Consider the following 40,861-nt stretch of genomic DNA (forward strand, 5'->3'; position numbering starts at 1 on the left):
TATCTTCGCCTTCATCGAAGGCTTCTACAACCGAACAAGGCTCCATTCCGCCGTGGGATATATCGCCCCGATCGAAATGGAGCTAAAAGCCGCCTAAACCAGTCCACTTTCTCGGGGGAAGATCACTTGCGATCCTAGATATAAACCTTGCCGGCAGATCAAGTTTACCGGTGGCCGAGGTCATCAAGGCACGCAAGCTCCCCTTCATCTTGTCAACCGGTTACGGCGCGAACGGCATTCCGCCCGACTTTGCCTATGTTCCTGCTATCCAGAAACCTTTCACCATTGAAGCGCTGGGCCGAACGATCAACGAAATTATGAAGGGAACGTTGTTCTAGCCGATGCCCATTAGGCGGCGCGTCTGCCGATCGAATGATTGAGCCTCGCTTGTCAGAAGAGTAGCAGGTGAATTGCTATCGAGTAGACGCACCTCGACCATCTCGCGTCCATCGAGTAACCCCCGGGCGGCCTAGCACCAGGCTACTGAGGGAGCATTGCATCCTTGCAGCTAATTTTAGCTTCCGCAGACTACCCCTTGCTCGCGTGGCGGGGGCGTGCATGTAGCACCGATGGGGCCGCAGGCGCGCAGAGGCGACCTCCCGCCTTTCGGGCGACCGGATTCAGAAAACATAGTTGCTCTCAGAGGAACGATAGCGCAGTGCCAGGTTTTCCCGATGCCCAAACCCGAACTGGCCCCAGCTCAAAGCCCCCAAGCCCCCCGAGCTGCGGTCTTCGTCCGCCGGGCGTACTTCTGTGAAGCTCCCGCGGCTCATCCTTTGGCCCCGAATGAGTCATTCTTCCTTCGCTGCAGCGGCTGAGGCGTCAAGCAGCTTCAGCGCAGTCTCGATCTCGGCCAGGAGCGCCTGGATTTCAGCACTCTCGCCGCGTGCGGATTCGAGCCGCGCCACGTTCCTCTGAGCGAGGAGCCTCACAACAGCAGACATCTCATCACCGTGCAAACGAAACGATATCGAAAGGGCCGCTCGGAGAGCGGCCCTTTCCTTGCTACCAGCTCCGGGTGCCGAAGCTGAAGCCGATGCTCGGACCACCGCCGTAGTAACCGCGATCGGAGTAGTCGGGCCCGCCATAATAGCCGTAGCTGCGGCGGACCACATAGCCGTCGTCATCGCCGTAATAGCGCTGAGTGTAGCGGGGACCGCGAGTGCGGTAGCAACGTCCGTATTCGTTGCAGACCAGGCGGACCTGATCGATGCCGGAGACCCCCGCGGAGCCAACGGCGGTCGGATTGAGCGGTGCGGCGACCGCTGCCGATCCCAGCAGCGCCGCTGCAATGGCGCCAAATGCGATTGTCTTCATGGGTGTTTCTCCTTAATGCGAGATCAGTCGATCTCTTCGATAATGCGACGATCACCGGGTTCGACGATGTAGGTGCGGCTGTCGCGGTTGATGTACCGATATTCTCGGAGCGTCGGAGCTTCGCGATAAACCTCCTCGGGGAAGGCCTCAATCTCCACGCCCTCCGGCACTCGCTCGCCGGTGCGGATTTCGGTCCGGACCGAGCTGCCGGTGGTCACGCGCTTCTCCCGCTCGACAGGATGCGCCTTGGCGTGCTTGCGAATGACTTCACGATCGCGATCGCTGAACGTCGCGTTACGCTGCTCGGTGCGCGCCGGCGCGGCGGCCGTGGAGCGGCCGGTGTACGGCAGGGTCGCGACGATCTTGTAGCTCGACGGCTCCACGATGACGATCTCGTCCTTCACCAGAACGAAGTTATAGCCGCGATATTGCGGCACGAGCTCCACCACGTCGGCCGGCAGCGGCTGCAGGCGGACGTCGCGTGGCACGAGCGTGCCCACAGAAAGCGAGAAGTTCACGTTGTTCAGCGGCTGCAGGTTCAGGTGCGAAATGGACGTGCTGATGCGAGTCCGCTGCTGGTCATTGATGTTCACCGACGCGTTCGCGTTGGTGTTCGACGAACGGTCGGCCGTGTTCTGCTGATTGTTCGGCTGCTGGGCCGTGTTGGTCGAACCGCTGCCCGTCGGCGACTGCGCCTGGTTGGTACCCGAGGCGGGCGGATCGGCGCTCTGCGTCTGGGTGTTCGTGTTCGAGGGAGAATTGGTCTGCGCTTGGTTCGAAGGCGCGGCGCTCTGGTTCGAGGGCGGATTGGTCTGCGCCTGATTAGTCGAAGTGCCCGAAGTCGGCGCCTGCGTCGTGTTGGTGCTGGAATTGGTCGATTGGCCTGCGGCGGCCTGGCCGGCCGAAGACGGAGACTGCGTCTGTGCCGAATTCGTCGGAGGATTGGTCTGCGCGGATCCCGAGGAAGAGTTGGATGAGGGTGCCGACGTCGAAGCGGACGGCGTCGACGTGGAGTCCTGCTGACGTTGCGTCGTAGACGGGTTCGAACTGGACGTGCTGGGAGAAGACTGCGCGAAAGCGGAAGTAGCGATCGCGACTGCGGCGGTCGTGGCCAAGAATAAACGCTTGTTCATCTGAAACCTCCTGGATGTGGACGCCGATCAACCTCTGATGTGTTGCGAGGTTCCTTTCCGGGACATTTCGGCAACGCGGAGGCCCTTGCTTCAGACCGGCGACGGATGTGGGTAAGCGAAATTGGACGCATCGGCCGTGTCGGGAACAACCGGAACTTCGGTCAAGCCTCCTCGTTGGCAATAACCACTTACGAAAATCCTATGAGGAGGACATCATGAAGAAGTTGATCGTGTGCGGCGCCCTTGCCGCTTTCGCCCTCGGCACCCAGGCTGCGAGTGCCGCCGAGTTCTACATCGTTCGCGACGCGACCACAAAGAAGTGCACCATCGTCGACAGCAAGCCGACGACGACCACCACGACGGTCGTTGGCGACGGCGTCTACAAGACCAAGACGGAAGCCGAATCTGCCGTGAAGACCACGAAGGTCTGCACCGAGCAGTAACCGCGTCGCGGCTTTGTTCAGACAGCATTGGAGGAGAAAATGCCCGTACTGATTTTATGGGCCGTTCCTGCCGTCCTCGTCGTTGGCGGCGTCGGCTATTATCTGGTTCACATGCACTAGTGGTTAGACACTCGCACAAAGGGCCCGTCCGGCATTGCGGGCGGGCCCTTTTGTCTCCGTGTCGGCGATACCCCAAAAGTTCGCCGCCGTCGCGGCCGGGATCACGGCGGTCGCGAATTCTTTACGGAATTAGCTTCACGCGTGGGGCGATCAGCTTACGACGCCATCCGGCTCGCGGCGAAACACACCTCGAACCGAGCGCGAATTCTTCTTCGGTCCAGCCGGCCGAGACCGAATGAAGGTTGGGCACAGGGAGTTTCCCCTCGTGAACTCATCTCGCGCGACGGAACATTCGGCTCAGCCACCAGTTCGCCCAAGTTCGCCGCGGCGCACTTGTACCTCCTAAGCAAGCGTTTGTTCCTGTAGGTTCTGCTGATGTCACCGTCCGATCCAGTCAGAAGTGTTCACGATCGACGCCAACGAAGGCTATTGATCGTGCTGGCTTTCGGATTTGTTGTTTTTGGCGCCGCTGCGGCCGCCCTTTTCTACGTCTTACAGCCCGAAACCCTCCGGATCGCTGTCGGACCCGCAGGCAGCGACGACCATCAGGTGGTCCAAACGATGGCCGAGGCTTTCGAGGAGGAAAGCAGGACGGTGAAACTCTCCCCGATCACGACCGAAGGAGCTGCCGAATCCCTGGTCCTGCTGGGCGCCGGCAAAACCGACCTGGCAATTGGTCGCGGCGATCTTGGCATGCCGGCCGACGTGCAGACACTGGCCGTCCTTCGCAAGAACTACGTCATCCTGTGGTCACCCTCCGGGCGACCGGGCAAGGACTCCAACAAAAAGTCCACTGGCAAGATCGGAGAGATCGCCGATCTGGCAGGTCATAAGGTCGGCATCATCGGAAGGTCCGGAGCCAACGTCGCACTCTTGCGGACCATTCTGGAGGGCTCCGGCCTGCAGCCCGAGAAGGTTGCCACGGCTCAATTCGGGACCGAAGAGATCCAAAAACTTGCTCAAGACGTCACCATCGATGCGTATCTCGCCGTCGGTCCGCTCGACAGCAAGATCACAGCGGACGCGATCGCGGCGACTTCCCGATCCCGCGGAGCTCCGAAGTTTCTTCCGTTGGAAACATCCGAGGCCATCGCATTGAAGCACCCCCGCTACGAAGCCGAGGAAATTCCAGCTAGCATCTTCAGCGCGAGACCGGCCTGGCCTGAGGACAAGGTCGATACCATCAGCGTCAACCATCTCATCCTGGCCAGAAAAGAACTATCGGAAGCCAAAGCGGCGGCCTTCTATCGGCAGCTTTTCGCTGTGCGCGACACGATCGCGCAACGTGTCGCCGGCGCCGCGCACATCACGAAGCCCGAGACGGAGAAGGAGGCGGAGCCCTCCGTGCACAGGGGGGCCGCGGCGGTCATCAACGGGACAGAGCGGACCTTTCTGGACAAGTACAGCGACTACTTCTGGTTCGCCTTGCTGCTTCTTTCCGGCATCGGTTCGGCCGCCGCCTGGCTGCGTCGCTATCTGAACCGGGACGAACGGAACGACGACACGAGCCACCGCAACCGCATTCTCGCGGTGGTCTCGGAGGTTCGCAATGCCCGGTCCGAACAGGACTTATTGACATCGCAGCGGGAAGTCGACGCGATCATCGCCGAAATCCTGAAGAGCTACGATGATGGAGCGATCGAACAAGAGGATCTGGCCGCGTTCGATCTGGTCCTTGAACTGTTCAATCATGCTGTCGCCGAAAGGCGAGCGACGTTGCAGAGCGATCCCACCGATCAAGCAAAGTCTCCGGGTCCAAGCCTTGCGACTCGCCGGTAGGGCATGCGGCCCATGAGAGTGTATTTAGCTGGCCGGGGCCGCGCAAAGGTTCGCGCGGAGCCGCTTGATGAAGGGATGGCGCACCTTCCCCTCGGCCGACGGGGTACTCGATCTCGGCCAACAGCTTCGGCTCTACCCAGATGCCTTTGTGGCGATCCGTATCATAAAAAGGGCCCGGCATCGCGGGGCCTTTGTCTTGTCGAGGCGGAAGAGCCCTATCGCCGGGCGCCCGCGCCGTAAAGCTCACGCTCGCGGCCGATGTCCTCCGGCGACAACGGCGGGCTTGCGGCATCGAAGTCGGTCCAGCCGGACTTCTGCCAGGCCGCGCTACGCTCCTGCAGGTTCACCGCTTTCTCGTTGAGCAGCGCATCGAGGCGCGCGGTCCTGGTCGGGCACCTTTGCAGTCACCAGCGTGCCGCCGCGGCGGACGCCCTCGGCATAGCGCGAGGCGTCTTCGCGGGAGACGCCGGCTTCCGTCAGGGCACCGACGATCCCGCCCGCGGCCGCGCCGGCCACCGCGCCAACGGCCATCGAGGCGAACCAACCCGCCGCCACGACCGGCCCGAGGCCGGGGATCGCGAGCAGGCCGAGGCCGGCCAAGAGGCCTGCCGCGCCGCCGAGGCCGGCGCCGATGCCGGCACCGGTGCCGGCGCCTTCGGCGCGATCATCGACGCCGTCGCGGTCACGATCGACCTTGCCGGACCGCGCCCCGTACCAATTGTCCGAATTGTTGGCGACGATGCTGATGTCGGAGTGCGGCACGCCGGCTCCTTCGAGACGGGTCACAGCGCGCTCGGCATCGGCATAGGTGTCGTAAAGGCGCGAGATGGTGGTTGTCATTGCATGATTCCTTACTTGGCGGGGTTCACGTTGCCCTGGGAGTCCAGGCTGACGCCGGTCTTGGTGCCGGCCTTGTCGGCCTTGCCGCGCCAGACGCCCTGATCGTCCTTGTGCAGTTCGGAGACGTTGGAATTATCCGGCGCCTTCGATCCGCGATTTCGCCTGCCCCTCGGTGAAGCTGTTGCGGCCCTCGACCGGCTTGTTCGAGTTGTTCTGGTCCGAGCTGTTGATGGCATTGTTGCCCGGCACGCTTTGCGCGGGCTGCGACTGCGCGCCTGCGGGCACGGCTCCGAGCATCAGCAAGGTTGCGGCTAATACGGTAAGACGTCTCATTTGTTGTTCTCCGGCGGTGAATGTGCCGGCGGCAACCTGTAAGATTCGAATTGGTTGCTAGGGCGCGAAAGCCTGAGCAAATGAAGCAGTGAGGAACGATTGCCGCGATGTCCCGTTCAGCCTTCTTGCTCACCTCCGAGGCAGGCCGGCGTCCTTACGAGATTGTCCCGACTCAAATCGAAGATTGCGAGAGACAATCGTGATCGAATTGGTTCGAAGGGAGTAATCGCGCCGCTTTGCACATCATTGAGGTACGGGCGACGAAGATAATCGTGGACAGTCTCGTTTCAGGCGTATTTTCTGCGGGCCTGAGGAGCGCTTTGATCCGCTTCCGCGAGTATCCGAAATTGAAAGAGGACAACATTCTTCTGCCGTTTGCTGATCTTCCCAAACTGAGGCGGCCAGAATGAAAGAGCCCGCCAACTGAGGCGGCCTTACTTCATGCGCTCAAAAGGCGGGTTGCCGTAACCGGAATTACGAAGCCGGCCCCGGTGACGGCAACGAAGGCGAGGAAATACCAGATGCGATACATGCCGGTTAACCCGCACGCGTCCGGATGGTTCTGTAAGCGGACAAGCTTCCCGCTGGTTTGGAGCGCCTTACTCGTCGTTTTCGGTCCATGTCTGTTCGCCGCACTGGCACCTGAACATGCGAACCGTCTTGCCGTTTTTTACATTCAGCGTCTTCAGCTCAAGCCTAGGGGTTCGCCCACATTGATTACACGGCTTGGTTGGATTGGGTTGAAAGCTGGAAAAAACTTCGTTCTTAAAATCGTGATGCACGGCAGTGTCCTCTCCGTATGCAAAGTCACTAAGTGCAAAAGTGAACATTTGTTCCAGCGGAGAATCGGCCGGCACCTTGAAATGAACGAGGCCGACAAATGTCGGCCTTACGTTCTAAGTCGGAGCTTGTAGACCGGGCGAAGCAAGCCATTCGCTCATGTGCGCGCCTGTCTCAGCCTGCCGTGCTTTCTTTAGAAGGCTTCCTTTTCCGCACCTGGAGGAAGCGACTTGGCCTTTTCGCGGAGGGCTTTTGCTTCATCGCCAAGCCGTTCTTCAAGTGAGCCCGGGAACGGGGAATCTAAATGTCAGGTTGGCGTAAGGTTCCTATTTCGAGTCATTCATTACTCGCTCGACCTCATCAGCAAGCGCACGGTGATGCGCAGCCAATTTGGCGAACAGCTGCTTTTTGGTCGCGTCGGTCGCGAGCTTACTGATCAGTTCGCATTCCTCCGCCTCGACACGAAGCTTTTCCAAATGCGCTCGCATGTCCTTCATGGACAGTCTCCCCGCCCGAATTAAGAGGGATTATCCCACATGGAACTCGGCGGGCAAATGACATGGAGGCCTCCGTTCACGCACGGAGAAACCCCCGGTACCCTCTCTGTTCTGTGGATTAGGAACAGATAGCGTCCTATGGAAATTTATAAGCTCAGAACCTTGAATATGGGCCTCTCGGTAGTCCTACTGAGAACACGAGCAAGCCTTGGTTTCTGTTTGCTTAAACCAAATTAGGCCACTCCAAAATCCAAACTAGGCCATTAGGGTTAAAACAGGCCGGCCCCCGAGCCCGACTACAAATGCAGCGTTTGCGGCAACGCCAACGCGGGCATCAGATCAAAACTTCGATACCGTCGTTCGCCTAGCCCCCAGGTGAGCGCGAACCGGACTGCCGCACAGGCGGGTTGTATCGATCCAGGATTACGGTCTTTGGCGAACTCTGCGTCGGTCGCGAGAAGGCATCATCGAACTGGTGATAGCCGTCAAACCGCTCCTCATCGCGCGCACGAGGCCAGTCACCGAACGGTTTCGCCGCTCCATTCCCCAGATCGGATCCCGACATGATGCGCTCCAGCCGTAGCTTATGGACCGAGCTGGGTTAATCATGATGAGAAGGTCCTTATTTCATGTGAGCGGCGCCTCACCGAACTCCCGGCGGGGCGCTGCGGCCGTCGTTTTTTGCGCGTTAGCAATCCTGACATTCAAGAAAATAGAAACTCCGGCATAGGCACTGACGTTTGCTCGCGCTTGGGAATTTTCAGGGCCCAGGTTTTGGAATGAACGCCGCCGGGCACGTATTTCTGAGACCGGCGGCGTCTTTTCTTTGGGAGCCTCCAATCAAAGCGATCACTGAAGCCGATTTCATCTCCGGCTCGTCGACGGTCAGGAAGTCCGCCACAAGCTCAGTTGCCAAGCGCAATACGAGCAACGCGTCCTCGGTTTTTTCCGGAAGTTGGCTTGCCAGCATCACGGCTTCACGGCAATGCCACTCCTCGATCTTCACGCCGCCCCCGCGTTAGTTTCAATCTGGTGCACGTCCGAGAGGGACAGCGGCCTGCGCCGGGGTTGGACGCCTCTCGATCTGATCCCTGATCGATCGGTCGATCTCGCGTGTTCGCCGATACCAAAACGTATCGGCGGGGAAAGACCCGGCGCAGGTCGTCCTGCAACCGGCCGAGATCCCGCGCACGTTCCAACCTTCTGATGAATTCATCGAAGCGGTCGACGCATGGGCCGCTGTACAGCCTGACAAGCCCACCCGCTCAGAAGCCATCCGCCGGCTGGCCGAGATCGGGTTGACCGTACCGACCGAGCCCCTCTGGTTGGAACGGTCAGAGGCACCAAGCTCTGGGCGGGTGACTGCGTTGGTGCGGCGCCTGCTGCAGCCTAAACTCCGTCGCCGCCATCCCCCGCTGCCCCCCAAGCGACTTCGGCGCCCCTGCAGAAAAGCGGTAAATTTCCGCGTCGCTTCGCGCGACAAGTCTCAGATCATGGCGCCGTACCAAATCACGAGCGCGAAGATCACCAGCAAGACGATGGTGATGATTTGTTCACCGATGGGTATCGGTCGTTTGTCCATGATGGCCCGGGCGCTCCGTGCGCGCGGGGAGCGGGATGCTGCAACGGGCCGTTCCGTTCATCAGCACAGCGGCTCCCGCTTAAACTGAGCGGGGCGGGCCATTGGCTCTGGAGCCAGGAAGGTGATGCAAAATCCTGACGGCTCAAAGTCTGCACACCTTCCGTGGCCGAAGGGCTATGGCGCAAACGGACTATGCGCCGGGCGAAAGGGAGTTCCGGTCCCGACAACAAAAACAGTTCTGCTTGATAACGATGTTCATCGAGAACTAATCCAAAGGTGTAGCGTGGTTGGTCCCTCAGTAAGCGTTCAGGGGGCCACTATGACTGCTCTGCTTGCCAAGCTGGAACGATTTGAGAGTCTGGCCGCGGAATGCGATTTGATCGCTGGCCGGGAGGCGGATGGAAGCAGGCGAGAACTCTACTTGCGCTTGGGGGCGCACTACCGCCAACTAGCCTGCGACATGCGCAGTGTCATTGCGAGCGTCGACGCCGCCGCATGATGGCGTTTAATTCCACGCCTTGACCCGATCTCTTGCTGAGCACGCCGCCACCACCGCGATCGCTAGCGGCTTCCCTCCGCGCGATCGGCGCGATCATTGCCGCATGCGCTGGCGCGGCAAGCCCGCTCAGTTCCTCAGATACTGGACAGGCCCCGTCGATTGCAACGCCGGCTTCAAGACGGTGCTTGTGTTCTGTGTCGGCGCCAATCCACATTTGGGGCCATTGCAGGAACTGAGGTGCATATCCGATTGTTTGCTTTGGTACGAAAACACTGGAGGTTTCAGTGCGGGACCGATTAGCATTGATTTTCCTTATGCTGTCCTGCGCATTAGCCACGGCGCAGCCTGCGACAAAAGGGGATGTCAATGCGCCAACTGGTCGTTCGGCTCCCGAAAACAAAGGTCAATTGCAACCCCAAGGCTGGACTGGCCCAATCAACACTGGCTCAGGCGGAGCGCCACCAGAAAGCCCCCAGGGGCAAAGCCCGCCAGGGATGCAGCCGGCGCCGGACGGATCGACAAAAACGACGGTCGCGCCTCCTAAATGACTGGGGCGGCCAAACATCCCCGCCGGTGCACTTGGTGCTGCACCGGCGGGGAAAGCAGTAATCGACCTCTGGCCAGAGTGGCGGAGAGCCTGGGCGACGAGGTTGCCGGACGCCGCGGATAGACAATTGACCAACCAATAGCGCAACGGGCGGTTGGACCGACAAATCTTGGCGGGCCTCACTCCGTACGTGATCGGCGCGATCCTTGGCGCATGCCCTGGCGCAGGAAGCCCGCTTGTTTCCTCAGATATTGGTTCGCCCCCGTCGACCGAAACGCCGGCTTCAAGACCGGCGCCGGTCTTCTGTGTCGGGTGCCAGCACCACAGCGGACGGCCGAAGCTCGAGGATCTTCCAGACTGGGACTGGGCGGACATCTCCGCGCACACCGCATGCGGAAAGGTCGGCTATTTCGACCCCCGGCGCGACTGGAGCGAAGTGATCGACTTTAACTAGGTCATTTCCGGTCGATTCAGCGCCCCGTAAAAGCCCGGCCTTGCCCTCCATCGGCGGTTGCGGAAGGCTGCCTCTCCTGAGAGCCCGAAGCGGCCAACCAGATTTGCTCTGGCACCACCACACCCCGGACGAGGCCAGCAGGCGCTTCGGAAGGAACAAAGGCTGATGGCTGACGTCGAAGTCTACACCGCCCGCTATGAACGCGAACATGGGTACCCGCCGGCCGGGCGCCGGTTCTGGCTCTTCACGCTGGTGTCGGAGACCGGCGCGATCCTCTATGAGGTCAAACTCAACGAGCAGCTGATCTACCCAATGGCTCTGGATCGTGCCCGAGCGACGGCCGAACAGAGGAAGGCCTTCCGGATTATCGTCGAGCCTTAGGCTCGATAAAAATGGCCCCAGCGCGGGCGAGTGTACACTGAGGCCAAAGGTGCAGTCGTCGAGGCTCCCATTCTGCACGCGGCTTCGCTCCACCGCATTAGCCTGTGCAAAGAAGGGTCGGCGCCCTCGCTCTAAATCAACAAGCAGCCCAACTGGAGGAACCGCGCGCTCGAATGAGCGCGCCCCCACCGCGCACCATATTCGGCGCGGCAATTTCACCCCAGTTCAGCGACCAGCTCATGTTTCGGGCGCGGCTCTCTGCAGATGCGCTCGAGCCGAGAATGTAGCTCATAGAGATCCTCCTGCGCCGCCACCATGGTTGTGGTCGTGTCCCCGGAGGTGGTTAGCTCGGTAGAGCAAAGCAGCGGCCCGGACGCCCGCCTCCAATAGCGCCGTAGCGGGCGGGCGGCTTTGCGGTGGTCACCGGCAGTTCTCCGGTAGGATCGGGTTGCGACACGCCAACGCAACCGAGGAACCACCGATGACCGACGACATGATGAACCTTCTACAATGCGCCTGCTCGCCATCTGAGCTATGCGCGCGTGGTGCCGGCGGACAGGTTTGAACTGCCGACCTTCGCTTTACGAAAGCGCTGCGCCATGCCGGCACAAGCCCAGCATATAGAAAGAAACATCGCTGCCTGAAACCACCGTTTGCTGCTCCACTGAAGGAGACCGGTACCGGTCAGCGAGATCGCCTTATGTCCTTGGGGCGACCATCCCGTATTCGAAATTCACGTCATGCAGCCGTGCGCGCGCCGCGGCGATGCGGCTGCGCTCGGTTGCGGTAGTCGAGATATATCCTGCGAGCCTGGGCCTCGGTCACGCCGCGGCGAACCACGACGGTCGCTGCTGCTTTGGCGTCATTTAGGAACACAGACTCTAAGTCAGAGTTATCCGCGTTATTGTAAGGAGTTCTGCGGTGGTCACCACGATGATCTCTGCAAAGGATCTGGAGCTGATTGCCCTTCGAGAGCTTCGAAGCGTTTCCGGGGGCGAATACATCGCCCATGTGGAAGTTGATCCCATAAGCGACGAGTGGCGTCTCAACGTGACCGCGCGGGACGGCGCCGATCTCGACCGCATCGAGGACGCAATCAAAACAACGACGAACAGGCTCAAGCAACGATACGTCCTGCGGACTGATTGGTGAGGCGCCGGTCGTCATGGGCCGACATCCTCCCCGTGGATGACACCGGTTAGCCCCTCGTCCCGCTGACCATCCGCTGACCAGAGGGGGTCCGCACGAAGGCGAGCGCTACCGGCGGGGAGAAAATCCTCTGCTCGGCGCGGTTCTCCCGCCATAGCCGGCGCCCCATTGACCAAGTCGTTGTAGGCGGGTGCGGGCTGCCCGATAGCTCTAGCGGCTTCCTACCCCCGCAGATTGGCGCGATCATGGGGATGGGATCCAAGTCTCGCGAGTACAGGTTCGGGTCGACGGTCAGGCATCTGGCCGAGCGTGCTGCCGATGCTCGACGGGATGCCGACATACTAGCCTGCCAGGCGTGTAAGGCCCATATGCTCGCCTTCCAGGGGCCGGCCCAGCCGTCCCCGGCGCTCGGCGACGCGCTCAACGCCACTTACCGATACCTCGAGGTGAAGTGCCTCGGCTGCGAGACCCACCAGACTGTCGCGCTGGATATCGTCCGGCGGCCGAAGTGAACGCCGATCCACGAACTCGAGCGCTAGATGCGGTGCAAGGGCTACCCCCGCCAGCAGGGCCACCCGTATAAGCACAGTCATCTCGTGGCACTCCGGACCACAAAGATCTCCGTCATGAACCCGCCGTCGACCTGGTGGCCTGGGGGAGCGGTAGAGCCGATGAAGAACTGACCTAGTCGCCCAACCGAACAAACCCGCCGAAGTCCGGCAGGTTTGAATGCGACTGCGCATCATTCTCGATCCTATCTGGCCGATGGCACGAACCGTGCACGAGACTTGCTGCCGGGAATTTCAGTGTCCCGGTTCAGGAATAAACTGTCGCCTGGTGTGTGATTCTGAGACCAGCGGCCCGACCGATTGGGGAGGCATCATTGAACAACACCCCACCTCTACACGCCAGATTCATTGTTCGAAGAGGAAGCACCGACTGGATGGTTTACGATCGAGAACTCAAGGGACCGGCGCAGTTGGAAAAAGGCGGCCGTTTCGCCGAGAAACTAACGATGGAACAGGCCGAACACATCAAGCAGGCGCTCACGGATTCCCTCACTATGCAGGCGGGAACGCGTTCGGTCTCTCAGTCACCGACGGGTAAGCCTCGGCCGTGAAAGCGCTAATCGACCGTCACATCGGTGCTCGCAAGCCGCGAGATGAAAGCCACTCGGTCATCTGAGAGGCGTTGTCCGCCTGCCGCGCCTTGCGTAGGAGTCGTTCGCGCTCGATGCCCGGTGGAGTTCCTCTTACCCCTTTTGCGCCGGCGCTGCGCTTCTTCGTTCAAGTGTTGACAAAGCGACGTGGAATGTTTGACAGGATGCCGTCGCTGCATGACGCACTTCCTTGCTTCGTGGAAGGCGGGAGCATGATACTCTCAGTCACCGGTCAATTGCCAAGCGGCCGAGCGGTGATATTCAGTGTGTAGCTACTCAACCTCTATCAAAACAGGCCACCGCGCCGAATATTCGCGGCGGTGTCGGTTTGCGGACCGGGGCCAAAAAGCAGAGTGTGGCAGGATCACTGGCTTGTAGCTGGCCACCGTTGGCACATAATCCCCTGATGACCGAGCAGCTACCAGCTTTCATGGCTTGCAAAAATCCCGGCACCGGCTGGAGGATCGACATTCTATGGCCCGATGGCGAAACGGAAGTTATCAAGGGCTTTGTTACGGAGCACGACGCGGCCAAGTGGATTTCTGAGCACTCGACGACGTGGCAAGAAAATGCGGACCAACCGCGCTAGACAATTGACCCACCATTGGTGATCGCCACCCAGAGGCGACCGATTCCTAGCGGCCTCTCTCCGCATGCGATCGGCGCCATCATCCGGTCATGCACCAGCGTCGATCCACGAATGGTCCGGCTGCTACCCGCCGGGAAGTCCGGCTGATTGGCTCGCGGACGGCCACGTTATCTGCAATATCCAGTGCCACGGCGGTTGCGATCGGTTGGTCGATTTCAGGCTGGACGCCCTACCCCAAGATCAGTCATGGTCGCGCGTTGGCTGGCGACGGGTGTGTACCGTCTGCGTCGCCGTTGGCGCTGTGAAACATCGTTCCGAATTGGCATGACAGGGTCGGTCACGCCATGCCGTTCAGTGTGGGATGGAAGTCGTGATTCCCCATCGATGAAACTCACCGCAGATCGTCCTTACGCCAATCCCGAGAAAGCCGCCCGCAGGATCATGGAGCACGCGCGGGCATTCGAGCCCATCCAGGATGGCCGGATCTACATCGAGAAGATCAACCGTCCGATGATCGACCAGAACGAGACGACGCCGGCCGAATATTGGGCGGGACTACAGCACGCGATCGGCCAAGGCTGGCTCGAGTACCACGAGAGCGGGACGTTCGTGCGGATGAAGCGGGCCGGGAAAGACCTGTTTACCTGAAATGAAAAGGGGAGGGTCCACGCGGGCGCCCAAAAGAAAAGGCCCCAGCACCTGGGGCCTTGGGGGCCGGTGCTGAGGCCAGTTATTCCTATACTGTCGGGGCGTGACCCGATGTTCCAAGACTGCACGCTCGGTTCCCTAGGGTCAAAGGAATTGCGCTTCTTCCCGATGCTCGTCTGTCCGGCGAGTTGACGCCCCGTAATCCTACGGGTGACGATTGGCACAAGCTGCACTGGAATTGCCGAGTTTTCCCGGCGTAGGCTGCTCGTCTACGTTCAGTGGTTGGAAAAGCATACTCCAAATTTGACGGTCGCGGCGAAGCGACCGTCATCGTGACGTAGATTCTTGCATGTAATCGGTTACGGCACCGACGCGAAAGCACCTCCGAAAGCGTAGGGGGCGTACATGGAAGAGCGAAAGATTGCGATGCTGCGCATGCACGAGCAAAACATCGAGCGCTACCAAGGGTTGCTGCGCACCAAACTTAGCGATATCGAAACCCACTTCATCGAACGGCGCCTCTCCGAAGAGCGTTTCGCGATCGAGATGCTGAAATTTATGAGTCGCGGGGAAACGCCCCGACAAATCATCTGTTCGTATAAAGACGTTCAGGCATACCCCAGAGGTAGTAGTCCGTTCGAGACATGAACCAGGGCAGGCTTCGTGCTGACCATGATTGTCGGGATTGTGCACATCCTTCCCGGGGCTAGACAAACGCCGCCAGCGAGTACTTTAAGCTTGGCGGCGTTGTTATGCGATGGCTTAGACCATGCCCATCACCCGAAGGCCGCTCGGATTGTAAATCACAAGTCCTCCCATTACCTGGCCAGCTTCTGCGCCCCCAACGCAAGTAGCGAATGGAAAGATAAACAAAAACAACGGAGGTCGTTGGGGCCTGCCCCGTCGCGTCAGTTCGAAGGTGCCCAATCTCAAGGACATCTCGCCGCTCACCCGGGTGCTCGACCGCTGCCGATAAGTCGCCACCGGACCACGCTGGCATCCCGCTCCACGGCCTTCCCTCACGGTTTTTGAGGCTGTGCTGGATGCCCAGCGCGGATAAGGTTCCGACAGCATGCTCGCTTTTCAAGGCCCGGTACAACCAATTGCTGGCGCTTAGCGACGCGTCAGGACGCGGCCCGCGAAACCGTTTTCACCAGCTGGCGAAACCGGCCGGAAACACTCGGCTGATACCACTTCCCTCAAAATGATAAGGGAAAGTGTCATGATGGAAATCGCGATCATCGGTCTGCTGTTTGTAAGCACCGTCATCTTTGGCGCTCACGCTTACGACGCGATCCACACCCATTGAAGAGCCGTGACAGCCTCGGCGACGCCGTTGCCGGAGGACATCACCAAGGCTTACCATCACGCGGATTAGATGGCTCGCTCAGCATGCGGGCGGTTTCGGCCAAACTTAGTCGTCTTTATCCATAGCCACGATGCGCAGTAGGGCCGCCCTGTTCCCCACTTCAACCGATTGACAATTTGCTGTGCCGTTAGAGCCCTGCCTTCTGATCGCAAGGGCTCGAAATCTCGGGAGTACATGAAGCGCCATCGTCGCCTTTCCCTGATTACTCTGCGCCCGTTGTTCGCAATGCCGGTGACGAGTGGAGGATCGAGTGCGTCCGACTTAGATCAATCGTGTCAGCGCGGCAACTCGTGAACTCGTGGCGCACCCTTGAGATGTTACCTATGGCCGTTCTGATCGGAGCACTTTTGGAGGCGTCGTCGACGCAGGTTCGAACAGCGTACCTACAACGCTACTCTGCTGGCGCAGGCCTATGACTGGCTTCGATTGGCGGCCGGTCGCCGGGCTTTAGCGCGGCTGACAACGTCGTGAATGATCTCAAGACTGCTTTTCAAATCGCGATCAAGCGAGGATTCGCAATCGCATCACGCGATTGAGCATCCGTCGCTTCACGACGCGGTCCGTCGATTTGATCGGCCCTTGCCGCGGCGGCGCCGCGTTTGTTGACGACGTTTTCGAGGAGGATCAGGCAATCTCGTCGCATCTGTCGCCCCCGGCGCAGCGGGTTCAGTGGTTGGCGGATCGTCCACTGATCGAAGCGGCGATCTTCGAACAGCGACCGCAGTTTCTAACGCGGCCAGGAATAGCCGCCCCTCTGCCGTGATTTCCCAGCCCGCGTCATCGCGAAGCACGAACTTCGCGGAGAAGATATTCAGGTCCGGCGCATGCTCGGCCAACCGCTTCATGCGCTCGGTCCAGTCTCTACCGCTGTTCATCAAGATTGCAACGGCGTGCCGTAAGTCGGCAACGGAGGCCCGCCCGGCGGACTGGCCGGCCAGCACTTTCAAGACGGTCAGTTGGAAGGACACTTCCACGTCTCCGGTCTGGCTGGGTGCAAAGTCTCGGCGAGATTGGTTAACCGCCCGTCAAAAATCGGACTGATGCGCCGGCTTATCCCCTCGCCAACTTCGAATTCTCCTGATCGATAACCGATCGTTCACCAAAATCACCCTACTTGAGCGCGTGACCTGAAGGTCCTCAGACGGTGCCGTCGTGCGCGTTGAGTTGGTGACGGCGACCCCTTCCATGAGCGAGAAATCAGCCAAGAGGCGAAACACCGTTCAGCGTGACGCTCCGATCGCGCGAGGCGCGAGCATGGCGCAGGCAGCTCTGATCTGGACGAGTGCTCGCCATAGCTTCTTCAACGGCTTGGTGATTGCAGTTATCACGGGCGCTGTGCTCAGCTTTTTGTTGATAGCCAAGCATTACTCGTGGTCTCTGGGCGGTGGAGGAATTTGCGATCGTGGCGAGCGGCCGCTGATTGGCGCTTCAGATTGCACAAAGCGCCGTTCGTAGTGCGCCGCTAGCTGCAGAAGGCGCAGCTTGATAAGCGGATCAGCCTCTTCAGCCAGCGCGCGAACGGTCCGTGCCCTCTCCTTGCAGAACTCGTGGTCCATGGTGTCCTCGCTGAAATCTATAGCGGGGATAGTCTCGGTTAAGCGGCTGGGCCCCGGTGTGACGTAGGTTACATTGCCAAGGGGTTTTCCCCGCAATTCGTCGGATACGTAGAAAGTCAAGGCGACGCCGGGCGCGCCATCGTGACCCCAGCTTCCGGACGTCCACCTTCGTGGGGTCCTTGCCGGCCTTCGACCGTCCTACCAAGCCCGGGGTTACGGGCTTCGGCGTCGCGGACTTGGTGTCTTCGTGCATTTCCTGCCGGGCAATGCCAGCGTCCTTTTGCGTGACAATGTCGGCGCGTGCGACATTGTCACGGTAGTGACCGCCTTTCCCGGCGGCTTCGCCCCGCGCCTGCGCCGCGTCGTATTCGTCGGCAAGCCGCCGCTTCGCCTGCGCCTCGATATCCAGCGCTGCCTGCGCGCGGTCGGCAGCGGCGATCAACGTTACCCGTTAACCTCAAACAGCAAGGTTAAGAACTGAATTTCTTTGCTGCCCTTCCGTCAGCGTCCAATCATCGTGCACCCGTGCGGATTGGCTTTGGTCATGCGTACCGCGCGGTCAGGGGCCGCCGTTCTCCGGGAGAGACAGTGGCCCCGCCCAATCTGGCGGCCGATGACAGACACCAACTGCAAGAAAGCGAAGATGCCCGGCGCAGAACAGACCGTCGTTGTCATATTCGTTTGTGGAGACTGCAAGGCCGTCTACGAAGCCAGCCAAATATCGCGGCCTGCGACTAACTACTTCAGATGCGAGCTATGCAATGGCATCGTTCATCGGTGGTCCGGTAGCTACGATTACGTGCAGTGGAAGTCCTTTCCGAGAAGCTGGGGCGGACGTTGACCTCTCGGGGCGCCTGCGTAGGCCGTGCAGACCGACGGCCCAGAAAGGCAGCGCTGGATCCAAATCGAGGCCTGACTCGAGCTCGCCCGCTGGCGTCAGGCGCCGGACTGCAGAAAACGGACCATTTGAGCCCGTCGGATTTTAGACTGGGAGCGCCCCCGCGCTTGCACCCCGGATTGCGGGGCAACTTCCCGCACCGTAGGATCGCCCGGTCGTCCCCATCCTTTTTTTGCGTAGCCACACCTGAAGCTCAGGAGGACTTGGCAATGCAGGATCATTGGCAACTCGTCGGCACCGCGCCGGAGCTGTACGAACGATATCTTGTGCCGGCGATTACCTCCAAATGGGCGGAAGACCTCGTGGACCGGGCAAAGCCTCGGACCGGAGAAAGGGTTCTCGACATCGCCTGCGGCACCGGGATCGTTGCGCGCACTGCGAGCCGCCGCATGGGGCGGGGGCGGGTGACGGGCTTGGATCTGAACCAAGGAATGCTCGCCGTCGCACGTACGATTTCGTTGGAGGGCGCCCCCATCGAGTGGATCGAGGGGAGTGCTCTGGATCTGCCTTTCGAGGACGCGAGCTTCGATGTGGTGCTGTGCCAGCTGGGCGTGCAGTTCTTTCCGGATCAGGGGCGGGCTGTGCGCGAGATACGCCGCGTGCTGTCGCCGGCAGGTCGGGCGGCGCTCAGCGTGTATGGTCCGATCGAGCGGACGCCGGGGGCGCACGCATTCGTGCTGGCCCTCGATCGCGTCCTCGGACCGGAGGCATCGCGCATCAAGCGAGGCGAGCATTCGTTCAATGTACCGGAGGAACTCGGCACTCTGCTGAGCCGCGCAGGGTTTGCGCACGTCGAGGTTTCCGGCGTGGTTCAGCAGATCGCCTTCCCATCGGTTTTGGATTACGTCAGTTTCCAGCTTCTCGCGACGCCGATGGCTGAGCGATCGTGACCAGGCCGGCCGCGAGCAGGCGATCGAGGCCGTCGCGGCCGAGACCGCTGCGCTTGCGCATCCTGCGATGATCGAGGGAGGACGCTTCTCGTTTCCGCAGGAGGCCTACGTAGCTGTCGGTGTGAGGTGAAATCGCCGCTGCGGCCGGCCTTTCGGCCCTGCCCTGCGCCATCGCTGCCTAGGAGAAAGCGATGGCTTAGTCGGCGATGCACCGACCGAATTCAGGACCTCGCTGACTTCTGCGACGATGTCATCCGGAGAAACGCCCGCCGGCGGATCCTGCCTGGCGACATCCAAGGCGTGCTCGCGGGCATGCGGGTAGGGTCGGTCCTTCGCCCACCCGTGCTCCTCGCATTCGTGGATGGCGCCGGCCTCCTGCAACACGTTGATCGCCGAACCGCGCAGCGTCCGGATCGCCGGTCGCCTCTCCTTCGTCATCAGCATCGAGACGCTCCTGCCGGGACCAATCCTTCCGCCCCCTGCTCGTTCCGGGCGGTTAGCACGGTCAGGGATTCGGAATCGGCAGGGCTCGGGCTTGTCCACCTGTTCCGTCCTGTTGCCCGCTGCCTCGGCCTGGCGGGAGTCTGCCGTCCAGGGCTCGTAGGTCTGTTGTTCGCGCAAGTTATCCTGGTCATTATCGAAGCCAGATTCATAGGAGGACAGCATGGCGCGTCTTGTTGTCTTATTGGTTGCTCTCTATTGCTATTTTTCCGTCTGGACCTGTGTTTGCGGACGACGCATCGAAGCAGCTGGTCGGGAGTTGGAAATTGACCTCATGGACCATTCAAATTGTCGGCGGCGACGCCACCGAACCATTTGGTCCCAACCCGAACGGTAGAGCACTTTTCACGCCGGACGGATACGCGGCCTTCATCATTGTGGGGGCAAATCGCAAGCCTGCAACAAACAACGACGAGACGGCGGCGCTCCTCAAGTCGTTGAATGTCTACACCGGAAAATTCACCATCGACGGAGACAAGTTCACGACCAAAGTCGACATTTCGGGCAACGAACTCCTCACCGGGCACGATCAGGTGAGATTTTTCAAGCTGGAGGGTGACCGGCTGAGCATCCGAACCGCTGAACAAGTCAGCTCAGTAGGCATCTATCAGGGGAAGAAAGTCGTCGGCACTCTCGCTTGGGAACGCGAACGTTGAGGGCGCCTGTGCATTTCGCGGCTACTCCCATTCGAAAACCACCGGCGCTGAATGTCTGCCCCAAAGGTGCACTCGGGGTGAGCGAGCCATTGAATCGCGGGGCGTCCCGCACCAGTCCGTTCCGTCGGCGCAAGCAGACCGAAGATCGTCAAAAAGTGTTGGCCGAGAAGGGAAACATTAGAGTCGGACCACTAGTTGGAAGACGGTGCGAGCGCTTCGGCGTGGCCGTCCAGGATCGGGCCGAACAACTCCCACCGCTCGCCGGTGAAACGCATCATCTGCACCTGTTCGATGGGATAGAAATCCGTCTGGGTGGTCTTCACCCGTATGCCCGGAATCAAGCCGTCGAGCTCGAAATCCAGATTGGCGACCACCTTCATGATGTTATCGCGAGTGAGATCATCGCCGCAGCGCTTGAGCACCTCGACAAGCGCGTTCGACGCGTTGAAAGCAACCATTGGACCACCCTCTGAACGATCTGCTTCAGGATAGTATCTTGCCATGAAGGCGCGGAAGCGCTGCATGCCTGGGCGACCATCCCACATCGGATCCGTGACGTCCATCTGAAAGCCCGCGCTGAGAATGCCCTTGGCGTTCTCGAGCCCAGCGGGTTTCAGCACGGCCCCGACTGAAACCGATATATTCGCCACGATATGGACGGGGTGCCAGTTGAGTTCGGCGATCTTCTTGATCGCCTGCGCTGCAAATTTCGACGTCGCGATATTGAGGAAGATATCGGGATTGGCAGTCTTGATCGCAACCACCTGCGAGTCAATTGTTGGCGTAGTGGTTTCATACGGCGGACTGGCAATGACCATCCTGTCGTACTTGTCCCGCAGCACATCCTTAAAACCCAGTATGTAATCCCTTCCGAAATCATCGTTCTGATAGAGGATGCCGATTCTGGCGCTGGGATATTGCTGCAGAATATACGCTGCGTAGACACGCGCTTCTGCGCGGTAGTTGGGCTGCAAACCAATCGTCCATGGAAAATGTTCGGGATCACCCCAGCGCGAAGCGCCGCTCAAGACGAAGAGTTGCGGCACGCGTATTCATGTACTTCTGAATGGCGGCATTGGACGCAGTGCCAAGCGGCGCAAAGATCAGAAACACTTCATCGCTCTCGACCAACCTTCGTGCCTGCTCCACGGTCTTTGGCGGACTGTAAGCGTCATCGTAAGAAATGAAGTTGATCTTGCGACCGTTGATGCCGCCATGATCGTTGATCATGCGAAAGTAGGCGCTCATGGTCTTGCCGATGATGCCATAGGCCGACGCCGGCCCACTATAGGGCATGATGTTGCCAATCTTGATCTCGGTGTCGCTCACGCCGGGACTGTATTGCTTCTGAGCGGATGCGCTGCCGGCGAACATGACGAGCAAGGCGGAAAGCATCACGAATTTTCCGACGAGGCTACACATTGGATTTTCTCCAGGGATCAAGCGGAGGCAGCCATCAGCGCTGTGACCCGACCGACGATCCGGGGATCGCGCAAAGCGCTGGGCGGCTTCACGAGGTGTACCACCTCGCTCATGATCCGATGCACTGCGGCATCCTGGCTCGCCAGGCGCTGCAGGGCCGCATTGAAATTCATGCGCTCGCTGAGATCATGCGGACGCTCCCCGCGTGTCTTCTCATAGATGAAGTCGCTCTCAACGCGCCGCGCGGATTGACGGCCGCGGCTTGGGCGAATTCAGCCATCGGCAAGTCGACGATAGTCGCGCCGGCGGCCGACAAGCGGCCGAGCGCCGCCGTGAAGGCGTCGGCGATCGCCGGCGAAAGGTCGTTTTGGAACACCGTCTTGGGCAACCGCTGAATCGAGCGTGAAAGACAGCGGCAGCACGCCGTCGAGCGGCACGCGCCGGGCGGTGGGCTTGAAGCCGACCATGGCCGTTCAGCGGCCGACCGCGCGAAAACCGTTGCCGACTCGCATTGCTCGATCAGGTACTGTCAGCTGAAGTCAACGGCGTTCCGGCGCCTACCCAGCTGCGCGGCCTGCGTTTCGCGGTAAGAGATGACCTACAGTAATACGACCGCGACTGGCGCAAAGCGGACATCGACGAATTCAGGACGCCTGAACAACCCGTTGAGCAAAGGCGCACTCACATCACGTCGACAACGATTTTGCTACAGCTCTCGCATGTTCAATGAACAATTTTGCTAACGGGCCCGGAGTGCGATTCTTCACAGTGAGAATGGCGATTGCATAATGAGTGGTCGGAATTTTTGCGGCCAGGATCTTCAATCCCACGCGTCGGGAACTGAACCGGGCAACGGAGTTCGGCAGAATGCCAACGAACTTGCCGGTAGCGATCAGTGCAGTGGTCAATTGAATCGACAGGGTGGCAATCCCCGGCCGCGGCGATTTTAATCCGCTGGCGGCGAAGATTTCCGAAATGATTCCGCCGGGCGCACTGTCATGCGGCGGAAGCACCCAGGATTCCTCTATCAAATCGGCAAGTTCGATGCGGCGCCGGCGTGCCCATTGGCTGTTCACGCCGGCGACCGCGACAAACGGCTCCTGCAGCAGGGGCTCGACCACCAGGTCATCCTCGACAAACGGATCCGGGAGCCGCCCGACCAGGAGTTCGACCTTGCGCTCACGTAGCGGATTGAACTGCAACAGCGCGACATCGGCGTGGATCACTCGCAACTGCACACCTGGATGCTTCTGCAGAAGACGCTCCGAGATCGCCGGCATGATGCCCGCATTCATAATTTCAGGACAACCAACGGCCAGTTCGCCCGACGTCGGATTGGTGAGGAATTCGATCTGCTTCAATCCCTGCCGCATCTCGTCGAAGACGTTGACGCCGCATTTGAGCAGGGCCGCCCCATAGCTGGTCACCTCCACCCCCTGCGAGGTGCGATCGAACAGCTTCACTCCGAGCGTTTGCTCAAGATCGGAAATAGTCTTGGACACCACGGGATGGGAGATGGCGAGTTTCTGCGATGCCTTTGCCATGCTGCCCGATTCCGCCACGGCAAGCACCACGTGAAGGTCGCGCAGCTTGATACGACGGCCAATCCGGTCCGACCAATCCATTTCTACCCCCCTTAGTCTGACGGCTACAGGGATGTCTCAAAATCGGACTTTCATACTACAGCGCGGAAAGCCAATATCTCAACCGCAGTCGGCGATCATGCATCCCGACCGGGAGGCGCGCCGCCTGATGCAGGAGGCCAGCAATGCCAAAGAACTACGTTCTTTCGGCTGCCGTACTCGCAGCCTCGATCGCCGCGGCCGGAAGCGCCGGCGCGCAAACGACCGTCAAGATCGGGATGGTCATGCCGATGACCGGCCCGCTGGCGGCGGCAGGGCAACAGGTGCTCGCGGGCGCGCGCCTTTACATCAAGCAGCACGGCGAGATCGTCGCCGGCAAGCGGATCGAGCTGATTGTCCGGGACGACGCTTCGTCCGGTGAAACTGGCAAGCGTTTGATTCAGGAACTCGTTGTCAACGACAAGGTCGACGTGATCGGGGGAGGCCAGACGGCCGACCTTCTGCCCAGCGCCCCCCTTCTCACCGAAGCGCAGAAGCCGACAGTGATCATGATTTCGAGCACGACGGCGGTGGTCCAGAAGTCCCCGTTCTTCGTACGCACGAGCTGCACGCTGGCGCAATCCTCGGCCATTCTTGCGAACTGGGCCGTGAAGAAAGGGTTCGGCAAGGCGGCGACGCTGGTCACCGAATTCGCGCCAGGGCTCGAGGCAGAAGAAACCTTTACCAACAACTACAAGGCGGCCGGCGGTCAGATCGCTGAGGCGATCCGCGTGCCGCTGCGCAGCCCCGACTTCGCGCCGTTCCTGCAGCGGGTCAAGGAGGCCGCGCCGCAGGCCTTGTTCGTGTTCGTGCCGTCCACGCAGGCCGCGGTGTTCGCTAGGCAGTTCGTCGAACGCGGCCTCGACAAGACCGGCATCGCGCTGATCGGGCCGGGCGATCTCACCGACGACGAAGCCCTGCCGAACATGGGCGACGTCATGCTTGGAGCAGTGACCGCGCATTTCTACTCGGCCGCGCACGCGTCCCCTCTGAACAAGGCGTTTACCGAGGCCTATCAGAAAGAGACCAAGGCGCGCGCGAATTTCATGGCCGTGTCAGGCTATGACGGCATGCATCTGATCTATGCAGCGCTGAACAAGACCGCCGGCTCGACCGACGGCAAGACCCTTGTCGCCGCGATGAAGGGCATGGCCTGGGAAAGCCCGCGCGGACCGATGTCGATCGACAAGAACAGCGGCGAAATTGTGCACAACATCTACATCCGCAAGGTCGAGAAGGTGGATGGCGAACTGCGTAATGCCGAGTTCGAGACCTTCAACAAGGTCAGGGATCCACGCGTGGCCGCCGCAAAATGAGCGATCCGCGTGTCATTATCGCCGGAGGCGGCATTGGCGGGCTGAGCCTTGCGCTCAGCCTGCATCAGGCTGGAATACGCGTCCGCGTCCACGAAGCGGTGCGCGATCTCTTCCCGCTCGGCGTCGGCATAAACCTGCAGCCAACGGCGGTACGCGAGCTGACGGAGCTTGGACTCGGCGATGCTCTTGCGGAGGCCGGGATCGCCACGCAGCGCTTGAAGCTCTGCAACAAGTTTGGGCAATTGATTTATGATGAGCCGAGGGGGCTGGCAGCAGAATATCGCTGGCCGCAAATTTCTATCCATCGCGGAGAACTGCAACTCATGCTGCTTCGTGCCGTGCGCGAGCGGATCGGCGATGAAAATGTCCGCACGGGAATGAGGCTCAGAGCCTTCGAGCAGCGCGGCGAAAGTGTACGGGCTCGCTTCAGCGATGAAGAATCTGGCTCAGACATGTTTGAAGAAGCCGAAATCCTCGTTGGCGCCGACGGCATTCATTCGGCCGTGCGGCGCCAGGTTTATCCTGACGAAGGGGCGCCACGCTTCGCTCACCAAATCCTGTGGCGTGCGGCGGTCGAGGCCGAACCATTTCTTGATGGGCAGACGATGGTCATCGCCGGACACTTCGATCAGCGAATTATCGTCTATCCGATCGGCAAGACTCCAGGAGGCAAATTGCTGACCAACTGGATTTGTCAAATGACGGTACCCGACCAGGCACCCTTGTTAGAACACTGGAATCGACGCGTCGGGAAGGAAAAGGTGCTTTCGACATTTGAGCGCTGGCGATTTCCCTGGCTCGACCTGCCGACACTGATCGAACGATCGCAGCACATCTACGAATTTCCACTCGTCGATCGCGACCCAATTCCAGCCTGGTCATTCGGCTGCGTTACCCTTCTTGGTGACGCGGCACATCCGATGCAGCCGATCGGTGGCCAGGCCGGTTCGCAGGCGATCCTGGACGCTCGGGCTCTCACCCGCGCCCTGATTGAAACCAACCGCCCTGTCGCAGCTCTGGAACGCTATGACGCGGAGCGCCGGCCGGCAATGAATGATGTCATCTTGCGAAACCGGAGTCTCGGACCTGAAGCCGCGATGCAGCTCGCAGAAGAGCGAGCACCGAACGGCTTTGCCCGTGTCGAAGACGTGATCTCGCAACACGAGCTTGACGTCATCGCGAAATCCTTTGCCACGGCCGCGGGCCTCGATGTCGAAGCAGTCAATCACAGACCGTCGTACCTGTCTCCATAGCAACAACCATTTCCAACGTCCGCTCTTGACGCAGAGCGGGACCTGACAGAAGGCTGGCATGTCCGAGTTGGGTCAAAAGCGCCGGTTTGCCCCTTTGACGTTGACTTCCGATCTACCCCTATCAACGGACATTCTCCGGGCGGGTCGGCATGTCTCAAGCGGGCCAAGAAGAGACATGGCTCTAGTACATGGCCGGGCTAGATAACGGGCATCGCCTGAGACATTCGTCCAGCTCAGATGGCAGCTCCGGCCAGCAAGAAAGCGCCGCCGAGCGCGACCATTACAAGTCCAGGCCAATTCGATTTGATGCCGAAGCCGCTACCCGGTCTTACAGGTTCCAGCGTGTCACGCCCGGAACGAAGCCACCTTCCACCGCTGAATCGGCCTCGCCAGATTGGCTGATACGCCATCTGGAGCACGCCGCCGAAAACCAGGAGCACACCAAGCCATATGAGGGTCATGCTCTCCTCCCGCACCAGTGAAAGCCAACAGGTTGCTCCGCCGATAACCGTGGTCCGTTCAACGTCTGCCCGCTGCTCTCGGAATTAGAACGACCTTGAAAGCCGCCGGACGCGCCAGCGCGGCGCACGTAGGCTGGGGATAACGCTCTCCGAAGCTCAGGCTACGTCAATCATAAGCATCCTGCTCAGTCTTCGTCCGGCTCGCGCAGGACCGGCGGTTCGTCGGTTCGGTTCTCTTCGTCGTCTTGCTCCTCGTCCTCTTCGTCGTCATCAGGATCTCGGGGTGGCATCGTGTTGCCCATGATCGCGAAGACACGCCGGTCGATCCTGGTGGGAACTACCTCGGGGATTTGTAGGGTCATGTTGTTGCTCCTCGGATGTGACCCTCCGGCACTTTACCCCTTTTTCGGAGGGGCAGCGGAATTGGCGGACGGCGCGGACGAGGTCCGGTTTATCCCTGTCAGACGCCCCTGAGATAAGTGTTCGAGTTCGTCGGTTTTGGTCCCAGGTGCGGACATCGCATGGACAACGGGCCAAGGCACGCGAACTCCAGGACCCCATTCGATGACCGCATTCGATCAGCCCCCAGCGCATGGTTCAAGACAGAGCTGGAACGAGCGTATTAGTCGGATGTCGCGCGGTCGGTTTACAACTGGCATCCCATGTCTGGTCACTTAGCCGACGGGTAGGGGGTCGCGGCAAGCCAAACTTTCCCCAACCCGCCATGTCCCAAGGGTGCTAAGTTAACCGCAGTCATGCTGCCTTCGCGGTTTAGCGAGCTGTCGGCCCTGCCGCGCGGACAGGGGGAGAACGACTGCGCATCAAATGCACCCGCAACGCCGACTTGCAGCGATCCTGGTAGCAGACGTGGTCGGCTACAGCCGGCTGATGGGCCAGGATGAGAGTGGAACGCTTCGCCGAATTAAAGCCATTCGGCGTCAAATCGTCGATCCCAACATCGCCGAGTAGCATGGCCGCGTCGTCAAGACGACCGGAGACGGAATTCTCATAGAATACCCCAGGGCTGTGGAGGCCGTCGGCTCCGCCGTGGCTGTCCAGCGCGCTGCGGACCCGGAGCCGCATCGCTTGGACCAAAGGTCAACGTTGCTTGCCTAGATGATCGCGGAACAAGACGGTTCCAGCGCCCGTTTGTTGTGGAACCGTGGCGCACAATCATGATCATGCGCAACTACGCAGCCTATATTCTTGATCGCGATGGGCGCATCGCCAATCGCATAGATTTGGTTTGCCTGGATGAAGCTGCGGCCAAGGAGCGGGCGAAGGCCTTTGCTGGCGACCATCGGATCGAGTTATGGTCCGGTGATCGCCTAATCGGCGAATTCGAGCCGGCGAACTGGCCGGCATCGAACCGCTATAGCTAGGATCGTCTTAGGTTCTCTTCTAAGTTCTCTGGCGGTGACGAAGTTCTAGCCGCCTACGTAAAGAACCTGAATTTCGCACCTAAATTGGCTGGATTTATAGTTCGGCCATGACGCGCAACATTCTATTCAAGTGCCTACTGTCCGGTAGGACAGTGCACTGCCAGGTCGAACTGGCCGTGGCCGAGCGCGACGAGTATCAAGAGGTTGTGTGTGCGGACTGTCAGACCTGTCACTTCATCAACAGAAAGACCGGCAAGCTCTTAGGCGAGAAGTAGCAGCAGGCTTTATCCCACCTCGGCCATAGCCGACGATGCATCCAGTAGCGCGCTCCCTCGCGGGCGGCTTTGCGCATGGCTGGCCCGATCCACGGTAGCGATCCACCGCGACCAGTTCACCCCTGTCCGCTGGAACGGCTGCTCCCAACACCCACCAATCTTTTGCGCGGACCGCAAGTTCCCGTGATAAGGTTCCATGGCACGAGCGAGGCTGATAGGGCGAAAATGTCAACCTTCCTTCACTTGCAAATCAGCTCCATGTCGCCGGAAGAGGCCAACCTCGTCAGGAAGGCGTATGAGCATGCGCTGCATAAGTTGTGCGTCAAGGACCGCGAGGACCCGCTCACGCAACTGATCGCAAAAACCATCATCAAGGCCGCGCAGACCGGAATTGCTGACCCCGCCGAGATTTCGGCTCAAGCGATCAGTGAATTGGAAATTCGGTAGCCGGGGTTGCCGGCAGCTTGGCCGCTGCCATCGTTAGAGGCCTCAAACGACGAAAGGCCCGACGCGGGGCTGATGACGTCGAGGCCTCATGGTTGGCAGTGCAAAGCAAAAATGCCCGCGGCGGGCGAATTGTTCCGTATCCTTCATGCACGCCGGATCGGAGAAATGGACCGCCCCGAAACAACCCTGGCTTTAATGTCATTCCGGAACGATTTCACGGCGCTCCATTTCCACAAACCGATCTAATAGCCTTCGCAGGTGCGGCGGAACCGGGGCGGTCTCGCGTTCGAGATGTTGCGGTAGATGCTCGCCGATCTCATTGCCGATTGCGCGGGCGTGGTTCGACTCTAGGCGAAACGGGCCAGGGACTCGAGTTTGTGCAACCATGGCTGCCACCTTTGGTAGGTGCACAGCTTGTTGGGATGTGCACGGCGTCCCTGCCGTGTCGATAACGCCCGCTGGAACGCCTCGATCCCATTGAGCGAACCTTTTTAACTTAGGTGAGTTGGCTCTGGGGCTTCGCAAATGCGAGGCACATGATGACCAAGCTCTCTGCGGCCGACGTGTTTCTCACCGTCACGATCATGAGTGCTGTCTTCTTAACGGAGGTCGCAGTTTTCGCCTTGATCGGATTGTTCTAGCCAACATTCCTGTTCTCCGGAGGCGCCTTCTGAGAAGCTGCTCTCAGCGCTGGATCGTCCAATTGTTCTCCACTCCGGGCTGGGGCCGCCCGCCTGTCGCCCGCTAGTTTTAAAGTACCCAGGTCAGGAGAGGATTATGCGTACCTTGACCGATCAAGATATTCGCACCCGCGCTTATAAGCTCTGGAAGGATGCAGGCCAGACCCACGTCAAGATGGATGCGTTCTGGTATCGAGCGGAGAAGCAATTGTTACGGGAGCGAGCGAAAGAACAACGAAGGTCGCGCACAACAAAGCACCGCCTTAGTGTGGAGGTGGCGAGAGTTAGCTAGCGAGTACCTCCGACTATCGCGATCCTGAGTGTGGACGCCGCGAGCCCTCATCCGTGCGACGATTCAATGTTCGTTCTCTTGAGATCGCCGAGCCTGCGCATGTAATAGCCTTGGCTCTGGACTGCCTGCCTGATCTCCTCACTTACCCTGATGACCCTTTTCTTGCTCTTGCGCCATTTCCCTTCGACGCCAATACCCGGCACGGGAAACCCCTTCCTCACAACGAGCAGATCGCGCCTGACGTTGAAATACACTTCGACCATGCAGCCCCCAAAATACCTAGAAATATCGTTTCAGAGCAAAGCGAGGCTCGTCGAAATGCAATCAGCAATTTGGCCGCTGCCTGTGAATATCGAGGAAAAAGCGCCACGCTCGTTGTTTCGACACAACATTTTCTGTTTGGATGTTGTGCGTATGCCGTGCCCAACGACCAACGATTATCTGGATGAGTATGAGCGGGAGCTAGACGAGATCGTCGCCGCCTGTGATGGCGATCCGCGCAGCGCTCTCAGGGCTCTCATGCTTGTGAATGAGCAATTGGAGCAAATCCTAAACTGCTTGAACGCGGAACTGGTCGAGCACGTGTCGCGGCATCGACGGCAGACGCTGCTCTAGGACGCGGCCTCATTAGCGCGGAGCCATAGCCTGATCGATGCGAGTTGAACGAAGGCAAGGTAGTTGGCGGCGAGCTTGTCATAGCGTGTCGCAACCCGGCGGCAGTATTTGATCTTGTTGAAGAAGCGCTCGACCAAGTTCCGAGCGCGGTGGAGGCAGGGGCTGAGGCAGATCGGGTCGCTGCGGTTGCTTTTCGGCGAAATGTTGGCCCATGCGCCTTTCTTCATGGCGGGCTGTCTGATTCAGTCGGCATCGTAGCCACGGTCGGCAAGCAGCATAGACCCGGATTTCAGACGAGACAGTAGCCTTCCGGCAAGCCGAACGTTGTGGGCCTCACCGGGGCTCAGCGCCAGCCGTACCGGCAGACGATTGCTATCGACCATCGCATGAATTTTGCTCGGCAAGCCGCCGCGTGACCTTCCCATCAATTGGCGCTGGTTCTTTATGATGCAGGCTCCATGCTGATGCACGCGGACAATGGAGGTATCGATCATCTGGACAGCGGCGTCATGGGCAGAGGCAAGTGCGTCTAGGACGCGGCCCCAGACACCGGCCCGTCGCCAGCGGACGAAACGGTAGTAGCGAGTCGTGTATGGGCCAAACGCCTCCGGAAGGTCACGCCAGGGGGGCTCCCGATCGCAAGACCCAGAAGATACCATTGAGGACGCGACGATCATTTACCCGAGGAACGCCACGCGGCTTGTTGGGCAACATCGGCTTGATGGCAACCCATTCATAGTCGGCAAGTTCGTAGCGCACGATTCGAGCCCCCAGTTTGGGAGTTTGAATCACGGGGGGTCTCGCCAAACGCAACGCCTCTTTCCTGGCCCCGGATCGGCGCTTACGGGCAGAAGCGGACATCGACCTGCCGACACCTCCGCTGAATCCGTCGAAAATGACCCTTTCAGACTTCGCAGGGCAAAGGCTAACTACCAGCTCCGCGTTCGGCTAACTCGAAATGGGTAGTTTCCTCAATGAACCCGAATTGCGATTATGCGGGGCAATAGTGGTGGCCGCCGGGGTTGTGGGGGCGGCGTTGACTCCTATCAGAGTCAGCGACAGGTCGCTTAGCTCCGAAAAGTTGGTGCACCTTAGATGCTCCAGCCTGTCGATAGTAAAAGTAGCGATCTTTGATCTTTATCAAGGAGATCAAAAGGTCAGCCATGGTGGACGATCCAACTGCCTGATCCAGGCGTCGACGATGTCCGATCCACGATCACTGACGCCGGAGATAAAGTTTCGCCGAAGCTTTAGTTGTGCCGGCGGCCTAGTCGCAATTGGAGTGACCTATTTCGCCTTGGCAAAAGGCGGCCTTGCTCTCGCCTCTATTCATCCCAATGCAACGCCAATTTGGCCACCGACGGGTGTCGCGCTGGCGGCGGTGCTGTTGTGGGGATATCGGACTTCGCCTGCAATTTTCATGGCAGCGGCGATGGCCAATGCGACGACCGCCGGCTCGGTTGCCACCGCAATTGCGATTGCGACCGGTAACTCTCTTGAAGCGGTTGTTGGCGCTTACCTGATCAATCGATGGTCGAGCGGATGTAATACTTTTTCGACGCCAAACTCCGTCGCGAAGTTCGCTCTGATTTGCTTCCTGATCGCAACACCGATCAGCGCCAGCATTGGACTGATCAGCCTGGCAACCGCCGGGTACATCGATCGGACGAATTTCGCGAACGCCTGGGTCACATGGTGGCTGGGAGATGCGACCGGCGCGCTGGTCATTGCCCCCGTTATCGTGCTTTGGGCATCAAGGCATTTCCACGCTTTCAACCGCAATGAATTTTTGGAAACGGTCGGCGTCCTCGCAACAGCGGCGGCTGTTGGACTCATTGCTTTCAGCCCCCTGATCGAGCAAACGCCGAGCCGAAATCCACTTGGTTTTCTTGCGATCCTGCCAATGTTGTGGGCGGCGCTGCGCCGCGGTCCACGTGACACCGCAACAGTTGCGCTGGTGCTTGCGGGCATCACGATTTGGGGGACGCTCACGGGCGGCGGCCCGTTCACGGCCGCGGATATCAACGTTTCATTCCTGCTGGTGTTGATGTTCTTGATCAGCATTACCGTTCCAAGCTTGTTACTGAGTGCCGACGTCGAGGTCCGCAAGAAAGCGGAGGAAAGTCTGCGCCGCTCGCAGATCGAACTCGAACGGAAGGTCGCAGAGCGTACGCAAGAGCTGGAGCTCGCCAATGCAGCAAAATCGCGCTTTCTTGCCATGGCAAGCCATGATTTGCGGCAGCCATTACATGCACTAGGCCTGTTCGTTGCACAGCTGCGCACGCCGCTCAAATCGTGGGAAATGGCAAAGACGATCGAGCGGATCGATGCAACGCGCAAAGAAATGGATGAAATGTTCAATTCGCTCTTGGATATTTCCAGGCTCGATGCTGGAATCTTTACACCCACAATTACCGAATTCCCGATCGCGCGCCTGTTGCAAACAATTGAGACTAGGTTTGATCAGGCAACGCGAGAAAAAGGCTTGCGTCTACGCGTTAGGCGAAGCGACGCCTGGGTGCGGAGCGACGCGATGCTGCTCGAACGCATACTGCTCAATCTGATATCCAACGCTGTGCGCTATACATTGCGGGGTGGGATCATTGTCGGATGTCGTCGCCGCGGTGAAATATTGCGTATCGAGGTATGGGATAGCGGTCCCGGCATTCCTGAGGATCAGAAGCAGAATATCTATGGCGAGTTTTTTCAACTTCCTGGCCCAGAAAGGAACCGGTACGGCGGCCTGGGGCTCGGCCTGGCTATTGTCGACAGGCTTCGCGTGCTTCTCAACCATCAAATTGACTTAGCTTCGACTGTGGGCCGAGGTTCGCGATTCGCAATCCTGGTTCCAATTGCCGATGAACGCGTCACGTCCACCGAGCCCGTCGACTCACCTCGCCCCGCAGTCTTTGCGGTCGAAGGCAAGGTAATTCTTGTTATTGCCGATGCTCCAATTGTGCTGGAGGAAACGGGCGGATTGCTTGGCAAATGGGGATACTCCGTCCTGACCGCCGGATCCGACGAAGGTGCACTTATCCGACTTGCTGAGCGCCAACAACGCCCCGATCTCATAATCTCGGATTATCATCTCGCGAGCGGAAAGACCGGGATCCGAGCAATTGAACAAATTAATGCGGTGTTTGGCTCATCAATTCCAGCCATCCTCATCAGCGGCGATACGGCACCCGAACCACTACGTGACGCCAAGGATAGAGGGTACATTTTGCTGCACAAGCCTGTCGACCCAATGCGGCTCCGCGCTGTCATGCACGAGTTCTTTAGGGATCATGACGATAGGAGAGACACCGGGGCGGCGTTATGACTCAGATTTCGGCGACAATTCCCAGCCCATTTTTCCTACTTTTATTACCGCCTCGGTGCGGCTCGTTGCGTTGAGCGCCTTGAGAACGACCGTGATGTGGTTCTTCACTGTCGGCACTGCCATATTGAGGGTCCTGGCAATGGTCTTGTTGGTTTTTCCCTTCATCAGGAGCGCAAGCACTTCAATCTGCCGATCGGTCAACCCGAGACCCTTGGGAGAGTCGCGCGTCGCTAGCTTATTTGTAAGCCGCGGAGATGTTGTTTCCTCAAGAATCTCCGAGGGAATGTAAATTCCGCCGGAGAACACTAACTTGATGGCGTTCAGCATGACCTCGCGTTCGGTAGTTTTCGGGATGAAACCCAGAGCGCCAAGTCTGAAAGCTCGCTTGACTGTATCTTGATCATCCGAGGACGAGAGAATGATGATAGCAATGGTCGCATAGCGGTCACGCAGTTCGCGAAGGACAGCGAAGCCATCTCGATCAGGCAAATTGATATCAAGCAAAATGAGGTTGATGTCGGGATGTTCCCCGACTATGTGCACAGCCTGACGGCCGTTCGAAGCTTCAAATATGACGGCATCTCGCTTCAGTTGTTTCACGACAGCGTGCAGCGCCTCGCGAATTAATGCATGATCGTCGACAATAAGAACCTTCATAAAAAGCTCTCCGTCATCCCATTGCACGGAGATCCAATTGAATAAATCATACACCCGCCTTCCGGTCTTTGGCGAGGAAGAAGCTGGCGGAAGACTGGCTCCCGAAACCGTCCATCCTCTATCCTTGGCCCAGCGAGCGGTTCGCCATCAGGCACTCAAGGTAGGAGCCGAATGCCGTTGTGCGCTGTAATTGTAATCACCTCACAATAGGGCGACGAAAGAGCGAGAGCGGACCACGAGAGTTGTGGGACTCAGAGTCTCCTACGCCGGTGCGCAACGGTGATCGATGCCGAGATCTGTGCGGTACCTTGATCATAGGACCTAGGAACCTCTCACTGGGACCTCCGGCTGATTTACGCGCTGTGCCGTTGAGCTACGATCGTCAACGGACAGCCTCGCGCGCCAGAAGGTTCCACCAAGCGCCGCCATACGATCGTTATCGCAATAGCGTTCGTGGCCGGGGTCGGCGTGAAGCAACTCGAGACTGTGCCGTTGTCACGACCCGGCTGTTTTTTTTCAAATTCGGTCCCTCTTGAGGCGCGCTCGCACGCCGGACGGGGCAATCAGATGCATGATCGAACTGCCGCCCCGAAGCCATTGGTAGCCGCGCTGCCGGAGCTGAAAGGCTACGGCCGTGATCTGCGCATTGATGCCTGCCGCGGCATCGCGCTCGGGTACATCTTTCTTGACCATGTCCCCAACAACATCGGGAGCTGGCTGACACTGCGCAACTACGGCTTCAGCGATGCCGCGGAAGTATTCATGTTTCTTTCGGGTTTGACCTGCGCGCTGGCCTACGGCAAGGCACGGCAGAGCGGGGGCTGGACCGGCGTGATCGGCCGGACGCTGTGGCGAAGCTGGGATATTTATGTCGCATTTCTGCTGCTCACGCTCGCCTGCGCCATCATGGTTCACCTCGCAGGCAGCGGCCATCTTGCCGACGAGAGCAATACGCGCATTCTGCTGGAAGAGCCGGGCGCGACGCTCGCGCACGCGGCGATCCTGCAATACCGCCCCGTCAACACCGACATCTTGCCGCTCTTCGTGCTTTATCACCTTTTGTTCGCGCCGCTACTGTGGCTGCTGCTGCGAGCGCCGAACGCAACGCTCGGCGCGTCGCTGCTGCTTTATGCACTGGCGCACGTCTTCGGCTGGACCATCCCGGCATGGCCGAACGGCCACTGGTTCTTCAATCCGCTGGCCTGGCAGCTGCCGCTTGTGCTTGGCGCGTGGTGGATCATCGAGGGCAAGAGATTCCGACCGTGGGTGACCTCGCGCGCCGCGCTTGTGCCTGCGGTTCTCTATCTGGTGTTCAGCCTCATCACCGCGTTGAGCGGGAGCATAAAGCCGCTGGAAGTGCTGGTCCCGCAGGCTCTGCTTTACCCGATGGACAAATCGAATCTCGCCCCTTTGCGACTGCTGCATTTCTTGGCCCTTGCGGTTTTGTTCGTATCATTCGTGCCTCGCGATTGGCGAGGGCTGACGACGCCGGTGATGCGTGGCGCCATTCGCTGCGGCCAGAACTCGCTGACAATCTACTGCCTCGGCGTTCTGCTGACGCTCGCCAGCCAGCTGGCGCTGCTCGACGTCTCGGACGGGCTGGCGATGCAGATCGCGCTCAGTGTTGGTGGCGTCCTGGTGATGATCGTGGCGGCGACGCTGCTGAACTTGATCAAGGTCAAACCCAGGCAGCAGCCGCTCGCGAAGGCCATCGAGCAGCCAACCAGGTTTGAGCTGGTCATCAATCCCATGACAGCCAGGGCGCTCGGCGTTGACATTCCGCCCGCGTTACTCGCCTGTGCCGACGAGGTTGATCGACTAAAGATGCTGTTTGCTCCGGTGCGCGAGTCCGGCTGCAGCGCTGATCCAGTGCCAGCAATCGCGCAAGCCTTCGGGCCACCAGCGAAAAATGTGGGTCAGGACGTGAATTGGATCACAAGGACTGTGGAGCCTGCCCCTTAATCTTCCGGCCATCGTACAGGAGCCAAGGCCATGATTTCCCACCCAAAGACCCACAAGGGAGCGGTGCTGATCGCGGCATACGTGACCCTTGCCTGCGTAGCGGCATTACTGTCGGTCAACCTGACATCACCCACCAGCGCCGCGCTCGGCGCTGACTGGCAGTGCAGCCGGTTTGCGCTCGTACTCACGACCTGCAGCCCGGTGCGTGCACATGAGACCCTTTCCACTGGCGTGGGCAAGCGGACCTAGCCTAGTACGCGGCAAACCGAATCATGCTGCGAATGTCAGCTGAAATCAGCGCACACACTTTGCGAGGGCTCCTTTCCTAATTTTGAGCCGGGCTGCCGATACGCTCGGCCAACTCCAACAGCTGCTCGGTCGGGCGCTCCGTTGGAAATTTCGGGACAGCACTTAGCAGCGCATGCCTCGACCCTGCATCGGACAGGTGGCGATCGTCGCGAAGCGGCGGCTTGCTGACGAATACGGCGCGGCGAAGGTGCTGAGCGAAGCCGCCGGGAAAGGCGGTCACTACCGTGACAATGTCGCACGCGCCGACATTGTCAGCAAAAGGACGCTGGCATTACCCGGCAGGAAATGCACGAAGACACCAAATCCGCGACGCCGAAGCCCGTACGTTTTGCTTCGGCATCCCCCTCGCCCTCCTAATTTCGCGCCTATTGCTTGCAATCGCTTCGCGCGCGTAGCTCTTGCATCGGCACTCCCGAAAATAATTGCTCGCTCTTGCCAGAGGAGCCTTGCTTGTCGACGTCCGGCCTTCCACCAAGCGCTTGAAATATCTACCTTGTTTCCCAAACCACTGTGGCACACTTTGGTAAATCGGACCGAAACTCTCGCCAGACCAGAAAAAAATCCCTGAATGAGAGTGGGGCCGGTCCGCGAGCGACGTCCCCCTGAGGAAATGACCACCCCCCACCCCATCTGCCGGTCGATGTGCTCCCCGCCTAGATGCCTCACAGCACACCGAGCATGTCGTGGGTAGCGCAGCGTCCGAATTGGGAATATCCGCGCGATTCGCCAGAGGCGTCCCGATTTCCACAGACTGCTCTAGGCGCTTCGCCTTGCCTCAGTCATCAGACTTTCAAGCTCTCTGACCGCCGTGGCTTCGGTGACGCCGTCGACAACGGCAATCTCTCCCGACAGGCGCTCGAGTGCAGACGCATAAAGCTGTCGTTCGCTGTAGCTTTGGCTAGAATTGAACTCCGGCCGATAGAGATCGCGCATCGCTTCTGCGATGGCGAGAATATCTCCCGACTTGATCTTGCTCTCATATTCCTGAGCAAGCCGGGACCAATTACCTCGCGCTCTGCGAGGCGCTTGACTGAGGATACTTCGCGCGTGCTGGATGGCAGCCGGATCGGAAAGCTCACGCATTCCGGCGCTTGCCGCTTTTCTTATAGGAACTCGTAGCGTCATTTTGCTCTTCGCGAAATAAACGACAAAGAACTCAAGCTGAGCTCCTGCCACCGCCTGTTCCTCGATCGCGACAATCTGGCCGACGCCGTGAGCCGGGTACACGATCAGATCAGTTGCCTTGAATCCAAAGCGCGTTTCGATGCAACGGTTCCCACGCGTTTGATCGACGGGGGCCACTGGTATGGAATGCGCAGAATTCGAACGATTGCACTGCGATTGACTGCTAAAATTCATCTCGCGATTTGCCCCGGATCGAGGAATTGGCTCCATTGCCATTTCCCGCTGTGATCAGCACGTCAGAACGAAAATGCTGGACTTAAAATCATTGATTGCAGTCCCTCACCAATAGGCCGCAAGCACGAGCGTCGCCGCGAGAAAATACGGGCGACCGACAAGGGCATCAGGATCGACAAGGTCTGGGTCGCGGTCGACGTCGGCAAGGTCGTCGATCCCGTCAACTTCGAGAACCAGGTGCAGGGCGGCGTGATCTGGGGGCTCGGCCACGCGATCAATTGCGAACTCACTTATGCCAAGGGCGGCGTGCAGCAGACCAATTACAATCACCACGAAGCGATGCGGATCTATCAGTGTCCGGTGATCGAGGTGCGCGGGCTCGAGAGCGATCCCAAGGTGAGAGGCGTCGGCGAGCCCCCCGTGCCTCCTGCCGCACCCGCGCTTGCCAACGCGATATTCGCGGCGACCGGAAAGCGAATCCGCGAAATGCCCTTCAACAAGTTCATCGATTTCGTGTGAGCGCGCGCCATGAAGATGTCTCTGATCGCGCTTGCGTTCGCCGCTTCATCAACAGTGGCCCTCACGGCTCGCCCCGGTGGCGTTCATCTGGTTCGGCAAGAGCGGCGCCGAGATTTGTGCGCAACTGAAGGATCCCAAACGCAATGGCGGTCGCGATGCCGTCGGTCTTCTCGAGCATTTGCGGCACGATGCATCGCTAAACGGCTTCATCCCGCGGGGATGGGCACCCGGAGCAGGCCGCACCACGCCACCGGGTATCTTCGAGGGTCATGTTAAAGACATGGCCCTGTGGGGAGCTGCCGGGCAACCCTGCCCAAATTGACGGTTCATCGATGCCGTGACGAAGGCGGGCGCCGGACAAGGCGCCCGGAACACCGATCAAGCGCAACGGTGGCGGTGAAGCTGCGTCGGACGGATGAGACACAGCCGACCCCCGCTGCAATGGGCTTACCGTCGCAACCATCATCGGCTCGCGCGAGCATGATGTCTCGATCCTCGACTACCGGCCGATCGAGCATCGCGAGAAAGCTGCGACCTTTCTCGGTGAAACACCACTTGGCCGGCTCGCGCGTCATCAGCTTCGACCAGGACGTAATCGGCGACCAGGAAGATCAGCGTCCTCATCCTTGTTGATGGCGATGATTACCCAGAGTCCTTCACGCCAGCCATGGTGGCGTGCGTTCGTCACAACTAACGAACCCAAGCGCGCGAAATCGTAGTTTAGCGTACAAAATCGTGTAAATGGCGGAGAGGGGTTCTATGGAGCATTCTCCGATGAGCTTTCGGAAATGCATCGTCCGTGTGTTCAAAGACCGACTGGATTGGGACGTACAAACCAGCGGCGATATGGAAGTAGATGAGTTCGACGCTCTGCAGCCCGTTTACTTGATATCATGCTGCTTACGTGCAAAACCGGGACATCATCAAGCGTCAGCAACTCGCAAACGCTGGCGCACGATTGGCAAATCTCTTGAATCGGATCTGGCCATAGCGGAGGACAAAGCTCCTCCTCAAATTCAAGGCTGTAACCAGCGACCGTCTCTACCGCCGAGCAAGGCGCAGGAGATGATTGGAGTGGCAGGATTTAAAGCTGTGCCCCTCGCGTCCCGAACGTAAGTAGCAATCGAAAATAACAACGAAAACAACGAAGCTCGGTCGTGACTGACCACCTTTATCGCTGTTTGTTCACGGTGTTTCGGTAGTCAATCGGTGGTTGGCGAAGCCTGATTTCTGGCGTGAGTAGCGGATTCTACTCCGCGGGTTGCAGGTTCGAATCCTGCCGGGATCGCCAACTCTTTCAATGCACGACGCAGCTTGGTAGTCGGGGCTTGGGCATTGAAGGTCGCCCGCGACGCGCAGGGCCGTCGGTGCAATTTATACGAAGCCAAGTTGTTCGCCGCAGTCGACGTACGAGGTCGAGAACTGCTTTGGCCCGTGCGCGGCTGTTCCGGCGGCGGCTGGTTGTTAGTCATGGCTGCGGCAAAGCCTCGGGCCGAGGATGATCATCGGGATTTGCTCGATCTCGATGATTTCCCCGATTGGGATTATAGGCCCGACGAAGACGGCGCGCCATTCGAGTACAAAGCATCTGATTGGTGGCGACGAAAGGATGGCCGATTGGTTGCGTTGGACTATTCGACTCCAGCGCATCTCACAGAAGAAGAGATCGACGAGCTAATGCGAACCGCGGCAGGCCGGATTGACGGCAAGGAAAGCCAGCCCGCCGGGCGTGAACCGCCGGACCAGCAAATGAAAAGCGACCTTGGCGCGGGGAGCGCCAAGGTCGCCACTAGAACTCCCAGTCGAGGATGGGCACCTGAAAGGGAGCGAGTATCTACTCCAGCCGTTGCCACTAGTTCCCGACGACGGGCGGGCTTCATCCACTCTGAGGTTAAAAAAATAGCAACTTGGACATAGGCACTGACGTTATGCGTCACGCTGGGAATTTTCAGGGCGGCACGTATTTCTGAAACCGGCGGCGTCTTTTCTTGGGACGATTTGATCAGGCGCAGTCGTTGCCACCGATCAGAGCGGCGATAGCCAAACGCGCAATAATGAGAACGACCCCGGCATGGGCAGCACGCCGAGGTCGCCATTCTAAACTCCCGATCGGGGGTTGGGTGTGAGAGCCGGGAGTATTTCCACGACTCCCGGCATTGTCACTTGTTCCCCCGCCCATTTGGCGGCGGTAAATTGAACGTCAGTCCAATGGTGAAAGCGTCGAAGGCAACACCTTGTTGCCCTGCGGACAACCTGTTCGCCCATTGAGCGGCAGAACCGGAGCTGAAGTGGCCTCGGCCACCTCAGTCGTCCGGCTCACGAAATGGGCTAGATTGGCGTCCGACGACCACTCCACATAACCAACGACCGCAAATGCAAGCGCTGCTACGACGAGAATGCCGACCACCGAAGCGGTCGCTACTCCGGACCAACTTTCGCTGCGGAATGATGGCATCGCGATTCTCCGACACGGGGGCTTGCCGGTGGTTAGGCCTACTCGCGAATTTCATATGTGAACGGCATCACATCTCACGCCCACTTGATGCGCAGGCCGCCGTTAGCAAATCAGCAACCGAACCGGCGCAGGCTTCTTGTGGGACGGGACCGTTGGGGACGCAGCACGGTCGCGTTTCGGGGAGGAGCCTGGCGCACGGGCCCTGACGCCGGCTCCTCTTCCATTAACCTTGTGTTAACGAAGCCACAGTCATGCGCCCCCGATCCTGCTAGCCCGTCTTATTCATCAGCGGCTTGTTGAGAGGCTGGCGAGCGTGGCGTAAGCCGCTGAGGTGGCGTAGGATTCGGTTGCTGACACCCACCCTCCGCGCATCCGGGCCGCCACACTCGCCAT

At 59.4% G+C, this 40,861-nt stretch carries 40 protein-coding genes and 6 pseudogenes; 27 read left to right on the forward strand and 19 right to left on the reverse strand.

The genetic code is table 11. The features are described from left to right. Positions 1–170 precede the first annotated feature (170 nt). On the forward strand, positions 171–338 hold the full coding sequence (locus AC066Y_RS38560) for a response regulator (protein ID WP_478278422.1): 168 nt from the start codon (positions 171–173) through the stop codon (positions 336–338). A 667-nt stretch (positions 339–1,005) separates the two neighbouring features. On the opposite strand, the gene AC066Y_RS38565 is transcribed toward AC066Y_RS38560, so the two are convergent. Further along, the gene (locus tag AC066Y_RS38565) at positions 1,006–1,317 is read right to left on the reverse strand and encodes a hypothetical protein (protein ID WP_478278423.1); all 312 of its coding nucleotides are present in this window, start codon (positions 1,315–1,317) and stop codon (positions 1,006–1,008) included. 23 nt (positions 1,318–1,340) lie between these two features. After that, positions 1,341–2,450 (reverse strand): DUF1236 domain-containing protein, encoded by a 1,110-nt coding sequence (locus AC066Y_RS38570; protein WP_478278424.1) that lies wholly within the window; start codon positions 2,448–2,450, stop codon positions 1,341–1,343. 215 nt (positions 2,451–2,665) lie between these two features. Here AC066Y_RS38570 and AC066Y_RS38575 point away from each other — a divergent pair, with 215 nt between their 5' ends. After that, on the forward strand, positions 2,666–2,893 hold the full coding sequence (locus AC066Y_RS38575) for an alginate export family protein (RefSeq protein ID WP_106329146.1): 228 nt from the start codon (positions 2,666–2,668) through the stop codon (positions 2,891–2,893). A 495-nt stretch (positions 2,894–3,388) separates the two neighbouring features. After that, the gene (locus AC066Y_RS38580) at positions 3,389–4,792 is read left to right on the forward strand and encodes a TAXI family TRAP transporter solute-binding subunit (RefSeq protein ID WP_478278425.1); all 1,404 of its coding nucleotides are present in this window, start codon (positions 3,389–3,391) and stop codon (positions 4,790–4,792) included. A 215-nt stretch (positions 4,793–5,007) separates the two neighbouring features. On the opposite strand, the pseudogene AC066Y_RS38585 reads toward AC066Y_RS38580, so the two are convergent. The 5 genes and pseudogenes from AC066Y_RS38585 to AC066Y_RS38605 form a co-directional block, all read right to left on the reverse strand. Next, a pseudogene (locus tag AC066Y_RS38585) lies at positions 5,008–5,632 on the reverse strand (hypothetical protein). 11 nt (positions 5,633–5,643) lie between these two features. Then, positions 5,644–5,965 (reverse strand): annotated as a pseudogene (locus tag AC066Y_RS38590) (hypothetical protein). Positions 5,966–7,071: 1,106 nt separating this feature from the next. Beyond that, complete coding sequence (locus AC066Y_RS38595; protein ID WP_478278426.1) at positions 7,072–7,242, reverse strand: hypothetical protein; 171 nt, start codon at positions 7,240–7,242, stop codon at positions 7,072–7,074. Positions 7,243–8,002: 760 nt separating this feature from the next. Continuing rightward, entirely contained in the window at positions 8,003–8,248 is a 246-nt protein-coding gene (locus AC066Y_RS38600; RefSeq protein ID WP_478278427.1) for a hypothetical protein, read from the reverse strand. A gap of 1,046 nt (positions 8,249–9,294) precedes the next feature. After that, complete coding sequence (locus AC066Y_RS38605; protein WP_478278428.1) at positions 9,295–9,660, reverse strand: hypothetical protein; 366 nt, start codon at positions 9,658–9,660, stop codon at positions 9,295–9,297. Between the two features lie 829 nt (positions 9,661–10,489). Between AC066Y_RS38605 and AC066Y_RS38610 the strand changes: the two genes are divergently transcribed. Beyond that, complete coding sequence (locus tag AC066Y_RS38610; RefSeq protein ID WP_456657227.1) at positions 10,490–10,705, forward strand: hypothetical protein; 216 nt, start codon at positions 10,490–10,492, stop codon at positions 10,703–10,705. A gap of 136 nt (positions 10,706–10,841) precedes the next feature. Here AC066Y_RS38610 and AC066Y_RS38615 read toward each other — a convergent pair whose 3' ends face one another. After that, complete coding sequence (locus tag AC066Y_RS38615) at positions 10,842–10,997, reverse strand: hypothetical protein (protein ID WP_478278429.1); 156 nt, start codon at positions 10,995–10,997, stop codon at positions 10,842–10,844. 446 nt (positions 10,998–11,443) lie between these two features. Next, positions 11,444–11,872, reverse strand: a complete 429-nt coding sequence (locus tag AC066Y_RS38620; RefSeq protein ID WP_478278430.1) for a hypothetical protein — start codon at positions 11,870–11,872, stop codon at positions 11,444–11,446. Between the two features lie 233 nt (positions 11,873–12,105). On the opposite strand from AC066Y_RS38620, the pseudogene AC066Y_RS38625 reads away from it, so the two are divergent. From AC066Y_RS38625 to AC066Y_RS38645, 5 genes and pseudogenes are all read left to right on the forward strand, one after another. Beyond that, positions 12,106–12,537, forward strand: a pseudogene (locus AC066Y_RS38625) (hypothetical protein). Between the two features lie 200 nt (positions 12,538–12,737). After that, positions 12,738–12,974: a hypothetical protein gene (locus AC066Y_RS38630; protein ID WP_478278431.1), complete on the forward strand. Its 237-nt coding sequence runs from the start codon at positions 12,738–12,740 to the stop codon at positions 12,972–12,974. 445 nt (positions 12,975–13,419) lie between these two features. After that, positions 13,420–13,602, forward strand: coding sequence for a hypothetical protein (locus AC066Y_RS38635; RefSeq protein WP_478278432.1), 183 nt, complete (start codon positions 13,420–13,422; stop codon positions 13,600–13,602). A gap of 384 nt (positions 13,603–13,986) precedes the next feature. Then, positions 13,987–14,250 (forward strand): hypothetical protein, encoded by a 264-nt coding sequence (locus tag AC066Y_RS38640; protein WP_478278433.1) that lies wholly within the window; start codon positions 13,987–13,989, stop codon positions 14,248–14,250. 405 nt (positions 14,251–14,655) lie between these two features. Beyond that, positions 14,656–14,898 (forward strand): hypothetical protein, encoded by a 243-nt coding sequence (locus AC066Y_RS38645; protein ID WP_478278434.1) that lies wholly within the window; start codon positions 14,656–14,658, stop codon positions 14,896–14,898. A 1,269-nt stretch (positions 14,899–16,167) separates the two neighbouring features. Here AC066Y_RS38645 and AC066Y_RS38650 read toward each other — a convergent pair. Next, complete coding sequence (locus AC066Y_RS38650) at positions 16,168–16,587, reverse strand: hypothetical protein (RefSeq protein ID WP_173637853.1); 420 nt, start codon at positions 16,585–16,587, stop codon at positions 16,168–16,170. 217 nt (positions 16,588–16,804) lie between these two features. Here AC066Y_RS38650 and AC066Y_RS38655 point away from each other — a divergent pair, with 217 nt between their 5' ends. The 3 genes from AC066Y_RS38655 (at position 16,805) to AC066Y_RS38665 (ending at position 18,963) form a co-directional block, all read left to right on the forward strand. Then, a complete protein-coding gene (locus AC066Y_RS38655; protein ID WP_478278435.1) occupies positions 16,805–17,074 on the forward strand; it encodes a hypothetical protein in 270 nt (89 codons plus the stop codon). 348 nt (positions 17,075–17,422) lie between these two features. After that, positions 17,423–17,656, forward strand: a complete 234-nt coding sequence (locus AC066Y_RS38660) for a hypothetical protein (protein ID WP_478278436.1) — start codon at positions 17,423–17,425, stop codon at positions 17,654–17,656. Between the two features lie 626 nt (positions 17,657–18,282). Further along, positions 18,283–18,963 carry a class I SAM-dependent methyltransferase gene (locus AC066Y_RS38665; RefSeq protein ID WP_478278437.1) on the forward strand — a complete coding sequence of 227 codons (681 nt, stop codon included), beginning with the start codon at positions 18,283–18,285 and terminating at the stop codon, positions 18,961–18,963. Positions 18,964–19,068: 105 nt separating this feature from the next. Here the strand turns inward: AC066Y_RS38665 and AC066Y_RS38670 are convergent, their stop codons facing one another. Next, a complete protein-coding gene (locus AC066Y_RS38670) occupies positions 19,069–19,407 on the reverse strand; it encodes a hypothetical protein (RefSeq protein WP_478278438.1) in 339 nt (112 codons plus the stop codon). A gap of 278 nt (positions 19,408–19,685) precedes the next feature. On the opposite strand from AC066Y_RS38670, the gene AC066Y_RS38675 reads away from it, so the two are divergent. After that, positions 19,686–20,120: a lipocalin-like domain-containing protein gene (locus AC066Y_RS38675; RefSeq protein WP_478278457.1), complete on the forward strand. Its 435-nt coding sequence runs from the start codon at positions 19,686–19,688 to the stop codon at positions 20,118–20,120. A gap of 191 nt (positions 20,121–20,311) precedes the next feature. On the opposite strand, the pseudogene AC066Y_RS38680 reads toward AC066Y_RS38675, so the two are convergent. After that, positions 20,312–21,542: pseudogene (locus AC066Y_RS38680) on the reverse strand (ABC transporter substrate-binding protein). On the opposite strand from AC066Y_RS38680, the gene AC066Y_RS38685 reads away from it, so the two are divergent. After that, positions 21,542–21,937, forward strand: a complete 396-nt coding sequence (locus tag AC066Y_RS38685; protein ID WP_478278439.1) for a hypothetical protein — start codon at positions 21,542–21,544, stop codon at positions 21,935–21,937. The pseudogene AC066Y_RS38680 and the gene AC066Y_RS38685 sit on opposite strands and share 1 nt — an antisense overlap. A 291-nt stretch (positions 21,938–22,228) precedes the next feature. On the opposite strand, the gene AC066Y_RS38690 is transcribed toward AC066Y_RS38685, so the two are convergent. Further along, complete coding sequence (locus AC066Y_RS38690; protein WP_478278440.1) at positions 22,229–23,167, reverse strand: LysR family transcriptional regulator; 939 nt, start codon at positions 23,165–23,167, stop codon at positions 22,229–22,231. A gap of 143 nt (positions 23,168–23,310) precedes the next feature. Here AC066Y_RS38690 and AC066Y_RS38695 point away from each other — a divergent pair, with 143 nt between their 5' ends. After that, on the forward strand, positions 23,311–24,480 hold the full coding sequence (locus tag AC066Y_RS38695) for an ABC transporter substrate-binding protein (RefSeq protein ID WP_478278441.1): 1,170 nt from the start codon (positions 23,311–23,313) through the stop codon (positions 24,478–24,480). Then, positions 24,477–25,733, forward strand: coding sequence for a flavin-dependent oxidoreductase (locus AC066Y_RS38700; RefSeq protein WP_478278442.1), 1,257 nt, complete (start codon positions 24,477–24,479; stop codon positions 25,731–25,733). The genes AC066Y_RS38695 and AC066Y_RS38700 overlap by 4 nt, the downstream gene beginning before the upstream one ends. Positions 25,734–26,379: 646 nt before the next feature. Here AC066Y_RS38700 and AC066Y_RS38705 read toward each other — a convergent pair. Further along, positions 26,380–26,556, reverse strand: coding sequence for a hypothetical protein (locus tag AC066Y_RS38705; RefSeq protein ID WP_478278443.1), 177 nt, complete (start codon positions 26,554–26,556; stop codon positions 26,380–26,382). Positions 26,557–27,019: 463 nt separating this feature from the next. Between AC066Y_RS38705 and AC066Y_RS38710 the strand changes: the two are divergent. From AC066Y_RS38710 to AC066Y_RS38725, 4 genes and pseudogenes are all read left to right on the forward strand, one after another. After that, positions 27,020–27,259 (forward strand): annotated as a pseudogene (locus AC066Y_RS38710) (adenylate/guanylate cyclase domain-containing protein); the annotation flags it as partial. Between the two features lie 110 nt (positions 27,260–27,369). Further along, positions 27,370–27,576 (forward strand): hypothetical protein, encoded by a 207-nt coding sequence (locus tag AC066Y_RS38715; protein ID WP_478278444.1) that lies wholly within the window; start codon positions 27,370–27,372, stop codon positions 27,574–27,576. Positions 27,577–28,076: 500 nt separating this feature from the next. Continuing rightward, entirely contained in the window at positions 28,077–28,298 is a 222-nt protein-coding gene (locus AC066Y_RS38720; protein WP_478278445.1) for a hypothetical protein, read from the forward strand. Positions 28,299–29,075: 777 nt separating this feature from the next. Then, positions 29,076–29,270: a DUF2934 domain-containing protein gene (locus AC066Y_RS38725; RefSeq protein ID WP_478278446.1), complete on the forward strand. Its 195-nt coding sequence runs from the start codon at positions 29,076–29,078 to the stop codon at positions 29,268–29,270. Positions 29,271–29,317: 47 nt separating this feature from the next. Here AC066Y_RS38725 and AC066Y_RS38730 read toward each other — a convergent pair whose 3' ends face one another. After that, positions 29,318–29,533, reverse strand: coding sequence for a hypothetical protein (locus tag AC066Y_RS38730; RefSeq protein WP_478278447.1), 216 nt, complete (start codon positions 29,531–29,533; stop codon positions 29,318–29,320). A gap of 55 nt (positions 29,534–29,588) precedes the next feature. Here AC066Y_RS38730 and AC066Y_RS38735 point away from each other — a divergent pair, with 55 nt between their 5' ends. After that, positions 29,589–29,885, forward strand: coding sequence for a hypothetical protein (locus AC066Y_RS38735; RefSeq protein WP_478278448.1), 297 nt, complete (start codon positions 29,589–29,591; stop codon positions 29,883–29,885). Here AC066Y_RS38735 and AC066Y_RS38740 read toward each other — a convergent pair. After that, a pseudogene (locus tag AC066Y_RS38740) lies at positions 29,882–30,599 on the reverse strand (IS5 family transposase). The gene AC066Y_RS38735 and the pseudogene AC066Y_RS38740 sit on opposite strands and share 4 nt — an antisense overlap. Before the next feature lie 244 nt (positions 30,600–30,843). Between AC066Y_RS38740 and AC066Y_RS38745 the strand changes: the two are divergent. After that, entirely contained in the window at positions 30,844–33,207 is a 2,364-nt protein-coding gene (locus AC066Y_RS38745; RefSeq protein ID WP_478278449.1) for an MASE1 domain-containing protein, read from the forward strand. On the opposite strand, the gene AC066Y_RS38750 is transcribed toward AC066Y_RS38745, so the two are convergent. Next, positions 33,202–33,864, reverse strand: coding sequence for a response regulator (locus tag AC066Y_RS38750; protein WP_478278450.1), 663 nt, complete (start codon positions 33,862–33,864; stop codon positions 33,202–33,204). The genes AC066Y_RS38745 and AC066Y_RS38750 overlap by 6 nt on opposite strands. A gap of 567 nt (positions 33,865–34,431) precedes the next feature. Here AC066Y_RS38750 and AC066Y_RS38755 point away from each other — a divergent pair. Together AC066Y_RS38755 and AC066Y_RS38760 are read left to right on the forward strand one after the other, a co-directional pair. Then, positions 34,432–35,826 (forward strand): OpgC domain-containing protein, encoded by a 1,395-nt coding sequence (locus AC066Y_RS38755; protein ID WP_478278451.1) that lies wholly within the window; start codon positions 34,432–34,434, stop codon positions 35,824–35,826. Between the two features lie 30 nt (positions 35,827–35,856). Further along, on the forward strand, positions 35,857–36,075 hold the full coding sequence (locus AC066Y_RS38760) for a hypothetical protein (RefSeq protein WP_478278452.1): 219 nt from the start codon (positions 35,857–35,859) through the stop codon (positions 36,073–36,075). An 816-nt stretch (positions 36,076–36,891) separates the two neighbouring features. Here AC066Y_RS38760 and AC066Y_RS38765 read toward each other — a convergent pair. Then, positions 36,892–37,530, reverse strand: coding sequence for a CarD family transcriptional regulator (locus tag AC066Y_RS38765; protein WP_478278453.1), 639 nt, complete (start codon positions 37,528–37,530; stop codon positions 36,892–36,894). A gap of 135 nt (positions 37,531–37,665) precedes the next feature. Here AC066Y_RS38765 and AC066Y_RS38770 point away from each other — a divergent pair, with 135 nt between their 5' ends. The 3 genes from AC066Y_RS38770 (at position 37,666) to AC066Y_RS38780 (ending at position 39,930) form a co-directional block, all read left to right on the forward strand. Next, positions 37,666–38,013 (forward strand): molybdopterin cofactor-binding domain-containing protein, encoded by a 348-nt coding sequence (locus AC066Y_RS38770; protein WP_478278458.1) that lies wholly within the window; start codon positions 37,666–37,668, stop codon positions 38,011–38,013. 774 nt (positions 38,014–38,787) lie between these two features. Next, positions 38,788–39,129, forward strand: a complete 342-nt coding sequence (locus AC066Y_RS38775; RefSeq protein WP_478278454.1) for an acyl-homoserine-lactone synthase — start codon at positions 38,788–38,790, stop codon at positions 39,127–39,129. Positions 39,130–39,348: 219 nt separating this feature from the next. After that, positions 39,349–39,930: a hypothetical protein gene (locus AC066Y_RS38780; protein WP_478278455.1), complete on the forward strand. Its 582-nt coding sequence runs from the start codon at positions 39,349–39,351 to the stop codon at positions 39,928–39,930. 283 nt (positions 39,931–40,213) lie between these two features. Here the strand turns inward: AC066Y_RS38780 and AC066Y_RS38785 are convergent, their stop codons facing one another. Then, complete coding sequence (locus AC066Y_RS38785; RefSeq protein WP_478278456.1) at positions 40,214–40,468, reverse strand: hypothetical protein; 255 nt, start codon at positions 40,466–40,468, stop codon at positions 40,214–40,216. Positions 40,469–40,861 lie beyond the last annotated feature (393 nt).

The sequence above is a fragment of the Bradyrhizobium sp. USDA3010 genome (assembly GCF_056429065.1).

Coding starts and splice junctions, on each gene's coding strand:
- AC066Y_RS38785 (WP_478278456.1), bottom strand. CDS start 40,468: ATGCCATCATTCCGCAGCGAAAGTTGGTCCGGAGTAGCGACCGCTTCG.
- AC066Y_RS38705 (WP_478278443.1), bottom strand. CDS start 26,556: ATGACCCTACAAATCCCCGAGGTAGTTCCCACCAGGATCGACCGGCGT.
- AC066Y_RS38715 (WP_478278444.1), top strand. CDS start 27,370: ATGATCATGCGCAACTACGCAGCCTATATTCTTGATCGCGATGGGCGC.
- AC066Y_RS38640 (WP_478278433.1), top strand. CDS start 13,987: ATGAAACTCACCGCAGATCGTCCTTACGCCAATCCCGAGAAAGCCGCC.
- AC066Y_RS38645 (WP_478278434.1), top strand. CDS start 14,656: ATGGAAGAGCGAAAGATTGCGATGCTGCGCATGCACGAGCAAAACATC.
- AC066Y_RS38745 (WP_478278449.1), top strand. CDS start 30,844: ATGGGTAGTTTCCTCAATGAACCCGAATTGCGATTATGCGGGGCAATA.
- AC066Y_RS38635 (WP_478278432.1), top strand. CDS start 13,420: ATGACCGAGCAGCTACCAGCTTTCATGGCTTGCAAAAATCCCGGCACC.
- AC066Y_RS38730 (WP_478278447.1), bottom strand. CDS start 29,533: ATGGTCGAAGTGTATTTCAACGTCAGGCGCGATCTGCTCGTTGTGAGG.
- AC066Y_RS38570 (WP_478278424.1), bottom strand. CDS start 2,450: ATGAACAAGCGTTTATTCTTGGCCACGACCGCCGCAGTCGCGATCGCT.
- AC066Y_RS38665 (WP_478278437.1), top strand. CDS start 18,283: ATGCAGGATCATTGGCAACTCGTCGGCACCGCGCCGGAGCTGTACGAA.
- AC066Y_RS38670 (WP_478278438.1), bottom strand. CDS start 19,407: ATGCTGATGACGAAGGAGAGGCGACCGGCGATCCGGACGCTGCGCGGT.
- AC066Y_RS38610 (WP_456657227.1), top strand. CDS start 10,490: ATGGCTGACGTCGAAGTCTACACCGCCCGCTATGAACGCGAACATGGG.
- AC066Y_RS38690 (WP_478278440.1), bottom strand. CDS start 23,167: ATGGATTGGTCGGACCGGATTGGCCGTCGTATCAAGCTGCGCGACCTT.
- AC066Y_RS38575 (WP_106329146.1), top strand. CDS start 2,666: ATGAAGAAGTTGATCGTGTGCGGCGCCCTTGCCGCTTTCGCCCTCGGC.
- AC066Y_RS38580 (WP_478278425.1), top strand. CDS start 3,389: ATGTCACCGTCCGATCCAGTCAGAAGTGTTCACGATCGACGCCAACGA.
- AC066Y_RS38695 (WP_478278441.1), top strand. CDS start 23,311: ATGCCAAAGAACTACGTTCTTTCGGCTGCCGTACTCGCAGCCTCGATC.
- AC066Y_RS38720 (WP_478278445.1), top strand. CDS start 28,077: ATGTCAACCTTCCTTCACTTGCAAATCAGCTCCATGTCGCCGGAAGAG.
- AC066Y_RS38725 (WP_478278446.1), top strand. CDS start 29,076: ATGCGTACCTTGACCGATCAAGATATTCGCACCCGCGCTTATAAGCTC.
- AC066Y_RS38760 (WP_478278452.1), top strand. CDS start 35,857: ATGATTTCCCACCCAAAGACCCACAAGGGAGCGGTGCTGATCGCGGCA.
- AC066Y_RS38655 (WP_478278435.1), top strand. CDS start 16,805: ATGAGCGAGAAATCAGCCAAGAGGCGAAACACCGTTCAGCGTGACGCT.
- AC066Y_RS38700 (WP_478278442.1), top strand. CDS start 24,477: ATGAGCGATCCGCGTGTCATTATCGCCGGAGGCGGCATTGGCGGGCTG.
- AC066Y_RS38750 (WP_478278450.1), bottom strand. CDS start 33,864: ATGAAGGTTCTTATTGTCGACGATCATGCATTAATTCGCGAGGCGCTG.
- AC066Y_RS38615 (WP_478278429.1), bottom strand. CDS start 10,997: ATGAGCTACATTCTCGGCTCGAGCGCATCTGCAGAGAGCCGCGCCCGA.
- AC066Y_RS38775 (WP_478278454.1), top strand. CDS start 38,788: ATGAGCTTTCGGAAATGCATCGTCCGTGTGTTCAAAGACCGACTGGAT.
- AC066Y_RS38735 (WP_478278448.1), top strand. CDS start 29,589: ATGCAATCAGCAATTTGGCCGCTGCCTGTGAATATCGAGGAAAAAGCG.
- AC066Y_RS38565 (WP_478278423.1), bottom strand. CDS start 1,317: ATGAAGACAATCGCATTTGGCGCCATTGCAGCGGCGCTGCTGGGATCG.
- AC066Y_RS38595 (WP_478278426.1), bottom strand. CDS start 7,242: ATGAAGGACATGCGAGCGCATTTGGAAAAGCTTCGTGTCGAGGCGGAG.
- AC066Y_RS38755 (WP_478278451.1), top strand. CDS start 34,432: ATGCATGATCGAACTGCCGCCCCGAAGCCATTGGTAGCCGCGCTGCCG.
- AC066Y_RS38620 (WP_478278430.1), bottom strand. CDS start 11,872: ATGACGACCGGCGCCTCACCAATCAGTCCGCAGGACGTATCGTTGCTT.
- AC066Y_RS38765 (WP_478278453.1), bottom strand. CDS start 37,530: ATGGAGCCAATTCCTCGATCCGGGGCAAATCGCGAGATGAATTTTAGC.